Origin of the sequence: Flavobacterium selenitireducens, assembly GCF_014748335.1 — a bacterium.
Taxonomy (GTDB): domain Bacteria; phylum Bacteroidota; class Bacteroidia; order Flavobacteriales; family Flavobacteriaceae; genus Flavobacterium; species Flavobacterium selenitireducens.
The window spans coordinates 230,686-288,356 of sequence record NZ_JAAVIY010000004.1; the positions used below are offsets into that span (position 1 = coordinate 230,686).

Consider the following 57,671-nt stretch of genomic DNA (forward strand, 5'->3'; position numbering starts at 1 on the left):
GAAATCGGCGGCTGGAAATTGCGCACATGGTCGCGTTCCTCCACTTCGACGATCTTTTTGCGCACGATCTTGAAATTGTCGTGGTATTTCTTGAATTTCTTCGGATTCTTGGTCGTAATGTCCGCTTCGCAAAGTACCATCAGGTTTTCTGTGTCTTCACCCGCTTCGAAAACAAGTCGCCTCACAGCCGAATCGGTGACGGTTTCCTGGGCAAGGACGATAGGACGCGAGCTCATAGTGACCATTTTTTGGACGAATTTCATTTTGTGGTTGAGCGGCATGTGCAGACGCTCGAAAATCTTCCTGACCATTTTCCCACCGACAAATTCGTGCCCGTGAAAACTCCAGCCATTCTTTTTGTGATGGCGTTTCGTCGGCGCCTTGCCAATGTCGTGCAGCAAAGCCGACCATCGCAGCCAGACATCGTCCGTGTTAGGGCAAATGTTGTCTACGACTTCCAGCGTGTGGTAAAAATTGTCTTTGTGCGTATGTCCTTCAGATTCGTCTACGCCTTGAAGCGCGGTCAATTCGGGAAGGATGATGTGCAGCAATCCGGTTTGGTGCAGCAACAAAAAACCTACGGAAGGCTTTTTGGTCATCAGGATCTTGTTTAGTTCCTCGACGATGCGCTCACCCGAAATAATGTTGATGCGGTCCTTGTTTCTCGAGATAGCCTCGAGCGATTCCGCTTCGATCCCAAACCCAAGCTGGGCCGCGAACCGAATGCCGCGAAGCATTCTCAGCGGGTCGTCCGAGTAAGTGATGTCGGGATCGAGAGGTGTGCGGATGATCTTGTGTTCGAGGTCTTTTTCGCCTTCGAACGGATCGAGCAGATCGCCGTAATTGGCCTCGTTCAGCGAAAAGGCGAGTGCGTTGATGCGGAAATCGCGTCGGTTTTGGTCGTCTTCGAGCGTGCCGTTTTCCACGAATGGTTTGCGGCTGTTCTCTTGATAGGATTCCTTTCGCGCGCCGACGAACTCGATTTCGGTGTCTTCGAAGCGCAACATCGCCGTGCCGAAGTTTTTGAAGACCTGGACTTTTGGGTTTTTCGGAAGCAGTTCAGAAACCTTCAACGCAAGGTCGATGCCAGAGCCTATGGCCACGATGTCGATGTCTTTCTTGTAATCCCGCCCGAGTAAAAAATCCCTGACGAAACCGCCAATCACATACGATTCAATGCCTAGTTCAGCCGACGCTTTGGCTACGATCGGGAATATTTTGTGGGTTAATGCTTGTTTGTAGTTGGTCGTGTTTGCCACGGAGTTTATTTATTTTACGACATTCATTCTAGCCTAAAGCGTCAATTCGCGAATTTGCGGCTATATTTTTTTTGTTTGTTTTTGTTCTAAAACCACACGCTCATATTCTAACGAATTGGATTTAAAGTTAGCTAGAATAGCGAGCTTATTTCCTGATACTCTAAGGTAGTTTAAGCATTGCGCGAGATGAAAATTGGTGATAGCGGTACAACATTTCACTTCGAGGATGATCTTATCCATAACGACGAAGTCCGCATAAAAACAATGCGGTAAAATGACATCTTTGTAACGAATCTCATATTTTTTTTTCTCTTTCAAAAAGGATTTCGCGTCTCTTGAATTCGTATTCCAGAGCTTCCTTGTAAACAATTTCTAAAAAGCCGCTTCCGAGTTGTCTGTGTACTTCGAATAAGGCGCCCACAATTTTGTAGCTTTCCGATGGATAAATGATTGGCATATAAGAAAAGATTTTGGCATATATCGTTTGTTGCCGCGAATTCGCGAATTTTTATTGTCTGAAAGCAATTCAATGTGCTTTGGCTCTTATTTCTTTTTAAACACGCAACACTTCAACTTAATCGGATGAGGCTAAAAATTCATTTTCTTTTCATAATTGATTAACCAACCTAATCAAAACTAGCCATGTAGCTGTGGCGCGAACTTAAATGCTACTTCCTGATAATCTTAACCTGGGCGTCATTCCCCAACTTGATGATAGCCGACGCTTTCTCCGCCTTTTCGTCCCGCCTCAAATTCACCACATAATCCACTCCGTTGACGATCGCCGGGGAAATGCCCTTGAACGACATTGGCGTCGGCTCGCCGGAAATGTTGGCCGAAGTCGAAACCAGCGGCTTTTTCATGCGCTCCATCAATTTGAAGCAGAACGGTTCGGTTACCATCCGCATGCCCAGCGTATTGTCCGGGGCGACGATGTTCGTGGCGACGTTCCGCGGCTTGTCCAATATCAGCGTCGTAGGCTTCTCGGATAAATCGAGAATCTGGAACGCCACCTCGGGAATATCGCTGAAAATCTGGTAGAGCATCCGGTCGCCATTCACAAGGACGATCATGCTTTTGGATTCTTCGCGTTGCTTGAGCGCGTAAATTTTGGCGACCGCAGCTTCATTCGTCGCATCACATCCGATTCCCCAAACCGTGTCGGTAGGGTAAAGAATTATGCCGCCTTCCTTAATGACCTCAAAGGCGTTGTGGACTTCTTCGTTTATCATGGCGCAAAAGTACGCAATTCAACCAAAGCTGAGAATTCCTTAAAGGATTCTTCTATATTTGCAGACATTTACGCCACGTTTTTATGATGAAGATCGGATTAATACCGCTGCGAAAAGGTTCGAAGGGAATACCAGGCAAGAACAAGCGAAAAATGGTCGGAAGGCCGTTGTTTTCATGGGTGTTGGCCGAAGCCGTCTTTTCGGATCTCGACAAGGTAGTCGTTTACACGGACGACGAGGAAATCATTGCCTACATCGCGAACGAATACGGATGGACGACCAAAGTCGTTGCCGAAAAACGCAGCGACGAAAGCGCCACCGACACCGCCTCGACTGAATCGGCCATGCTCGAGTACGCTGAAAAAGCGGGTTATGCGTTCGACGTTTTCTGTCTTTTGCAGGCCACATCGCCTCTCACGACGCGCCACGACATCAATGCTTGCCTGGCCAAAGTGACATTGGAAGGCTTCGATTCGGCATTGACGGTTGTCAGGACGCACCGTTTTATATGGAATGAAGACGGCACGCCCGCCAATTACGACTTCCTCAAAAGGCCAAGACGACAGGATTTCAACGGGCTGCTTATCGAGAACGGAGCGGTTTACGCAGCAAAATCTGACGTTTTAAAACAAAATTCGAATCGCCTCGGCGGAAACGTCGGAATGGTTGAAATGAGCGAAGATACGTTGGTCGAGATCGACAGCGACAACGACTGGAACATCATCGAAAGCCTGATCGCCAATCGATTGCGATCGGCTAAGATGTGCAAGCGCATCACCCATCTTTTCCTCGACGTGGACGGCGTCTTCACGGACGGTTGCGTCTACTTCGGATCGGAAGGCGAACTGATGAAAAAATTCGACATGCGCGACGGAATGGGGCTCGAAATCCTGCGTCAGCACGGTGTGAAAGTGTTTGTGGTCACGTCGGAGAATTCGAAACTCGTCGAAAAACGCATGGAGAAACTCAAGATAACCGATGCTTTTTTCGGCGTCAAGGACAAATACGCATTACTGCACGAGATCGTGCGCAATAACAACCTCGATTTCGGCAACTTCGCTTACATCGGAGACGACGTCAATGACATGGCTTCGATGCTTTCGGTCGGATGGTCGCTCGCGCCGGCCAACGCGATGAGCGTCATAAAAAACAGCGCCGACTTCACGCTGCCGGCCGAATCGGCAAACGGGGCAATTCGACATGCCTGTGAATTCATCATGAAATACAATCAACGCTATGAGACAAACTGACTATAAAAAACCGTTCGTTATCGCCGAGATCGGCTGTAACCACAAAGGCGACATGGAAATCGCCAAAGAGCTTATCAAAATGGCGAAAATCTTCTGTAATGCCGACGCCGTCAAATTCCAAAAGCGCAACAACCGCGAGCTTTTGACCGAAGAGCAGTACAATGCGCCCCATCCGAATCCGGCCAATTCCTACGGTGACACTTACGGCGCCCACCGCGAATACCTTGAGTTCGATGTCGACCAGAACCGCGAGCTCAAAGAATATTGCGAAGAGATCGGGATCGTGTATTCAACTTCTACCTGGGACTTGACTTCGGCCAAGGAAATCGCTTCGTTGAATCCTCAGTTCATCAAGATACCGTCGGCATGCAACAACAATTTCGAAATGCTGGGCTGGCTTTGCGACAATTACAAAGGCGAGATCCATATTTCAACGGGAATGACCACGAAAAACGAAATCGACGAATTGGTGGAGTTTTTCGTACAGAAAGGCCGCAACCAGGATTTGGTCGTGTACAATTGTACGTCGGGTTACCCGGTTCCTTTCGAGGACGTTTGCCTTCTCGACATCACCATCTTGCAGGAAAAGTTTGCCGACAAGGTAAAATCGATAGGCTTTTCGGGCCATCATCTCGGCATCGCCATCGACGTGGCCGCCTACACGCTGGGCGCGAATATCATCGAACGCCATTATACGCTCGATAGGACCTGGAAAGGAACCGATCACGCCGCGTCGCTCGAACCGGAAGGACTGCGCAAATTGTGCCGCGACCTCAAAGCCGTGCATCAGGCGTTGACTTTCAAGTCGAAAGACATTCTCGATATCGAAGCCGTGCAGCGCGAAAAACTTAAGAACAGGAAATAATGAACCAAACCTACGTCGGGTGCTCGCTTTACCATTTGTACGTGTCCATGTTGCTGGCTTACGAGGCCAGGCGTGCCGGACAAAAATCGCTTATGTTGCTCATAAACGATCGCGTGCCCGACGTAGAATCATTGATCCCGGGTTTGCAGAAAATCGGTGTCTTCGACGATATCGTAGCGGTGAAAGCGTATTCGATCCTGACCGATTTCAAGAAACACCTCGGCACGGTAAACTACCTTTTCAATCGCCAGAACGGACTCGTCTCCATTTACGAGAAAAACAATCCCGAATTGTTGAAACGGGAGGATTTCATTCGCGATTCTCAAATCAACATGTTTCACATTGTGAGGACGCGCGCTTATTTTCTGATCAAATTCCCGAACAATTATTTCAGGATGGTAGAGGAAGGTTTTCAGACTTATCGCCACAAAATGCCCGTATTGCGTTACCTCAAGCGAAAATACCTGATCAAGTTCCCGATTTTGATGGGGCACGATCCCCAGGTAAAGGAAGTGCTCGTACAACATCCCGAAAAACTTAGGGACGATGTATTGCGCTCAAAAGGGAAAACGCTCGATCTTGAACGCCTGCAGCGCGAACTCACGAACGAACAACGACAGGACGTGCTCGAATGTTTCCTTGGCGAACGCCCGGGTTACACGGGATCGGCAAAATTCTTATTGATCACCCAACCGCTTAGCGAGGACGGTATCGTGACCGAAAAGCAAAAAGTAGACGTTTACGCCAAAGCGATAGAAGAGGCCAAAGCGGCAGGTTATGTGGTCTATCTCAAAACGCATCCTCGTGAATTCACGAAATATTCCGAGTTGTTTTCTGACGTGAAATTCATCCCGCAATTGTTTCCGATTGAAGTCTTCAACCTCGATCCCGACTACAAATTCGAGGTCGGATTAACGGTATTCTCAGGATCGCTCGACAACCTCGCCAACGTCGAAAACAAGATCACGTTAGGTCGTGACATTCTTTCCAACACAGACGAATTCCTTAAAAAGAAACTTTCGATCCCTGCTACTTGAGGCGGTAAATTCCAAGTGATTTTTTGATGAGTTTGCTCGCGAGCACCAACTTGACATAAAGTCGGTTGCGGAAACTCGTAAAGCGCCATTTGCGGTGCGGCAGCAATTCGCGCGTGATTTTTTCGCGTACTTCGGCCGAGAGGACAAAATCCTGAGACACCTTTTGCCACGAAACATCGTCATAACCGTCGAATTCGTTGACCTTGTTCTTCCCGTGGATGATCGACATCCAAAGTCGCTTGTTACCAAGTTGCGTGATGCGCGTTTCGCGTTTCCACAAGTTATGGTCATTGAACCAAACCGTTTTAGGGTCGTCGTTTTTTTCGATAAGGCTGATGAACGGGTTGAACGCGTGCTCTTTCTTGCCGAGCATAAACTGGGGCTCGACCTGTAGCGAATAACCCTTTATGATATCGATCGCCCGATAATCCTGGGATTTGAACTCGTTTTGAATGCTTTGGATATAGTCGCGGTGGATGCAATCGTCGTTGTCCATGCGCGACGTAATCAGGTATTTCGAGGAGTTGGCGTCGGCGGTGACGAATTTTTTGATTTCCGGATAAAACGCGTCCATACCGTCGATGTAGAAAATTCTGGCATTTCCCATATCCGAAACCAACGCCTCGGCAACCGAACGGAAGCGCTCAGGCGTCGTGGAATCGAAGAAAAGCAGCCACGTAAAATCGCGATTGGTCTGGGCTGCAACCGACGGTACGCAATAATCGCCGAACAACCTCAGACGGTCATCCATCCAGGCATCGGTAAGCAAAGCCTCGTTGTTCTTGGTGACGTCCCAGCCTTTTTTGCGCAGGTTGAATCGCGTGATTAGATAATGTCGGAACATCAATCGGTTTGTGTTTGCGGTAAAATTAGAGCAAAAATTTGAAGTCCTAAAACACAACGCTTACTTTTGTGGGATAAAACCGAATCATGCACGAGCAATTCCATCCTGATTTTTCCGATAAAAAAGAAATCGTAAGGAATTTCGTTGCCCGGTTCAAGACCGACGGCAAACTGCTGGCGGATGGCAAGCGCAACAAGATTAAAATATTTGAGGACGGCAATTTTGCCTATAACATCAAATCGTTCAAAGTCCCGAATCTGGTCAACCAAATCATTTATGGGATGATCCGCCCTTCAAAGGCCAAGCGCTCGTTCGAATATGCCAATCGCTTGCTCGAGAACGGATTCGGCACGCCGAGACCCGTTGCGTATTTCGAGAATAAGAGTTTGCTTCTTAAAGACAGTTATTACGTGTCCGAACAATTGCAATGCGACCTGACGTTCCGCGAACTGACCACCGACAGGAATTATCCGGATCACGAAACCATATTGCGCCAATTCACGAAATTCACGTTTGACCTTCACGAAAAAAATATCGAATTCCTCGATCACACGCCTGGAAATACGTTGATTCGGAAAATAGGAGAGAAGCAGTACGCTTTTTTTCTCGTCGACTTGAACCGGATGAATTTCCGTGCGCTTTCATTCGACGAGCGCCTTAAGAACATGGCACGGCTCACGCCTGAACCTGATTTGGTACGCGTAATGGCAGACGAATATTCGAAATTAAGCGGACATTCGTTCGAGGAAACGTTTTCCAAGCTGACGAAATTCTCGATGGCGTTCCGCGACAGGTTTTACCGCAAAAGACGAATCAAAAAAATGCTATTGCTGAGAAAATGATATGAAAGCATCTGTAATCATGAGTACGTACAATTCCGAAGAATGGCTCGAAAAGGTCATTTGGGGATTCAGCGTGCAGTCCGAACTCGATTTTGAGATCATCATCGCCGACGACGGCTCGGGGCCCAAAACCAAGGAATTGCTCGACCGTTTGCGTCTGCTGATTTCGATGCCGCTTTTACACGTCTGGCAAGAAGATAACGGTTTCCAAAAATCGCAGATACTGAACAAAGCCATCGTGGCTTCCAATTCGGACTATCTTATTTTTACGGACGGCGACTGCATTCCGAGGAAGGATTTTGTGGAAACGCACGTCCGACATCGCGAAAAAGGCTACTTCCTTTCCGGCGGCTACTTCATGCTGCCGATGAATATCTCCAAAGCGATTTCCAAAAACGACATCATCTATCAACGCTGTTTCGACATTAAATGGTTGTTGTCACAGGGTTTGCCGAAATCGTTCAAGAACAACAAACTTACCGCGACGGGATTTTGGGCGAAGCTCCTCAATTTCGTTACGCCTACAAAACCGACCTGGAACGGCCACAATGCTTCGGGTTGGAAAGAGGATCTCGTGGCCATAAACGGTTTCAACCAGGAGATGCAATACGGCGGACAGGATCGCGAACTGGGTGAACGCTTGTTCAACAAAGGGTTGAAGTCAAAACAAATCCGATATTCGGCAATCGTGATCCACTTGGACCATGCGCGCGGTTACGTGAACGAGGCGACGTGGAGGAAGAATTTTGCTATACGGGAAAATACGCGTAAGAATAAGGTCGTGAAGACGCCGATCGGGATTGAATCCAATTAATTGCTGCTTTATTCGTGTGGATTACCGGACTTTTTTCTCGCTTCTGATAGCCGTGAATGCGAATTTATTTTTGCCGCGGATTGTTTGATTTTTGGGATTGTTTATGACAGCTGCGAGTTCGTGGATCTGTTTTTGCCGCGGATTATCTGATTTTTGGGATTGTTTATGACAGCTGTGAGTTCGTGAATGTGTTTTTGCCGCGGATTGGCTGATTTTTAGGATTTCCATAACAGCCGCGAATTCGCGAATTGTGCGTTGCCGCGGATTCCTCTTGCGATACTAAAATCCTTGAATCCTTGAATCCGCGACCCAAAAAACATTTTGATGCAGCAGTTAAATTCGCGCATTCGCGGCTAAAACATTCCTACTCGTATTTAGCCAAACATCTGAATCCTTGAATGCTTGAATCCGCGGCCAAAAAAACATTTCGGTACAACAGATAAATTCGCGCATTCGTGGCTAAAAAAATTTGTAAGCCTATTCCTTGAATTCGCGAGTTTATTTTGCTTCGGATTATCTGATTTTTGGGATTTTATAACAGCCGCGAATTCGCGAATTGTGCGTTCCCGCGGATTCATTTTGCGACACTAAAATCCTTGAATCCTTGAATCCTCGGCTAAAAATATCGGTACAACAGCTAAATTCGCGCATTCGCGGCTAAATATTCCTACTCGTATTTAGCCAAACATCTAAATCCTTAAATCCTTGAATCCGCGGCTAAAAAAAAGTCGGTCTAACAGGTAAAATTTGCATTCGCTGCTAAAACATTCCTACTCGTATTTAGCCAAACAGCTAAATCCTTGAATCCTTGAATCCGCGGCCAAAAAACATTTTGGCATAACAGCTGAATTCGCGCATTCGCGGCTAAACATTCCTACTCGTATTTAGCCCAACAACTAATCCTTGAATCCTTGAATCCGCGGCCAAAAAAACATTTCGGTACAACAACTGAATTCGCGCATTCGCGGCTAAAAAAATTTGTAAGCCTATTCCGCGAATTCGCGAGTTTATTTTGCCGCGGATTATCTGATTTTTAGGATTGTTTATAACAGCCGCGAATTCGCGAATTGTGTTTTGCCGCGGATTCCTCTTGCGACACTAAAATCCTTGAATCCTTGAATCCGCGGCCAAAAAAACATTTTGATGAGCAGTAAAATTCGCGCATTCGCGGCTAAAACATTCCTACTCGTACTTAGCCAAACAGCTAAATCCTTGAATCCTTGAATCCGCGGCCAAAAAAACATTTTGATGAGCAGTTAAATTCGCGCATTCGCGGCTAAAACATTCCTACTCGTACTTAGCCAAACAGCTAAATCCTTGAATCCTTGAATCCGCGGCCAAAAAACATTTTGGCACAACAGATAAATTTGCGCATTCGCGGCTAAAAACATTTATCTCAATAATTAATCCGAGAGTTTATAAGTTTATTTGCCGCGGATTATCGGATTTCTAGGATTTCATAAATCAGCCGCGAATTCGCGAATTGTGCTTGCCGCGGATTCCTCTTGCGACACTAAAATCCTTGAATGCTTGAATCCGCGACCCAAAAAACATTTCGGTACAACAGCTAAATTTGCGCATTCGCGGCTAAACATTCCTACTCGTATTTAGCCCAACATCTGAATCCTTGAATGCTTGAATCCGCGGCCAAAAAACATTTCGGTACAGCAGATAAATTCGCGCATTCGCGGCTAAAACATTGTAATCTCGACCTAGTAAATCCTAATTCGCATCCAAATAAGCGTGAAGCTCCGGCAAAATCAAATCCGGCGAAAACTGCCCATACAATTCCATCGCCCTGTCCTTCATTTGCTTTGCCGATTTTGATCCGTACAGATCCGGACGGAAATCCTTCAAGTGAACCGAAACGTTGTGCAGGCCGTCGTCGAATGCATTCCAGGCTTCTTTTTTGATCCAGGTCGAAAAAATCGTAAAAGTTGGTTTCATCAACGCTTTGGCCATATTTACCGCTCCACCTTCATTCCCGATAAGCGCATCGCAATGATAGGTCAGCGACAAAAACTCGCGAATGCTGCCCGGCACGATGTGGAATTTTATGTTTTCCTGTGTCTTAGGCCCGCACATGTTGAAAATTTCGCGCGCCTGGGCTTCCTGTATCGGCATGTAATTGAACAGCAGCGTCGCGTTTGTTTGGGAAACGATTTCGTCGAGAATCCTGGCCATGAATGGAAACGGATACGTTTTATTGCCTCCGCTGCCCAAAACACCAATCATGTAGCATTTCCTGGAAAAATCGATGTTGTGCGATTCGAGGATGTTTTTCCCGTTTGCAATTTCTTTGTCCGATAAAAAGATTCTCGGACGATTGTCCAACTTTTGTCCGCCAGACAAGGATTTCAGTAGCAGCAGCCGGTTTTCGATCGCGAGTCCGGCATCTGTTTCCGGTCTTGATTTTTCGCGAACCGTCTCGTCATAAACGAATTGGGTGTAGGACTTGTAAAATCCGATCTTCTTTTTCGCACCGGAAACGCCCACCACGATATTGCTTTCGAGTTTGCCGTAAGCGTCGATTACGATGTCGTATCGCGTTTTCCGGATCGCGACCAGAAATTTCAACAACGCTTTTTTGCTCTTGCGGAACTCGTCCTTAAAAAGAATAAGATTGTCGATGTTCGGATTGTTCTCGACCACGGGCCGCGTAAACGGATACACGAGGTAGTCGACTCGCGAGTCCGGGTAGAGCATCTTAAGATTGTTGCAGATAATCGAAGTCGCCAGGACGTCTCCAATCATTTTTTGCTGTATGACGAGGATTTTCAACAACTAATAATTAGCAATTAATAATAATGGGTGTCGGAGCGGAAAACTCACCGGGTTAAAATTCGGTTGACGTGATCGATAATTAAAAATCGGGGAATCGGAAGTCGGAAGCCTGAATCGACGCGATACTTCAGCTCGACATCATTAATTATAATTGTCAAACGGCGACGTCGTATTCACGCAAAGCATCGTTCAAACTCGTTTTAAGATCTGTCGACGGTTTGCGTTTCCCGATGATCAGCGCGCAAGGCACCTGGAATTCCCCTGCCTCGAATTTCTTGGTGTAACTTCCCGGGATCACAACCGAACGTGCCGGGACGTATCCTTTCATTTCTACGGGTTCAGTTCCTGTCACGTCGATAATTTTGGTCGATGCTGTCAAGCAGACGTTGGCGCCAAGGACTGCTTCGGTTTCAACGCGGACGCCTTCTACGACGATACAGCGGGACCCGATGAACGCTCCGTCTTCGATAACTACTGGAGCAGCTTGGAGCGGTTCCAAAACGCCGCCGATCCCGACGCCACCGCTAAGGTGGACGTTCTTGCCGATTTGGGCACAGCTGCCGACGGTTGCCCAGGTATCGACCATCGTGCCTTCGTCTACGAATGCGCCGATGTTGACATAACTCGGCATCAGGATCACGCCTTTTGAAATATAGGCCCCGTGACGCGCCACAGCATGAGGCACAACGCGGATCCCTTTTGCCGCATAACCTCGCTTCAAGGGGATTTTATCGTGGTATTCAAATATTCCGACCTCGAAGGTTTCCATTTTCTGTATCGGAAAATACAAGACCACGGCTTTTTTGATCCATTCGTTGACTTGCCAGCCATCGAGCGTCGGCTCAGACACGCGTATCGTGCCCTCGTCGAGAAGGTCAACTACCTTGCGGATGGCGTCGAGTGTTTTCGGATCTTGTAAAAGGGAACGGTCATCCCATGCTTTTTCTATGGTTTCACGAAGGTGGTTCATCAAATTCTGTTTTTTACAAATTTAGGCCAAATTGGGATAATTTAATTAGCGAATTGGTGAATTAGCGAATTAGCGAATTGGTGAATTAGCGAATTAGCGAATTAGCAAATTAGCGAATGGTTGATTAGATAATTAGATAATGAGCGAAATCGCCGAATCGAGAGCAATTGCCACGAAAGGGGCAAACTCAAATTTCAAATTTCAAAATCCAAAATCCAAATTCCAAACTCCAATTTCCATGTTAGGGACGAAACTCGAACGAAAGGATAAAAACATAAGGCGTGGCCGAACGGAGCGAAGCTAAGAGCGAATCGACAAAATCATCCATCCGAAAGCAATCGCTTCACACTTTTCAAGACGTTTTCGGACAATCCCGTGAGGTTGACAAGCTGCTCGATGACCAATTGACTTTCCTCCATCTTAAGGCGGAATTCCTCGCTTTCCTCGAGATGCCCTTCCTGTAATTCGCGGGTACGGATGTTCTTGAGTTCGGTAAAACGCATCGCCAAATCGCCGTCGTTCGCATCGATTTCCTGGTTGGCCGCGGCTTCCATGTTTAACAGCGATATCGCGCGGTTGAGGTTGCGGATGACGGTTTCGGCCACGATGTTGAATGCGTTGGACGCCTGGGTTGTCTTATGCGATTGGATATACGTCCCCAAAGACGCCGAGGCAGACAACAGCGTGTGGTTGAGCACGGCGAGCTTGTAAATCTGCGGCAATTGTTTTTGCTTTGATTTCGGCTCCTGCGACATGCGTTGAAAGGACGCCATCAGGTTGCCGGTCTCGATAAAGGCGTTCTTGCGCGCCAGGCGGTATGAAGTGGTCACATCGCCTTTGTGATTGTAAAAAAGCGAGATCTCGTTGAGGTAATTGCGATTGGCCTCGATCGATTTTTTCAAATGGGACGGCACGTTGAGAAATTCCCAGGACGGCCACAGGAAGTAGTTGGCGACAAAACAAAGCGTGGCCCCGATGATCGTATCGAGGATACGGAGCTCGATCACCTCGTTTATATTGGGTGAGATCGAAGCATACAAAAACACGACATACATCGTCACGAACGTAACGCCGATCTTGTAGTTCGTGGCTGTAAAGGCAAACCCGAGCAGCATGCAGACGATCGTAAAGGCCGCGATTACGGCTGAACTCGCTATAAAATGCAACGCACCGAACGCAATGATGCCTCCGAGAACCGTCCCGAAGATGCGCTGGTAGGAGCGTGTTTTGGTCAGTCCGTAGCCGGGGCGCATGATGACCACAATAGTCAGCAGGATCCAGTAAGCGTTTTCGAGATGGAACACAGCGGCGACCAGAAATCCTACGATTAGCGTGGCGGTCATGCGCAGCGAATGCCGGAAGATCATCGAGGAAAACCCGAGATTTTCACGCAAGGTGCTCCACGGATAATAGGTCGGCGCCAGGAATTTTTCGAGGTCTTTGTCGCGGTTCTTGAGCATCTTGAACTCAATCTTGCGCTCGTTGAACGCTCTCTCGATGATCTTGATTTTCTCTATCTGTTTTTCGGCATAATGCAACATGTTGGTAAGCATGAAGACGCCTTCCGACGCTTCTTCCTTTCCCAGTTCGGTTTCGTAACTGCGGATGGCGTGTTCGAATCCGGCCAGGTCCTGAAGCAGGTTGTGACGCGATTCGTATTGGCTGTTGCGCTCGATGCTCTGCCTGATCTTTTTGACGACGGCTGCCAGATTATATGCAAGGTTCTGATAGGTTTTGAGGACGTTCTCGTGCTTTTCGAATTTTGCGTGCAGCTTGTTGTGGTCAAACGAGGTCGAGAGCGCGAGTTCCATGATCTCGACAAGCGAAATAAAAACGAGCAGCATACGGCGATTGCGGTCGGAATTACCGGAGCTGAAGCGCGTCCGGATCACGACTTCGCGTATGTTTTCGTGGATCGTGTTGAGCTCGACCTGAAGGTGCAGTTGCTTTTCGATGATCTTGGACCGGTAGGCTTCCTTTTCCCACAAATCCCCGCGGAGTTTAAGATATTTGGACGTCAGGCGCATGCATTCGGCCAACTGTAATTCGGTGTAACGGTGCGGCCTTACGAAGTGGAAGGTCAGGGAGACAGCCAGGTAGAACAATCCGCCGAGAAGCATCCATCCGGCCTGCGCAAACATTTCCCAGCCTGTTTTCAGATGTCCGAAAGCCAACGCGACGGCCAGCAATCCGGAGAACGAAACCATGTTGGCGCGGTGTCCGTAAACGGAAATCATCGCCAGAAAAAACAAGGCGAAGGCTGCAAACGGGTACAAAACGAACGGATACGGGTAAAGGAGATTGACAAGCAAGGTGCTGCCGGCGACGATCACCGCCGCTACGAGAACGCCGTTGATCTTATGGCGCAGATTGCTTGGAATGTCGGCCGGGTAGGTGAGGAAGGCGCCCAGGGCAATCGTGAATCCGATGTCGAAAATCCCGAGTTGGGAACACACGATCACCGGTATTACCGAGGCAACCGTCACTTTGAGTGCGTTCTCGAAATTGGTGCTGTCGGTAAACTGTCGGATTTTTTCAACCATCTAAACAAAGTTAGCGATTGGCCGCCGAATTTGGAACAGCCACCGGTTAATGTTGTAGCAACTTTGGCGAAAGATTTTTGGGCAGGAAAAGCGAGGCGTTTTGGGTGGAGAAAATTTGTGTTGGAAATACTTGTCAGAAATTATATACAAAATCATCTGTAAATAAAGCCGCCACCACCCACCCGTAAATTTAGCGGGATAGCAAACCACCCGATTACAGAAAATCTGTAGAAAAACTTAAATTTTCCCGAACCTAACTTTCTGCATTCTTAACTTTCAACTACCAACTACCAACTACCAACTACCAACTACCAACTGCCAACCATCAACCCTCAACTACCAACTACCAACCCTCAACTACCAACAATCAACTACCAACTACCAACAATCAACTACCAACTACCAACTATCAACTATCAACTAACCACCAACCAAACCCAACTCCCTCAACGTGTCAATCACACCACCGTGATTGTTGTCCAATTTCGTCCGGAACTTCGAGATGGCCAGGATTTCCGGATGCGCATTGGCCATCGCATAACTGTTCTCGGAATATTGCATCATCTCAAAATCGTTCATATAATCGCCAAACACGATAGTTTCGGAATTCGAAATTCCCAATTTCTCCTGCATTTTTCGGAGAGCGGCGCCTTTGTTGGCATAAAGCGGCATGATGTCGAGCCAGATCTCGCTTGCCACGGCGGGTTGGGCGCGATCTGAAAATGGCGCAAAATATTTAAAACTGTAGTTTTCAGGATTTTTGAAGTCGCAAACCGTGAATTTCAGGACATCGGCATCGACTTCCATAAGATCGTCGACGATTTTTTTGTGGTGGAAATAATCCCCGGTCTTAGCCAAAAAACGCGCATCGGTACTTTCGACATAAGCCGTTTCGGCACCGCAGAGAACGATATGGCAATCGTCGAGCCCACGCGCGGTGTCAATGAATTCGTGCACAAGCGTCCTGTCGAGAGCCGTCGTCGAAATGACTTCCCCGTTATTGACCACGATAGTCCCGTTCTCGGCCATGAACAACATTTTGTCGCGTACCGGCTCAAAAATGTCCGCCAGCGTTTGATATTGGCGGCCACTGGCAACGGCGAACATTACGCCTTTTTCGTTGAGTTGGGCGATGGTTTCCCAGATGGATGCGGGAAGTTCCCGTTTGTCGTTGAGAAGCGTCCCGTCCATATCCGTAACGATAAGTCTGGTCATCAGTTTTCGATTTTGAGCGCCGTTGCCGTCTTCATTCGGAGTTCAGCCAGCAATTCAGGATTGTCGTTCAGCTTTTTACCGTAAGACGGCACCATTTCGCGGAACTTGTCCTGCCATTCTTTGGTGTTCGCCTTGTCGAAATAACAACGGTGGAGCAGGTCGATCATGATCGAAGCCGTCGTGGAAGCGCCCGGTGAAGCACCAAGCAATACAGCCAAAGAACCGTCTGCTTTGGTGACGACTTCCGTCCCGAATTCGAGAACGCCGCCACCGTCTTTCCCTTTTTTGATCACCTGGACGCGCTGGCCGGCGGTTTCCAAAACCCAATCCTCGCTTTTGGCATCGGGCACATATTCGCGCAAGGCCTCCATTCGGTCATCCTGAGATTGGCGAACCTGATCGATGAGGTATTTCGTCAGCGGAAGATTGTGGAATCCGGCGGACAACATCGGGATGAGATTGTTTGATTTGATCGATAGCGGAAGGTCGAGATACGAACCGTTTTTGAGAAACTTCGTCGAAAACCCGGCGTAAGGCCCAAACAACAATTCTTTTTTACCGTTGATCATGCGGGAATCAACGTGAGGGACAGACATCGGTGGCGCACCAACAGAAGCTTTTCCGTATACTTTCGCAAAGTGTTTTTCGATGACGGCCTCGTTTGTGCAACGCAGCCATTGACCGCTGACGGGAAATCCGCCAAAACCGTCACCTTCAGGAATGTGCGCTTTTTCGAGCAGCGGAAGCGAGCCGCCGCCGGCCCCGATGAAAACGAAAGGCGTGCGCGTATGCGACTTTTCCCCGTTGGCGCGGTTGCGTACGGTAATCCGCCAGGTGCCGTTGTCCTTCTGTTTAAGACGTCTTACCTCGTGGTTGAAAAAAATCGAGACACCGTCCTGCTTTTGGAGGTATTGGAACATCGATCGCGTCAATTCGCCAAAGTTGACATCGGTACCGATTTTCATATAAGTCGCGGCCGTTTGCTCCCATGCATTGCGGCCTTCCATGACGAGCGGCATCCATTGTTTCTGGACATCGTGGTCTTCGGAATATTCCATTTGCGAAAACAAAGGGTTGGCTTGCAAGGCGGTGTGTCGGCGTTTGAGATACGAAACGTTCGAAGGTCCCCATACGAAACTGACGTGCGGAATGCTCCTGATAAAACCTTCCGGGCTGGAAATCATCCCTTTCTCGACAAGGAAACTCCAGAACTGTCGCGAAACTTCGAAAGATTCAGCGATTTTCAGGGCTTTGGAAATGTCGATATTTCCTTGCTGGTCTTCCGGCGTGTAATTGAGCTCGCAAAATGCGGAATGCCCGGTGCCGGCGTTGTTCCACGCGTCAGAACTCTCCGCTGCGGCGTGGTCGAGGCGTTCAAATATCTGGATGCGGATATCGGGCTGCAATTCCTTGAGCATGATGCCCAAAGTGGCGCTCATGATCCCGGCGCCTATGAGCACGACATCCGTGCCCGGTTGAATCGAAGTGTTGTCGCTGTTCATGGCTGTGTTTTACGCGCGCAAAGATAGGCCGAAACCGCAGTAAAAAGAAGCTATTTAGAATGAATTTAGAAAAGAATCTACGATAACGTTTTAGCGCTAAAACATCTTTCGCGACAGGTAATCGCGCAGCATGATCGCCGCCGAAATCTCATCGAGCAACGCCTTGTCCTGACGTTGTTTTTTCTTGAGGCCGGAAGCGAGCATCGCCTGGAACGCCATTTTTGACGTGAAACGTTCATCAACGCGCACGAGTTCCATTTCGGGAAACGCCTTTTTGAACGTCTCGACGAATTTTTCGATGATGGACGTGCTCTCCGACGGCGTTCCATCCATTTGCCTGGGTTCGCCTATGAGGACTTTGACGACGGTTTCTTTTGAAAAATAAGCCTCCAGGAAAGTGATCGCGGTTTCCGACGCTACGGTCGTGAGGCCCGAGGCGATGATCTGCATTTCGTCCGTGACGGCGACTCCCGTGCGCTTTATTCCGTAATCGATGGCCAGGATGCGGCCAGGCGTCTTTAGGTTCATGTTGCAAAAGTTAGCCAAAGATCGCAAAATACACGGAATACTGAGCTATAATTTGCCACAGTTGTTCATAAACTGATCGTACCGAAGCGGGTTAGCGCGAACTAAAAAGTAGCCAGACGCCAATGCGAATCCGCGGCTGGCTTTCAGCTCGTAACCAAAAAAAATACTTTTAAGGAAATAGGGGCGGAGCAGTTTATTGGGTGTGGCGGGTGTCCCACGATCAGCGTCGTTAAGCCGGGTCGACAATAGTCGCGCGTTTCCAAGTTGTAACATTTTGTAGCGAAAATTGCTTCCAGTTACAAAACCGTAACACGTTTGGAAAAAACAAGGAATAGGTTACAACTTTTGTGTGGCGAACATGTGTTCCGAAATCCGCTCAATCGCCTTTTCGTACGATTTTTCGCCTACGCCTTGCATTTTCGTCCCCTCGACGCGAAATGTCGTCACATCGGTCAAACCGATAAAGCCCAGCAAGAACCGCAAATACGGCTCGGCGAAATCGAGGCCTTTCATCGCTTCGGTCGAATAAATGCCGCCACTTGCCATGGCGAGATAGACTTTCTTGTTTTCCAGCAAACCTTTCGGGCCGTTTTCGCCATAAGTGAACGTTGCCCCCGAACGCACGATGTGGTCGATCCAGGATTTCAAAGTGCCGGGAATGTTGAAGTTGTAGAACGGGACGGCGATCACGATGATATCGGCTTGCCTGATTTCGGATATGGCTGTGTCCGAATGGAACACGGCGGCTTCGGCTTCCGGCGTCCTTGCTTCCGATGGCAATCCGAAGGCGACGAAATGACTGGCGTCGAGATGCGGAAGCGGGTTTTCGGAAAGGTCTCGCACGAGGATTTCAACGTCCGTAAATTCCGAAGAAATACGGGTATTGATGGCCGATACCAATTTGTTGCTATGGGAATTTTTTCCGTTTATGCTGGAAAGAATGTTCAGTATTTTCATGTCGTCAATGATTTGTTTAACGACGCAAACTTATTTACATTTGCTTTCTAAAATATAGTAATATCCTTTCGGATAGTGCTATGCTCGTGTAAAGTAAAGCCATAACACTATGTCACTGAAAACATTGCCAAGCCCGACGCTTACCGCCACCGAATGCACCCAAGCCCTCATGCACGTTCGCGATGCGCTGGAAATACTGAGCGGAAAATGGAAATTGCCGATCCTCATCGCGCTCTCGACGGGAGAAATGCGCTTTCGACAAATCGCTACCGAAGTCAACGGCATAACCGATAAAATGCTGTCAAAGGAACTAAAGGATCTGGAGATCAATCAACTGGTCACGCGAACGGTGCTCGACACGTTCCCGCCAACGGTAATCTATGCCCGGACCGAGCATGCCGACACGCTGTCCGACGTCATCGCCGCGTTGCGCAAATGGGGCTACCTGCACCGCCAAAAAATAATAAACGGCTGATCAAGCCTTGAATTCCAGTGTTTTACCAAGAAAATCTGAAAAGCGATGCGCCTGTCGCCTTAATTCGGCGAGCCGGTTTTGTGGAATTTTGTACACCAGGTCGGTCTCAACGATTACCTGATCTTTTTTGACGGTGCGTTTCCAAATGCCGCAAACCTGGCCGTCCACGACGACGATCGGCTTGAAGATGCCGTTCATCGTGAAGGCGTGTTTTTGGTGTTCGGAGGCTATCGAGGGTGTTCGGTCCTTGTACGAAATCAGAAACTCGTCGAAAGCGGGAAGCAGAAAGGTGGAGCGTTGACGATTGGGATGCACTTCCGAAAAAAAGTATTCCTGTCCTTCAATCACGACGTTTTCCAAAACGCTCTCGTTCGAAGCTATGGCCTGGCGGCAATTTGTGAGGTTTAAACCGCTCCACCATTGAAAATCGCGGATGGTGGCCGGGCCGTGACTGGTAAAATACGTTGCGGCCAGTTGCGATAACGCTTCTTCGCGTGACAGTCGCCTCGGTTTCCTGACCTGTTCGGACATCAGTGCATAACCGTGTTCGTTGCCGATGCGCTTGCCGCTGACGACCAAACCTTCAAGTTCTGCCGCCGCCATGATGTGCCCGCCTCTGTAATCGTGAGTACGGATGCCGTTGTATTCGAGGATTTCCATGATTTGCGGACGCGACAGATGCCCGGCCTCGAGCGCTTTTTCGATCAACTTGAAGCACTTGTTGTAAAGCTCCTGGTCGAGCCCTAATTTTTTGTCGTTCGAAGCCATTTGCCCCCGAATGTTCTTCGCGCTGAGCTCGAGCATCCAGCCAATGTCTTCTGATGCACAAAAATGCCAGGTGGGACGCAGTACATGGGTGCGGACGATTTCGCCATTGGCTATCGCCAGATCGACATCCGCGTCGACAATATCGGCAAGCCGCGACCCGATCGCCCATTTCGCCATCGCATAGTCCTGGGCCTGTATCGCCCCGAAATGCCTGACGAGCTCAGCAATCGATTTGCTTTGTGGCGATAAAAGCTGTTGGTTTTGAAGGCGTTGTTGGGAGATGTCGGTAAAATCCATCAGGGTTTTGGTAAGTCGAAAGCATCAAATTTAACGAGATTCGCGCCTCCTTTCCGAAATTGCAACACCTTTTCGTTCGCGACATAATTGTCGCAGGTTTCGAGCGCTTTTTTAAACTCTTCCTCAATTTTCATCTCAGGACACGCCATCATCGTCGAAATGATGTTGAACATTCTGACTTTGCTGCCGTTGAGCTCGTATTTGCCACCCATTCGGTTGCATCCGGCGAACGCCCCGAAACTGCCGTCCTGATTGAGCTGTATGAAATATTCTTTTTTATCCGATGCGCGAAAGGTTCGCCCGTTGATTTCAGAAAGCCTCCAATGTATGCCCGTGATGGTTTGCGGCAGCCGGTCCATTGGCGTCCCGTCCGACTTTGCCGCATCGCTTTCGCTTTGTTTGGCCAGTACGTAATCGCCAGTATTTTTGGCATTGAGCCGTTTGCCGTCCGCATCAAGCAAAACCAGGAAACGCTCTCCTACAAAAAATTGTTTTTCCTGCTCTTTCCCGGCGTCGAGCACGATGGCGTCGCCCTTCGGGTTCCACTTGAAAATGCCTTTTACTTCCGCTTTTTTACCGGAAACTAACGTGGCAGTCATCAGGTAGGAGAAATCTTCGGAAAGCTCAATCGAAGTTTCCTTGCCGTCGATTTTGCCTTTGTAGCGCCCAAGGTAGTCGAGGGAATTTTCGGCTGTGTGGGCGGCCTCGACGATCGAAGTGTCGCCAATTTCGGTAGGGGCCGGTTCGGGATCTTTTTCTTTTTTGGGCCCGCATCCGGAGACAAGTCCCAAAGTACAAACGGAGAGCAACAAACGTTTCATGACTTCAGAATTTAGTGTACGGCCTGCCGATGCGCAGCAAAAGCGGAAATCTCACCTTTTTGTCGCCAGCTTCCCAAACCAGCGAAAGTTCGGCCCTGATTAGATCGACCGGGTTGATGCCGGTTTTGGTTTTATAGTGTTGCGTCGCCGACCACGATTCGAGGTAGCCCAACAATTGTGAGATGTTCCAATCGACTTCATTTTGCCACGGGATGGCCTCAATTTCCTTAAACGGAAAAGGGATGGTTTGGTAGCGCTGCTCGACAAACCGACGTTCGGCGTCCCAGTAAGGGCCAATGATATCGTGGTAAAAATGGGAAATGACGGCGTCGGCGCGAGGGTTCGTAATCGGAAGGGAATAGCCGAGGATCGCAAAAACGCCTTCCGGTTTCAGGATGCGGTACACTTCCTTGTAAAATATCGAAAAGTCGAACCAATGTACGGCTTGTCCTACCGTGATGAGGTCGAAGCTGTTGTCGTCGAACGAGGTTTGCTCGGCGGTTTCAAGTTTATAGGTTATATTGTCAGCCTTGACGGCATGCTGGAGTTGCTTTTCGCTGATGTCGGTCGCGTAAACCGATTCGAACCGCGTCGAAAGTTTTTGGGCGATCTGACCGTTTCCAGTCGCCAGGTCGAGTGCTTTACCCGGAGTCCGGACGAACGTGCACACATAATCGATAAGTGCCTGGGGATATTGGGGACGATATTGGGCGTATTTCGTAGCCTGGGCAGAAAAATTGTCTTTCATGACGGAATGGTTTTCACAACAGTGTCCGAACGCAGAAAAGCGAACCGAAATTGTGCGATTCGATTAAGGCGAACCTCAAATTTACAAAACGGCCAAGCAACCGTTTTTAAGGACTTTGGCCAAAGTTTACAACTTTAACACCTGTCGGAAAAATATTGAATGCCGCGGGGCGTTATACCAGAACCAAATCGACATTGATGACCTACAAACATTTTCTGGTGCTGCTAGCGCTGGTTGGTCCTTTTACCATATCGGCCCAGTACAAAGAATTGGATTTTAGCGGATTTCAGGTGAGTGATGCCCAAATGCATTGGCAAAACGTGAAGCGCATCGTTCCCCGGAAGGCCAGATTCAGCGATTCCCAAATCGTGCTCGCGCTCGACCGCAATTATCAACTCTCGGTTCACAGCAAGAAAAACCTGCCCGATGGCGGCATCGTTTATTTGTGCAAAGACCAACAGCAACGGGATGTGACGATAACCCTTATCGGAAACGAGCGGATGTTCCTTTACTCGGGCAAGCAGCGCTACCAGGTGACTTTCAGCAATCCGATTATTGCATCGACCCAGCGTTCCTACGCCGAAAGTGACTGACGCCGGCAGGCTAAGGTGATGCATCGATCAATCCGCGCATGACGATTTGCTGGCGATCCGTATCGCGTTCAAGGCGAACGCATAACGGCTACGTTTTAAGTCAGGACATCCGGGCGGCTGCAAAAAAAATCCCAATTATCGCAAGAGGCAAAACCAATGTGCAATTTTTGCGTATTTTTGCCAACGTTTCCGCCCAAAACAGCGGCTAAAACCATTAAGATGATACTACCTATTGTTGGCTACGGCGATCCTGTGCTGCGCAAGAAAGGGCAGGACATTTCAGCATCCTATCCTGAAATCAGGCAACTTGTGTCGGATATGTTCGATACGATGTACAATGCCTATGGCGTAGGACTGGCGGCGCCCCAGGTGGGATTGCCGATACGGCTTTTCGTGATCGATACCACGCCTTTTGGGGAAGATGACGACCTAGAACAGGACGAACAGCAGGCGTTGAAAAACTTCAAGCGAGTGTTCATCAATGCCAAAATGCTCAAAGAAGAAGGAGAGGAGTGGGGCTTTAACGAAGGCTGCCTGAGCATTCCCGAAGTGCGCGAAGATGTTTACCGACACGAGACCATCACGATAGAATACCAGGATGAAGATTTCAATACGAAAACGGAAGTGTTCGACGGGCTCATAGCGCGCGTTATCCAGCATGAATACGATCATATCGAGGGAATTTTGTTCACGGACAGGATCTCAACGCTCAAAAAACAACTGGTAAAAGGGAAACTTCAAAAAATCATGGATGGCAAAGTGCGTCCGGATTATCGAATGAAGTTTGTCGGACCCAAAAAAAGCAGATAAAACGAATCATTAACTAATAAACGAAGTCGGGTTCCGGCCGTTTGATTGTTGTCCTGTGACAATGTCTTTCGACTTTTGGCTTTGACTTTCGAGATGTAACTTACTATGAATGTAGACAAAATTTTGGCGATCTCCGGAAAACCGGGCCTTTTCGAACTTAAACTACAAACACGCACCGGTTTTGTCGCCGAGTCGCTGCTCGACGGAAAAAAAGTGACGGTCGGGCTTCGCAGCAACGTGAGCCTGTTGTCTGAAATTTCGATGTATACCGAAAGTGGCGAAAAGCCTCTGGTGGAGGTTTTGCGTGCCATTGCGGTCAAGGAAAACGAAGGTGCGGCGCCGTCTGCCAAAGAAGACAATGCTACACTACTGAGCTATTTCGGACAGGTCGTCCCGGATTTCGACAAAGACCGCGTATATGTTTCGGACATAAAAAAAGTGTTCAACTGGTATAATATCCTACAGGCCAAAGGGCTTGTTTCGAAAGACGAGCCAAAAGCGGAGGCTGAAAAGCAAGACGCCGATCAAGCCGAAAAAGCAGCAAAACCGGCCAAGCCGAAAAAGTCGGAAGCGACGCCGACAGCGGATGAAACCGCAAATGAGGAGAAGCCGAAAGCGGCCAAAAAACCAAAAGCGAAGAAGAACGAAGAATAGTTCGTATCTTTTTATAACTCACGATCCCGATTTCCGTTTTGGAACTCGGGATTTTTTTATTTTTGAGTGAACTCAGACCATTATTCATTATTATTTTTAATTCAAAAGTGAATCCGCGCCAATCTCAACTCAACGCCTTCAACCGCCTCCTCGACATCATGGACGAGCTGCGCGAAAAGTGTCCATGGGACAAAAAGCAAACGTTGCAGTCGCTGCGTCATCTGACCATCGAGGAAACCTATGAACTCGGCGAGGCAATTCTTGACAACGACTTGCAGGAAGTCAAAAAGGAATTGGGCGATTTGTTGTTGCATATCGTCTTCTATGCCAAGATCGGAAGCGAGACGAACGACTTCGACATAGCCGATGTCGCCAATGAAATCTGCGACAAGCTCATCCACCGCCATCCGCACATTTACGCGGACGTATCGGTACAGGATGAGGAAGAGGTCAAGCAGAATTGGGAAAAACTCAAATTAAAAGAAGGCAAGAAATCAGTGCTTGAAGGCGTTCCGAAATCGCTTCCCGCCATGGTAAAGGCCTCGCGAATCCAGGACAAAGCCAAAGGCGTAGGTTTCGATTGGGAAGAGCCGCACCAGGTTTGGGACAAGGTAGAAGAAGAAATCGAGGAGTTCAAGCAGGAAATCAAGAATGGCGACCAGGATAAGATCGAGTCTGAATTTGGGGATGTGCTGTTTTCGATGATCAATTACGCCCGATTTCTCAATGTAAATCCCGAGGATGCGTTGGAGCGCACCAACAAAAAGTTCATCAGGCGCTTCCAATATCTCGAATCGAAAGCGTCGGAAATGGGGAAATCATTGAGCGATATGACGCTTGCGGAGATGGACGTCTTTTGGAACGAGGCCAAGAAACTGTAACTACGCGAATCAAATTTTTACGATAACGGACGCAAAAACTCTTGACTGATGTTGTGCAATAGTTTTATAATTGGATTGTTGTCGATTTTTTTCGGATGGAGCGTTCCCGATTCCGACCGCGAAATCATTTACGCCCGACGCGACGGAATGGGCCTGACGATGACCATCCTGAAGCCTGAACAACCTAACGGAAAAGCGGTCGTGAGTGTGTTGAGTGGCGGTTGGTATTCCGATCACGCATTGTTCGGATTGTATAAAGACCGTGCCCAAACGTTCGTGGACGCAGGTTATACGGTTTTCCTGGCCGAACACGCTTCAGGCCCGCGTTATGCCATTCCCGAGGCGCTCGAAGACATACAAAAAGCCATTCAATACGTTCGCTATCACGCGGCGGAGTTCGATATCGACCCAAACCGCATCGGGATTACCGGAACATCTTCCGGTGGGCATTTGGCGTTGCTTGCTTCTACTTCAGATGATGTGCGGGACGCTTCGGCTAAAGATCCGATGTCAAGGGTATCGTCGAAAGTTCAGGCGGTTGCGGTTTTCTCTGCGCCGACTGACTTTCTCAATTATGGGAAAGACCGGCATTCGATCCGAAAAGAGGCGGCTTTCCTTAAAGCAATGCGTGTCGAAGGTTGCTTCCGCTATACCAGATACGACGAGGCAACGGACGCTTACATCGCGGTTCCCGAAGCCGAAATGCTCAAAATCGATTCGCTTATGTCGCCTGCCCAACTGATTTCCCAGGACGACGCTCCGGTTTACATCTCACATGGCGACAAAGACGATGTCGTGCCTTTGCAGCAGTCCCGGCATTTCGTTTCCCGACTTGAAAAAGCCCGGGTGCCCGTTGCGCTTTCGGTCGTAAAAGAAGCCGGTCACGGTTGGAAAGACATGAACAACGACCAGAAAGCGTTCGTCTTCTGGTTCGACCGTTTCCTGAAAAAGTAGCAGTACGCCGCGATTTTACAGCTATCTGAACAGTAAACGCCGACTTTTATCCCGAAATGGACGCTCGATAGCACCTTGCTGAACCGCGCAACCCGGCCGGGAACCAATTGCCGACTGCATGTTCCCTTAGGCCAACGCAAAACGCAACATTTTCCAAACATTTTCCAAACGTTTCCTTTCCCATTTGCTAATCCAACCGTAAAATTCGCGTAACCGTCCTGAGGCTGTGTCGGGGCTAACTTGCAGTCCCAAATAAACCTGACGACAACATGAAAAAAATTACGCTTTTGGGTTGCCTTGTTCTTGCAGCCGTGGCCCAGGCACAGATTTCCCAACCAGGAGACATTGCTTTCGTGGGCTGGAACGCGGACGGAGACGACGACATTGCCTTCGTTACCTTTAAGGACATCGCCCCGAACACCAAGATTTACTTTTGCGATTCGGAGTGGAATGGCACCGCATTCCCTGCGGGAGATGAGGGCGATTTTACCTGGAACTCGGGAGCCCAGATCGTCCCGGCCGGAACCGTCATTTCCATCAACAATGTCAGCGCGGCCATTACGCCTTCTGTTGGGACGATAGAAAACAACAACGCGGGCGGTTTGTCGGCTTCAAGCGAGGCCATGTTCGCGTTTTTAGGTGCGCCCCGCACGCCATCGGTACACTTGGCCGCCATCGCCAATGCGGCTTCCGGTTTCGGATCACTGGCCAACACAGGCCTGTCGATAGGAACAACGGCAGTGCTGCTTCCGGAAGGAACCGATATCGGGATTTACAACGGCCCGCGAAACGGATTGGACATCAACGGTTTTCACGCTCAGTTACATGCTGCCTCCAATTGGCAGTTGGAAGATTCCTCGGCTGATGACCATATTAACGGAACAACGCCTGATTTGCCATTCAATGCTGGTGTTTTTACCGTTTCGGATAGCGACGCCACAGCGCCTTCGGTTGCTTCGATCGCCGCGACCCAGGCTACCGTTTCAGTGGTATTTTCGGAAAGCGTTGCCATTGCCGATGCACAAAACCTCGAAAATTATAGTTTTTCTCCCGCTTTGGCCATCAGTTCTGCCGCTTACGACGCAACCTTGAACAAAGTCACGTTGACGCACGCCGGTTTCGCTACGGGAATCGCCTATACGCTTTCAATTAGTGGAATCAACGATGTTTCGGACAACGAAATGTCAAATTATACGAGCGAGCCGATATTCTTCAATGCGCTGGCTTCGGGATTGCTGATTACCGAAATCATGTACAATGCGCCTTCGGACAACAGCAACGAACTTGAATTCCTTGAGATTTACAATAATTCCGACAATGCGATCGCTTTGGGCGGGATATGCATCAAGGACGAAGCCAATTTCGTATTCCGTTTCCCTGAAATGAACCTCGCTTCCCACCGAACCGTCTTGCTTGCCACAGACAAGGCCAGTGCCGATGCGTTTTACGGAGCGGAATTCCTCGATATGCCACAAGGTATCGTAAACGCTTTGGGCAACGGAGGGGAATTGCTTCAGGTTTTGAACACGCAGGACGGCGTCATTTCCCAGGTCGCATATGACGATTCGGGCGCATGGCCAACCGCGGCCGACGGAAACGGCCCGTCGATTGAACTCAAGGATTTAAATGGCAACCTGAATTCCGGCGACAACTGGCAGGCTGCGACAAATCTTGTCGGGCAATCGCTCGGAAGCAACGTCTACGCATCTCCGGGCATTTACGAGCAGAACGCGTCGTTTACCGCTTCATTCGATGACCCATATAAAATCGTGGACAAAACCTCGGGTTCGGTAAGCATCGACATTACCGTGACCAATATTTTTACCGAAGCTGCGACGATCCAATTGTCGGTCATGCCGAACGTCGGAACCGCCATTTCCGGAACAGATTTCACGCTGTCGGCCCAAACGTTGAACTTTGCGCCCAATGCCACGACGACCCAGACCGTCAACGTTCCGGTATTGAACGCCGCCGACGGGAAAGGCAAATTTTTCGTGCTTAGGTTGACCGACACGGACAACACGCCAATCGAAGGAACGTCTACAATGACGGTTTACTTGAAGGACGCCAATTTCAACGCCCCTGCGGCATCTGTTGCATTGGATTTACAATATCTCGACAGCTACCTTGTAGATGCGAACGGATCGGCCGAAATCGTAGCCCACGATCCGGCCACGCAACGCTTGTTCGTCGTGAATTCCACCGCAACGAAACTGGCGATACTGGATTTCTCTAACCCGGAGCAAATTGCGGAAATCGCGATGATCGACATGACGCAATACGGAATCGGAGCGACATCGGTAGCGTTTAAAAACGGAATGGTGGTCGCCACGGTGGAAGGCGCTGATTTCGGAAATGGAAAAGTCGTTTTCATGGACGCGAACGGACAAAACATCTCGTCAGTCGAGGCGGGCGTCCTTCCCGACATGGTCACCTTTACCCACGATGGGCTCAAAGTCCTGACGGCGAACGAAGGCCAGCCGAACTCTGATTACGGCATCGATCCGGAAGGCACGATTTCGGTTATCGACGTTTCGGGCGGATTGGGCAACATTACCCAAGCCGACGTGACGAACATCAACTTCAACGCATTCGATTCGCAAAAAGACGCCTTGAAAGCTTCCGGAGTTCGCATTTTCGGGCCGAATGCTTCGGTTTCCCAAGATTTGGAGCCGGAATATATAACGGTTTCCGCCGACAACCAAACCGCTTGGGTCACACTCCAGGAAAACAACGCCGTGGCCCGTATCAGCCTTGCAAACAACGTCGTCACGGATATTTTGCCGCTTGGTACGAAAGACCACAACCTTCCCGCAAATACACTTGACACATCCGATCAACTCGGGGAAATCTTCCTTGCCAATTGGCCTGTCAAAGGCTTGTACATGCCAGATGCGATGGCCAACTTCACTGTCGGCGGGACGACGTATCTGGTGACAGCCAACGAGGGCGATGCGCGCGAATACGACAATATGGAAGAGGAAATGAAAATAGGGGATGCCGACTACGTGCTCGATGCCACGGTTTTCCCGAATGCCGCGGAGCTGAAACGCAATACAAGTCTCGGCCGACTCGCGGTGACTTCCGCTTCCGGCGATACCGATGGAGACGGCGATTATGACGAAATCCACGCATTCGGGACGCGTTCGTTTTCGATATGGAATGGAACGACTGGCGCACTTGTCTATGATTCGGGAGACGATTTTGAGCGCATCACGGCAGCCGATCCGGTTTACGGGGCGTGGTTCAACGCGAGCAACGACAACGCCAATTTCAAGAATAGATCGGACAATAAAGGCCCGGAGCCGGAAGGCGTGACCGTGGCTGAAATCAACGGTGCGTTCTATGCATTCATCACCTTGGAGCGAATCGGTGGCGTCATGGTATACGATGTCACGAATCCGCAAAGCCCGACGTTCGTGACCTATAAGAACAGCCGAAACGGGAACGGTGGCGATCTTGGGCCTGAAGGCATCATTTACATCAAACCGGCCGACAGCCCCGTCGACACGGGATTGGTCGTCGTTGCCAATGAAGTCAGCGCCACATTGAGCATTTACAGGATCGCAAACGATTTGCTCGGAATCGGCGATGTCGAACCTACCGAGAGCTTTGCAGCTTACCCAAATCCTGTCCGCAACGGCCAATTGTTCTTCAACCGACCGGTTTCCGTGGAAATGTTCGACCTCTCGGGGCGTTCGGCCGCACATAAAAAAGATGCTTCCAGCCTTGAAATCGCCAACCTTTCGAGCGGGATTTACATCTTAAAGACTACCGATGGCGCCTCCCAGAAGATTGTTGTTGAGTAGATGTTAGTTTTTTATTTTTAGTTAAGGCCGTTTCGAAAGGGACGGCTTTTTCTATTTTGGCCGGTTTGTTTTGGGCGTTCCGGCGGCAGCAAGTCCCGGGTGGCGACAATTATCGCGAAGCCGCCGTCGGGCTTTTCGCTCCAATCTTTTTTGGGCTTTGCTGCGCACGCCCCAAAAAAGGATTTTGCTGCAATCCCTAACGCAACGGGCCCAGAACCAGCTTCAGTCGCCGCTCAAACGCTGCAACGCCTTGCGATCGTTCACCGTGATGCGCTTTCCGTCCAACGAAATCAAACCCGCTTTGTTCAATTCGGACAACAATCGGATGGCACTTTCAGTGGCGGTGCCGATGATGCTTGCGATTTCCTCTCGCGAAAGTTGGAGTTTGAGGCTTGCGTCGGCGGCGGTACCAAACGTGTCCGACAAATAAAGCAGTGTGTGCGCCAAACGTTCCTTGACGGTTTTTTGCGCCATGCTCACCATCAGGTCGTCGGCTTCGCGCAAATCGCCGGCAAGACTGCGTATCATGCTCATCGAAAATTTGTTGTTCTGGTTGAAAAATCTCATGATTTCATACTTCGGGATAAAACACACGGTCATGTCTTCCAAGGCTACGGCACTCAAATTGGCGGGCTCTTCGGAAATCATCGAGCGCTGCCCGAGCAATTCGCCTTTCCTGACGAGTTTTACGATCTGGTCTTTTCCATTCGAGGACAATTTCGTGAGTTTGCACACGCCGTCCTTTACGCAAAACACACCGTTGACGCTTTCGCCTTCCGCAAAAATCACATCGCCTTTGCGAATGCTTTTCGATGTTTTGCACTCGGCCATATGCAAAAGTTCCTCTTTGGTCAAGGCTTTCAGGGAACAGAACTCCCGGACGATACATTGCTCGCACTTGCTCATCTCAAGTTGTTTGGTCCTGCAAAGTTAGCAACTTCGCGCGATAAAATTGCGGTTCCGCAAGAACCTCGGACGCGATTTGGTATACGGGAATAAGTCCGAAGCAAACGTACTTAAGCCGCTAACCAAAAAAAATGCCGCCACCACCCACCCGTAAAAATAACGGGATTTCCACTTGCTCAAATACAGACAAACTGTACAAAATCTTAAATGTCATCCTAACCTGGCGCATACAATACAACAACTGGAATCCATCCGGCAAATCCCAAAAAAAAAGCCAAGCAAACGCCTGGCTCTGTTCTATGATTAAACTACATCACTGCTGCATGTTGCGCAATTGCTTCAACTTCTGCTTCAGCGTTTCCAGTTCCTCTTTGTGGCGTTCGATATTCTTGCGGACTTCGGCTACCATCGGGTTGTCTTTCTTGGCATGCGCAAAAAACTGGATGTTGTTCTCAAGCTGGAAAATCTCTGACTGAACCTCGTCGATTTTGCGCATGAGGAAGATCTTCTCGTTGTCGAGCTTGCGCGTGTCATCGCTTCCGGCAAGGGCTTCGACGCGATTGGTGAAGCGCATCATGTCGCCTTCTTTCTTGCTCAGGCTGAGTTTTTCGAACAAGGCGTCGAGAATTTTATTGAATTTCCCTTCGATGTGACGCTTGTTGAACGGCACTTTTCCGAACGATTTCCACTTTTCGATATGACCTTTTATCGCTGCCAGGTCGGTTTTGTGGTCGCCGGTCATCTCAAATGTGCGCAGCTCGTCGAGGTAATTCTTTTTACTTTCGAACGCCTCGGCTTCTTCTCCGTTGACTTCAGATCTCGATTCCTTGAGCCTTTCAAAGTAGTGGTTGCACGCTTCCTTAAAGTCTTTCCAGATTTTGTCGGAGTATTTTCTCGGAACGTGACCAATCGTTTTCCACTCTTCCTGGATTTGCTTCATTACCGGAGTCGTGGCCGCAAAGTCCTCGCTTTGCTGGAGCGTCCTGGCTTTCTCTACCAACGCGAGTTTCCTGTTGAGGTTGTCCTGTTGGTCTTTTTTGATGTCTTTGTAGAACGAATTTTTCTGGGCGTTGAAATTCCGGACGGCGGTTTTGAAACCCGTCCAAATTTCTTCGTTTACCTCAGGCGGAACCTTGCCCGTGGCAAAAAACTCATTGCGCAGCGCCTCGATCTTTTCGATTTGTCCCTGCCATTGGTTGTGTGCCGTCACAGGTTCGGCCGTTACGGCATCGATGCGCGCGATGATATCTTTTTTCTTGTCGAGGTTTTCTGTCTCTTTCCCTCGTTGTGCTTCGTGCAACGTCTCTCGCTTGTCGTGCATCTGGCGCGTGAGCTCGCTGAAACGGTTCCAGATCGACTCGCGGTGTTCGCGCGAAACGGGTCCTATTTCTTCTTTCCAGAGGCGGTGCAAGTCCTGTAATTCCCGGAATGCTTTCGTTACATCGGCCTCGTTGACCAACTCTTCGGCACGCGTGATGATTTTTTGCTTGCGCTCAAGGTTGTGTTTGAAATCCTGGTCACGCGCGTCCCGGTCGAGGTGGAGGTAATCGTAAAAGTTCTCGACGTGGAAATGGTAATTGTTCCAAACGTGGTTGTATTTGTCTTTCGGGATCGGACCTGCATTTTTCCAGCGGTCGCGCAACTCATTGAAATGCTTGAGCGTGTCCTTGATGTTTTCGTTCGGATTGATGAGGTTTTTGAGTTCCTCGACAATCTCGAGTCGCGCCTTGAGGTTGCCTTCGAGATTGGATTGTACACTTTTGAAGTGGGAATTCTTTTTATCGCGATATTGGTTGAAAAGCTTGTCGAAGCGCTGTTTCAGCGGAAAATGATATTCAAATTCATCGGTAGTCTCCGGATTTTCGGCCTGCCATTCGTCCTTCTTTTCTTCGATGAAATGATTGTATTTAGCCAAAAAAGCCGAACGCAGATGCTCGACGTGATCGCGCACGGACATGACTTTCTCCACACCGACGAGTTTTTCCAATTCGTCTACCAATTCTCCCATCGATAGGGTGTCGAAATCCGGGACGTCATGCTCGTGGTGATCGGCAAGCGTCGCGTCTTCTCCAATTTCGGCGTTCGCATTCGAAATTGCCGCAACGGCTGCAACCGGATCAGGTTGTCCGAGCAAGTCAGCATTGTCTTCGGTAACCAAACTGTCGTCGGCCACTTCCTCATCCGTAAGGGTAACCACGTTAGGCGCTTCCGATTCAGGCTGTTCCGATTCCGCCACGAAAGCTTCCCCAATGCTGGCATTGCTCTCTTGTTCTGCGCGAACATTGGCTTCTACCTTGGGTTCCGAAGCAGGCTTGTCACCGACGGGAATCTCGACTTCGTCAGGCTCCGGCGCTTCTTCAACTTCGGGTTTTTCGGATTCCGCAACCATGGCTTCGGCGATTCCGGGATTTTCGGAAGTGTCTTCTGCCGCGATTTCAGGCGAGGCGTTGGTCTCGGTCACTTCTCCGGATTCGGGAGCCGAAGTGTTTTCGTTTTGGTTTTCCGGTTGTCCATCTGCGTGAAGCAGGTTATCATTCTTATCTTCTGACATGCGGTTGCGATTGAATTAGCGCCCTAAGGTAATAAAGTCATTTTGAAACGCAAAACAAAAAGCGCACGGAAATGCCCATTAACAAAGGCGTCGCAACTGCCTAACCGATAAAAACGAATCGATGCGCGAAAATTACCTGTTCCATATTCGCCAAGCCTTCTCGGCCTGGAACACAAGCATTTCATAACCGTTTTTGGCAACCGCACCATGTTGGGCCGCGCGTTTCATGAATTCGGTTTCGGACGGATTGTAGACAAGGTCGAACGCGATGTGTTTATCGGTGAAATATTCGTAAGGCAAAGGCGGGCATTCCGAAATATTCGGGTGTGTACCAAGGGGCGTGCAATTGATCACGATCTGGTAATTGTCGAACGTTGTCGCGTTGATGCGGTTATAGTCGATCATGCCCGGTTTGTCTTCCCGGGAAACGAACGTATAGAAAATACCCAGCTTGTTCAGCGCATAAGCCACCGCTTTCGATGCGCCTCCCGTACCCAGGATCAACGCCCGGGTATGATGTGGCTGCAGCAGTGGCAGCAACGCTTGCTTGAATCCGTAAACGTCAGTGTTGTAGCCTTTTGATTTTCCGGTTTTCGTAAATCGGATCGCATTGACGGCTCCCACTTTTTTTGCCTTTTCAGACAACAGGTCGAGGTGTGGCATCACGTCCTCCTTGTAAGGGATCGTCACATTGAGCCCGCCAAGATCGGGTGTCTTGAGTATTTCAGGTAATTCGGAAATATCAGGAATGTCAAAATTGTCATAGCGGAAGTCTTCAAGGCCAAGGCTTTTGAATTTTTCGGTAAAATGATTCTTCGAAAAGGAGTAGGAGATATCGCGGCCCACAAGCCCGAAAACTTTCTTTTGGTGTTCGATGTCAAATTCCATACGCTGATTGTTCGGTTACGCGAGCTGCAAATATTAGAATAAAGCCGCGGATTCGCGAATGAGTGACCGGAAAATATTTATAGTTCGACAAGCAGATTTCGACACTGGGTGCAAATCATGCCATACTAAAAAAAAGAAAACCGGAACTTTCGAACCGGTTTTTCAATAGATAGAACTGAACTTTTTAGTGTTCGTTTTTATACTTGTCAATCATATTGCGGACAATTTTTCGTTCCCAGGCTGCGGGAAACAAGTCCTTGAGCAAACTGTGGTTGTTGAAATTGAGTCGCAACGCATTGCTCAGGTGGAATTTGCCTTTGGCGTCCTCCTTACGCATAAAGTAGATTCCGGCGAGGCGGTATTCGATCTGGTATTCCTCCGGAAAATATTCGGCCGCCTGAAGCAAGGTTTGGGTCGCGTTGTCGAATTCGCCTAAAAACTGCAGGATGTCTACCCAAAACAACCAGGTGTCGAGTTGGTAGTCGCCCAACTCCACGGCCTTTCTGTATCCGACTTCCGCCTCCTCAAAGAAATTCATCTCTTTGTTGATCACCGCGTAACGCTTCCAGTACAAACGGTTGGTATTATCGATGCTGAGCGCTTTGTTGACGTAAAACAACGCTTTTTGGAAATTTTTCTCGCGTACGTAAAAGTCCGTGATGGCGATCCAACCCTTGTCGAGCAAAGGATCTTCGTGAACCGTTTTGTTGTAATATTTTAGAGCAAGTGGCTTTTTGCCCAATTTTTCATAACATTTCCCAATCCGGAGCAATGCATAGGAAGTAGGGTCGTCTATCTCGATCGTGCGGTTGTAGCTTTCTATGGCTTCGTCGTAACGCTTCAGGCGCTCGAGAGCCTTTCCTTTTTCCATAAAGGCGCCCAGGAATTCCTCGTCAATGAGGGTAGCGTAATCGAACGCCCTCAATGCCGCTTCGTACTGTTTCAGCCCGTAATGCAAACGGCCCATCTGATGCCATGCGATTTCGCTGTAAGGATTGCGGTCGATATACTTCTCGAGATATTCGATCGCTTCCTTGTTCTGATCCAAAAACTCGAAACAGTACACGACGTTGTAAAGCGCCGCCTGGTCTTTTGGATCTTCTTCAAGGCATTTGATGAAATTGTCCTTGGCCAGCTCGAGGTTATCCATGAACAAATATTCCATGCCCATGAGGTTGTATACATCGGCATAATCCTCAGTGTATTTGAGCGCGATGCGCAACTGTTCCACCGCTTCCTCGTGCTTGTCGCGCTTGGAGAGTATGTTGGCTTTCTGGATGTAGATTTCTTCGTTGTGAGGCTCGAGCGCGAAAAGTTCGTTGAGGAGCTTTTCAGCCATGTCGAGCTTGTCGTCATAAATAAGCATCTCGACCTGCACCAATTTGAGACCGGTCGATCTCGGATGCTGTTCGAGCGCCAGTTTAAGCGCTTTTTTAGCCAGTGCGGCCTTACCCGTATCAAGGTAATGGAGAATGATGTCTTCAAACTCCTCCGAATCAAAAAAGAGGACTTTGTTGGTTTTCAACATCGATTCGAATTTAGATAAGGATAAGCTGTATTCTTCGTCTTCGTCGCTGAGTTGCATACTTGAAATTTTTAGAATTATCCTGCGACTAAAATTAGCTAAGTGCTATCGCGATAGCCGTTGCAGCGGACAATTGTTGTGAACAATTTAATTAACACTTGGTTCACAGTACGGCGCGGATGGTCATGATTTTAGGGCAATTCCCTAAGCGTGTTGCGAATCCTTGGTTCGCTTTGGTGGAATCAATCGGCTCCTTTTCCTGGAATTATTACAATTCCTTCTGTACTTCATCGAGCGCTTCGAGCAAAATGGCGCAACCTTCGTCAATTTCCTTTTCGGATATCGTAAGCGGCGGCGTAATGCGGATGGCGCATCCCTCAAAGAGCAGCCAGAACAGGATCAGGCCTTTTTCCTGGCATTTCAATATTACTTTATCGGTAATCGCGGCAGATGGCGTCATGGCTGCAAGCATAAGCCCTTTACCGCGAATTTCGTTTATCAAATTATGTTCCAGTAATGACCGGAAGCGTTTTTCCTTTTCGAGCGTTTGCGGAACCAGCTCTGTTTCAGTCAATTCTCTTAAAGTCGCGAGACAGGCTGCCGCAATGACAGGGTGTCCGCCAAAGGTAGTGACATGTCCGAGCTTGGGGTCGTGGCTCAGCAGATCCATCATTTTGGATGACGCCACGAATCCGCCGACAGGCATTCCGCCGCCCATTCCTTTGCCTATGATAATTACGTCAGGAACGATGCCGTAGTTTTCAAACCCGAACATTTTTCCGGTGCGTCCGAAGCCGGGTTGGATCTCGTCCACGATCATTAGCGCGCCAACTTGGGTGCATCGCGCGCGCAGTTTTCGGAACCAATCGTCTTTTGGTTCGATGAAGCCGGCCCCGCCCTGAATGCTTTCGACAATTACGCCCGCCGTTCGCTCGGTGATTTTTTCAAGATCGGATTCGCTGTTGAACGTGATGAAATCAACATCCGGAATCAAAGGACGGAAAATCTGTTTGCGCTCCTCAAAACCCATAACGCTCATCGAGCCCATCGTATTGCCGTGATAGGCGTTGCGGCACGAAATAAGCTGCGACCGACCAGTGACGCGCCTTGCGAGCTTTAATGCTCCTTCTGTCGCCTCCGTTCCCGAATTGACGAGATAAATCTTGTCAAGCGGCTCGGGCAAAAGGTTTGCGAGCATTTTGCAATATTCCGTTGCCGGATGTTGGGCATATTCGCCATACACCATCACATGGGAATATTTCTGCAATTGCTCGTTTATCGCATCGTTCACGCGCTTGTTCACATGTCCTAGCGTGCAGGCCGAGACGCCAGCGACAAAATCCAGATATTTCTTTCCGGAGGTGTCGTAAATATAAGATCCCGATGCGTGCGAAACCTCCATCCCTAACGGGAACGGGGAAGTTTGGGCTTGATATGTAAAAAAATCTGCTTTCACTTTTAACAAATTGTACAGAAAAGATGTAATGGAGATACTGTTGTTTTGGCGAATTTTGACCCAGATATAACATATCTTGGAGATATGTTATATCTAAGCCAGCAAGGCCCCCATTGGTGATAATCTCACCACCGGCGATAGCCTCACTGCGACTTGACTTCAACGGGCCTGGCTGCGCCCAGATTCGCTTTTGGTTTTGCACTAGCCTTCTTAACCGGGCTCCGTGGTTTCGACTTTGATTTGGCCGCTTTTACAGGTTTGCCGTAATTTGAAGTTTCCTTTCGGATTTCCATCGGTTTGTCCTGTTCTTTTTCGTCGGCTTTAGTCCCCTGGGCGGCCTTGGCCTCGTACTCTTGCTCCTCTGGCGGAAAAATATCGTCTTTGGACTTTATCCGCTCGTCTCCACGCCAAATGAAGCCACGCAGTTTCCGGGCATTTTCAGGAAATTCCTTTTCCGGCGTCAAATCGCCCGCAGGCGAATCGTAAACCGTCAACACATCGATTTTGTTTTCGGTGAGCAACAGGTTGATGCGGCTTCCCGCCGATTTGTTGATGCCCACAAGCTCGTTCTTATCGTTTCGGACGTAGTAAATACATTCCGTATTCTTGACGATATCGACCTCGTACAATTTATTGTCCTTGAACTTTCCGTAAAGATTGACGCCTTTTACCTGGTTGAAACCCGTCCCGATCGTGTCTTTGGCGATGATGAACGAATTGCCGAGCACTTTGAGGGAATCCAGTTTTTCGGTCGTTTTATTGCTGATGAGATGCATGATGTCGCCCGTGAGTTGGTTGTCGAAATTCCAAAGTATAGGCTTGTTGATAAGTTTCGTCAGGCCTGTGACCTGGGAAGAATGTATGGAATCACACTTACCGCTCATATCCGACTTGTAAAACCTTGCGTTCGGCCAGGCACGTATCACACGGGCTTCCGGTTTTCCCGTCATCAGCAATTTCTTGCCGTGTATGTATACCGAATCGTTGTCGACAAGATTGATCGCCACGGCTCGTTTGGTCACGAAAAGCGAATCTTTGAGCTTCCAGACCTCGCCGTAATGGCCTTTTACGATGCCTTTGTTGATCGTATCGGTAATTTTGACATTGCGCGTGGCCGAAGCGAATTCTATCTTTCGGTCGTAATACAAACTGTCGCCTTCGATCCTGCGGTCTTTGTACCGGATGTAGGAGTGATTCAAAAAGTGTCCGACGTTCTTCTTGCTGTCGTAAAACCCTTTTTCGGTATAGATGAAATTCTGTTCGCTCGTGATCGTGGACGGCCCGAAAAGATATGCATGGCCAGAATTGTCGAAGTAATCGAGGTGGTTTGACTTCATCACGTACTTCGGGTTGGTGAGCGTCACGGCAGTCAGGAACTGGAACTTTTTTTGGTTCGCATAATAGCGTCCGGTGTTGCTTTTCAGGACATTTTCCTTGTTTAGGATCGTTCCCGGCGTTCGGTAATAGGCCTGCTGTACGTTGCGGTCGAAATAAATCGTGTCGGTTTTGAGCGTCATATCCGGGGAGCGCATCACGACGTTCCCGGTAGCGAACGCCTGTTTGTTCATGCCGTTGTATTCGGCGTAGCGGCTGTCGAGGAAGAGCGTGTCGCCCTGGATAATGTGGACGTCGCCAAACGCTTTGAGGTAATTCTCGCTCTCGAATAAATAGGCCTTGTTGCAACGCATTATGGCCCCGTCGTGGTTTACGCGGACATTTCCGGTGAGCAAAACAGCTCCGGGGATTTCAGTTTCATTGCGATCGAAGAAATCGGCATGTTCGATGATGATGCGCTTGTCCTTTTGCGCAAACAAGCCGGGGCCCGTCAATACGCATGAAACAAACAAAAAAAGCAACTTTTTCAATGCTTGTAATTTTTGGGCAAATGTATGGAATTGTAGGGATTTGGGATTGGCGTTAAGAGTAATTTGGTAATTAGCGGATTAGCAAATTAGCGAATTAGCAAATTAGTAGATTAAGCGAATTGTTGGGTTAATGATTAGGGCGTTCCGGCATTTCCGCAGGCTGCAATGCCGTCAGGCTTTCGGCTCTCGCTTTTGCCTCGTACCTCGTGCAAAGAGCTCAGACATCGCCTCAATCCTTAACGCGGGCCCGTCATGGCAGGAAAACACGAGGCGATTTCCCATCCGATTTCAAACGCTATTTCCTATATTTGAAGACATCCAAATACGACATGAAAAATACGATTCTCGCGATGATTGCCGTGTCGGCACTAACAGCGCAAGCACAGACGGGCAAGTCAAAGAATATGAAAGAAACTCAAAATCCGAAACAAAAAATTGTCGTCTACCAAGTCTTTACGCGACTTTTCGGAAACAAGAATACCGTCAATAAACCGTGGGGCACCATTAAAGAAAATGGAGTAGGGAAATTCAGCGATTTCAACGACAAGGCCTTGACCGAGATCCGCCAGCTCGGCGTCAATTATATTTGGTACACGGGCGTCCCGCATCACGCCGTGGTGACCGACTACACTAAATACGGGATTTCCAACGACGATCCGGATGTGGTCAAAGGACGCGCCGGTTCGCCTTACGCCGTCAAAGATTATTACAACGTCAATCCCGACCTGGCCAACAATCCTGAGAAACGGCTTGAGGAATTTGAGGATTTGATAAAACGAACGCACAAAAACGGACTCAAGGTGATCATCGACATCGTGCCGAACCATATCGCGCGTCGTTACGAAGGGAAAAACAATCCGAAGAAAGTAAAGGATTTCGGAGCCGACGACAACAAAGAGGTCGAATACGACAAGAACAACGATTTCTACTACATTCCCGGGCAAGCGTTCGAAGTTCCGACATCGGACGGATACCAACCGCTGGGTGGCGAAAAACACCCGCTTTCTGACGGGAAATTCGACGAGAATCCCGCCAAATGGACCGGAAACGGATCACGCGCTGCAAAGCCTGACAGCAATGATTGGTACGAAACCGTCAAGATCAATTACGGCGTACGGCCCGATGGGCTCAAAGAATTTCCGCAATTGCCTTACGGATACGAAAAACAGGATATCGAAGCTCATTTTAAGTTTTGGAAAGAGCGGGAGAAGGAAGTGCCGTCTTCGTGGAAGAAATTCCGTGATATCGCGTTGTACTGGACGTCCAAAGGCGTTGACGGTTTCCGGTATGACATGGCCGAGATGGTACCTGTCGAATTCTGGAGCTATATGAATTCCGCGATCAAGATGAAGAATCCCGACGCGTTTTTGCTTGCCGAAATCTACAACCCGAATGAGTACCGCAATTACATCCACATCGGGAAAATGGATTATTTGTACGACAAGGTGGACCTCTACGATAAGTTGAAGGACGTCATCCAAGGCAAATCCAATCCCGATGGCATTTCTGACATCCAGGACCGTTTCAACGATATCGAACACCACCTGCTGCACTTTCTCGAAAACCACGACGAACAGCGCATCGCAAGCCCCGAATTCGCAGGAAACGCTCATAAAGGCAAGCCCATGGCGGTGCTTTCGGCTGCGATCAGTTCCGCTCCGATGATGATTTATTTCGGACAGGAAGTCGGCGAACCTGGAAAAGAAGACGCCGGTTTCGGCAAGCCGTCGCGAACCTCGATCTTCGATTACGTCGGCGTTCCGAACCATCAGCGTTGGATGAACGACGGCAAGTTCGACGGCGGAAAGCTCAACAAAGAAGAACGTGCGCTGCGCGATTTCTACCAGCGTTTGCTGAACTTTGCCCTGACGGCTCCGGCGCTCAACGGCGAATTCCGCGAATTGCAGCGCGCCAACCGTTCCAACGGGAATTATCCGCAGGATGTCTACTCTTTTGTCCGCTTTGACGACAAGCAGCGATTAATCGTAATCTGTAATTTTTCGAATACAAAGTCGTCGTTTTTCGATTTGCGGATTCCGTCGGACGTGGTCAAAGAATTGAAACTTGCCGATGGTTCCTATGTGATCCGCGATCAATTGTACGCAAAAAGCACGATTAAGCTCAACGTTGCGAACGGCGTCGGGAAAATCCAGGTGACGATTCCTCCATCTGAATCATTCATTTACGAAATCAATAAATAAGTCGAAATGCAGGATATGAATTTAAAAAGACACTGGCTTTGTTACGCGCCTGTATGGTTTCTCGCCATTATTTGCATTTTGCTGATAAGTTTCGGAACCGGAAAAGTCCTGATCTTAGGATGGCTATTGGGTAGCTGCGTTATTTTGGGTTATTTCACCATAAGAAGCTACAAATGGACGGTCAAACAAGGCGAATTGATAGTCGAATCAGGTGTTTTGCCCTGGCAGAAAAACTACATCAGGATTCCCGCAGGAAGTCTTTACGGAATTACCGTCAAACGCGGAATGTTCGGCTGGCTCATGGACTACGGCACGATCACGGTCAACGTACTGGGCGGGTCGTCCTCGACAATCGTCGGGCACAATATGAAAGGCGCGCAGAAGTTCATGGAGGAATTCAACGGCGTCCAGAATGCGACGAGGCCGTCTGCGCTTGAAAGTGAGTAAGCACTTGATTTTGTTGCTTCGGATGTAAATTTTTGTGCCCCAAAACATTTTTTTATTTATCAAATCGACAACTCATGGAAAGCGAATTCCTGACTTTTGAGAGGTTCACGCATAAGCACGCGGCTCAGGCTTTAGCCAAATTTTTTGAAGAAAACGGCATCGATTACGTAGTCACGGATGAGTCGCCTAACCTGGATTCTTCGTTTACCGGAAATTCGGAGAACGAATTCCGCGTTAAGCTAAAGCCTGAAGATTTTGAACGCGCCCATAAACTGCTTGAAGATTCGGTTTTGGGAGATCTTGAGGATTTGCCACAGGATTATTATTTGTATTCGTTTTCGGACAAAGAGCTTTTCGATGTCGTTTCGGCCAAGGACGAATGGAGCGCCTTCGACTTCATGTTGGCGCGCAAGATTCTCAAGGATCGCGGTAAATCGGTGTCCGAACAGGAGTTGTCCGAGATGAACAAAGCACGCATCGAAGCGCTTTCACAGCCCGATAAGCCGGACGGTTTCCTGAATTTCATAGGATGGATATCGGTAATTTTAGGAGGTGTTTTGGGTTTGCTTATCGGATGGTATTTGTCGAGCCATCGCAAGACACTGCCAAACGGACAAAGTGTTTTCGCCTTTTCAGCTACAGATCGCAACAAAGGAAAGGCGATGTTCCGGTGGTCGATCGTTTCGGTCATCGCATGGATCGCAATTTGGGGCTACGTCAATTATCAGCCTTGATTTGGCGCGCCGGAGTGACTCGTTTCAGGAAAAATAATCCGCAAATCCCCGAAATCAGCGAGGCGATCAAAATGGCTGTTTTCGATAAATCGACCATTTTCGTGTCGTCGTAAGCCAGTAATGCGATAAATATCGACATCGTAAATCCGATTCCCGCGAGCATCCCGGCGCCAAGCAGTTGCTTCCAGCTAATTTCGGACGGCAACCGGCACCAGCCCATTTTGCTCGAGAAAAACGCGAACGAGAAAATACCCAATGGCTTACCGATCACCAGTCCGATGATGATTCCCAAGCTGGCGAACGTCGTAACGCTTTGGAAAACGTCAGGGCCGAAAACCAGGGCCGTATTGCAAAGGGCGAATAACGGCAATATCAAAAACGCTACGGGTTGGTGCAGAAAGTGCTGCAAGACGTAAGAGGTCGACTTTTCGTCACCGTTGCCGAACGGTATGGCGAACGCGAGCAAAACGCCCGTGATCGTAGCGTGTATCCCCGAATGATGCATGAACCACCACATCGCGATGCCGCCGATAAGATAGGGAAGAAGGTGACGTATCCTAAGCCGGTTCATTACCAATAAAAGCCCGAAAATACCAAGCGAAATACCGAGATTGGCCATCGAAATGGAGTCGGTGTAAAAAACCGCGATGACCAGGATGGCACCCAAATCGTCGATGACAGCAAGCGCGGTGAGAAATATCTTCAGTGCGGTCGGGACGCGTTTTCCTACCAGCGACAAGATGCCGATGGCAAATGCGATGTCGGTAGCCATTGGGATTCCGGCTCCGTTTTGCGCCTCTGAATTCCAGTTTAGCGACAGGAAGATCGAGGCTGGCACAATCATTCCGCCGATAGCCGCAACGATGGGAAGCGATGCTTTTTTGAGGTCGGAAAGTTCGCCAACATACATTTCGCGCTCGAGTTCCAATCCGATAAGCAAAAAGAAAACAGCCATCAACGCGTCGTTGATCCAGCCAGAAAGCGTCAGTCCAAAGATTGTGGTTTCCCAAAAAGCGATATAGACCGATCCCAGCGCACTGTTCGCAATCACTAACGAAATTGCGGTGGCCAGGATGAGGATAAGCCCGCCGGCCTTTTCTGAAGCAAAAAAATCACGGAACAATCGGGTCGAACGCATGGCCTAAAGATACGACGCTTTCCCGAATTTTACAGCAAAATCCTGTCTTCGCGCAGCATGGCATATTGAAATTCGTCTGTCCAGACACCGTTGTCGTCGTAGCTTTTCACGAAATGCCCTTCGCGACGGAAACCGCAATGTTCGAGCATCTTTATCGAAGCCCCGTTTTGGGTGTCCACGAGTTCGACGATGCGATGAAAGTTAGGAATGGCAAACAGCAATGCCACGATGCCGTCAAGCGCCTCGCGGGCGAATCCTGTTTTTTGGTACAAATGGGAAATGGTAATCCCGATTTCGGCCACCCGATCGTCAAAACCGTCGAATTTTATTGCGCAATCGCCTATCATCCTGGCGGTTTCCGTATGCACGATGGCAAACTGCGTCCATTTTCCAGGCGTCCCGAACACACTGTGTTTTTGATTGTCGATGAAGGCTTCGGCCGTAGCGCGGTCCATGACGTCAAATGACTGGAACTTCACGATATCCGGATTGGAGCGGTAGATCAGGAAATCGTCGAGGTCTGCCGGCGCCAAATTGCGGATAAGAAGCCGCTCGGTCGTCGTCAGATATGCGGGAATATTGGTGTCAGCCATTGGAAGCGCAGAAAAAATAAACCCTCAAATCTAAGGATTCAAGGGTTCAATAAAGTATTCGGATGCCGGTTTATTTCAGGATGGTTTGTTTTCGGTCCGGTCCTACGGAGACGATCGTGATGGGAACTTCGACCTCCTTTTCGATGAATTCGATGTATTCCTTGAGTTCTTTCGGAAGCGAATCGAAAGTGGTCAACCCTGTCAAATCGGCGGCCCAACCTTTAAATTCGGTGTAAACCGGTTGTACGTTTTCAGGTTCGATGTTGTACGGAAGATGATCGATTTCCTGGCCTTTGTATTTATAAGACGTGGCGACTTTCAATGTGTCGAATCCAGACAAAACATCGCCTTTCATCATCATCAGTTGCGTAACGCCGTTCACGCGGATTGCGTATTTTAATGCGACGAGGTCGAGCCAGCCGCAACGTCTCTGTCTTCCGGTTACCGATCCGAACTCATTTCCTACCTTGGCCATCGTCGCGCCTGCTTCGTCAAACAATTCGGTTGGGAACGGCCCGCTGCCGACGCGCGTCGCATAAGCTTTGAAAATCCCGTACACTTCCTTGATTTTGTTTGGTGCGATGCCAAGCCCGGTACAAGCTCCGGCGGCCGTCGTATTGGACGAAGTCACAAACGGGTACGTCCCGAAATCGACGTCGAGAAGCGAACCCTGGGCGCCTTCGCACAAAATGGTCTTGCCGTCTTTTTGCGCCTGGTGCAGATATTGTTCGGAATCGATGAAAGTTAACTGTCTCAAGGCTTCGATTGAGGCGAAAAATTCTTTTTCAAGTTCCGGCAGGTTGTACTGGATTTCAACGTCGTGGAATTTGATCATCGCCTCGTGTTTGTCGGCCAGGGCGCGGTAACGCTCCTTGAAGTCTTCGAGTTCGATGTCGCCTACGCGAAGCCCGTTTCTCCCGGTTTTATCCATATAGGTCGGGCCGATTCCCTTGAGTGTCGATCCGATCTTCGCCTTTCCTTTCGCCGCTTCGGACGCTGCGTCGAGCAAACGGTGTGTCGGAAGGATCAGGTGGGCTTTGCGCGAAATGATAAGCCGGGATTTGATGTCGATGTCGAATTTGGCCAGGCCGTCGATTTCTTGTTTGAAGACCGTCGGGTCGATGACGACGCCATTGCCGATGATATTGATTGAATTCTTGTGGAAAATGCCTGACGGAATTGTTCTCAAAACGTGCTTGATGCCGTCGAATTCGAGTGTGTGTCCTGCGTTGGGCCCGCCTTGAAAGCGTGCGATGATGTCGTATTTGGAGGTCAATACGTCTACGATTTTCCCTTTTCCTTCGTCTCCCCATTGGAGGCCGAGTAGTAAGTCTGCCATTTTTTTAAGTCAAAGTCGAAAGTCAAAAGTCGGAGGACTCGGAGTTTCGGGTTAGTTGTTTGTTTAAGGTTTAAAGTTTAAGGTTTAATGTTTAATGTGAACGCGTTAGGGATTGAAGCGGAAATCCTTTTTTGGCGTCCTGCCAGGTTTTCAAAACCTGGCAGCTATGACAAAAAAGATTGAAGCGGAAAGCCCGGCGGCGGCACCTTAAAATTTCCGGTTTTCACCAAATTCCCCAGCCGACGCAACGCCCAATCATTAATCATTAATTATCAAGACTCGGTTTGCGCTTTTGCCCATACAAATACAACGAATGGTTGTGGATTTCGATGTCGAAGATTTCCTCTATCGTCTTTTTTATCGTCTGTATGCGCGGATCGCAAAATTCGATGACTTCTCCCGTGTCGGTCATGATGATATGGTCGTGCTGCTTGTCGAAATACGACTTTTCGTAATGCGACTGGTTCTGGCCGAACTGGTGTTTGCGCACCAATCCGCAGTCGAGCAGCAGTTCGATCGTATTGTACAAGGTGGCACGGCTCACGCGATAATTTTTGTTCTTCATTTTGATGTAGAGGTTCTCGATGTCAAAATGATCTTCACTCTCGTAAATTTCCTGTAGAATCGCGTAGCGCTCAGGCGTTTTGCGATGGCCTTTGCTCTCGAGATACATCGTAAAGACGTTCTTTACGGTCTCTTGGTTTTTGCTGTTATCGGTGGAAATAAGTGTCATGCGGCAAAGATAATGGTTCGTCGAGAACTGGCAATTCCCATTTGGATTTAATTGTGCCTCAGGAGCCGCGTCCGTTATTTGTCGGTTCGGGACGTCGCGCAGGCAAACATCCGTCTATTTAAACCGTCGTTGGTATATTTCGTGTTTTGCGCCGGGAAGAAGCCCGCTTTCTTTGCACCGGGATTTAGAAAGTCCTGATCACAATCTAATTTGAACTTAAAACAACGAAAAATGAAATCAAAGATTCGAGAATTCCTGAAACAAAAATGTGTACCTGCGGGTAGGAACTTATTTTTATTCTTATTGGCAACGACCGCCCTTGTCTCTTGCGGAAGCGATGACAATGAAGGAGGATCAAAACGACCGACACTTGTAAGCTTGCAAGGCGGAACCGAATCGATCCAGTACACGATGTCCTATGACGACAAAGGCAGGTTGGGAAGCATGACGAGCAATGCCGGAGGCGCGCACACGTTCACTTTCGCCTATAACGAAAAAGGAAAGGTGTCGAACGTGACAACGAGTGGTGCTGTTACCGATCCGATATCGTTCACTTATAACGAACAAGGAAAACTCGCAACGTTTGCACGTGGCAACCAGGCGCCGTTCGTCGTTAACTGGGTCGACGCGACAACCCTTACGATTGACGGGACTACAATCAAAGTGGACAGCAAAAATGACTTGGTAATGTATGACGTGCTTTCCATCACGCGTGATTCCGGAAAAGGCGCTTTCAGCGGTGTGAAAGGCGTGGACGGCCTGACGATGCTTCTCATCGAGACGCAAACCCTGTTTTTCGCCTCTAAAAAGCCGGTAAAAACCATTTTGGGCTCAGGAGGAGGTTACATTCTCGCCAACAGTTTCCAGGGCGGAATGGTCAGCGGCGCTACGTTTGACATCTCCGGAACGCCATACACCATGACAATCTCGTATTAAGGTTTAGTGTTAGTTTTTTTTTAAGGCTCCGTTCGGGGCCTTTTTTATTCGACTTCGGACAGGTTGCGTTTTACGATTTCCCAGGCGCGCGCTCTCAACAACGCATTTCCTTTGATGGCGACCTTTAGGATTTCGAGGCATTCCCTGAGATAACGCGGTGCGAAATGACGGTCCTGGCTGGCAATTTCCCCACTATTGTCGATGATATCCGCATATTTGATGGTCTGGGCCTGGGCACTTGTCTTTTCTATGCGTTCGAGTTCCTGATGCTTGCGGATCCTGCGGTTGAGATGGGCAAAATTTTTCTTGACGAAAACGTCCGTCATTTCTATCACGAGCTGCAATGTGTGCCGGGCATCGGCTTCGCTCATCGTGTTCCTGAGAAATTCGAGGAGTTCGGCTTCGTTTACAGACGTGTCCTCGAGTACGTCGTGCAGCAGTGCCGCCGCGAGTACGGGGAGCGAGTCGTCGTATTGGCGGCAGGTTTCCATCACCCTTATCGGATGCACGATATACCGTTCGCCGGAATATTTCCTGAGTTGTTCGCCATGGGCCGCATCGGCAAAGTCGCGAACCTTTGCTACAATTTCCTCCATCACCCTCAAATTTTATCGGTTCCAACCTTAAAGTTACGCCAAGTTATGCGAAGCGGAGTCTAAAATTTTCTGAAATGTTCGGAATGCCAGTTCGTTACTTCAATTTAAACTCAGACGGAGATTCCAGTTGCTCGATGACTTTTGCGATTCTTAAGACAACATCTTCATTGGCACTGGCCGAAAAAATCCAATCGAGGATTTCCTTTTTGCGCGATTCGTCAAATCCGCTGAACTTTCGCATCAGCTTCGGTTCGTCTTCGAGGCAGGCCAGAAAGTCTTCCGGGATGACAAGCGGTGCTTCGTCGAGATAAAGCACCAATTTTACGACATCGCCCGCTTCCTTACCGATTTGTTTTCGTATATCCGCCTTGACGGCCATGAAAGTGCCTTTCTTCATCGCCCAAATGTTGAACGACTCCAACCGGTAACCGTCGATGAGGCCGCGAACGCGCAAAGTGCTGTTGCGTTTTTTGGGCACATTGTTCAGGATGGGCATTTCGATGAAAGTCCAGGCGCCTTTTCCTTCTCCTTTTTTGAGGATAAAATGGTCGTTTACGATTGGCGTTTCCATATCTGAGGTAAATCGCACCAACTTTGGAACAAATTCCATAACGCGGCGAGCGAGTTTGCAGACTAATTTACATTAAAATTCAAAGTCAGCCATCATGGAAAATACAAACGAAAAAGAGTGGATGCCATCCAACCAGGATCCTACAGACCGCGAACGGGAAATGCGTGATACTTCGGGAGACGAATCGCGTAATACGTCCGGGGATAGGGAAGAATCGCTTGAAAAAGAAGAAGTAGAAGAAGAATCTGCAGATTGGGGCGATGTCGATCCCCAGCACGATCCGTTGCAACCGCAAGGCCCGATGGATCCCAGCGGACCGGGTAGTGCCGTCTGAAAAAAATCCGGTCGATGAGGCCGGATTTTTTTTGTCTTTTAATGGTATACCCGCGTGACTTTGTCGACACCGTCTATCTTACGGATATTTTCCATTAATTTTTTCAGTATCGTATTGTTCTGAACGATGACGGCGATCTGTCCGTTGAAAATCCCGGCCTCCCCGTTCAGGGAAATGCTCTGGATGTTGACGTGCATGTTGTTCGAAATGACTTTCGTGATTTGATTGGTCAGGCCAAGCGTATCCATCCCGGTGATGTTGAGGATGGCCTTGAATTCCTGTTGTGTCGAATCGATCCATTTTGCCGACATGATGCGATAGGCGTAATTCGACTGTAATGTGATCGCGTTCGGGCAATCTTTTTTATGGACTTTGATTCCTTCGTTTATCGTGACGAAACCAAAAACTTCATCTCCCGGAATCGGGTTGCAGCACGTTGAGAGCTTGTAGTCGAGTTTGTCGTGTTCAGGGCCGAAAACCAACATGTCGTAATTGCTCGTGAGTACCTGGCGGTGCAGGTCTTCCTCGGCGATCGGCTTGTCGCTTTTCTTGATTCTGTTCTTGAAGAAGTTGATGAACGAATTGCTCTTTTGTGCGGCGTAATCCTTGAGCTGTTGGTTTTCTATCGCACCGATTCCGACGCGGTAGAACAAATCGAGGCTCGTTTTGAGCTTGAAGAAATTGACCAGCTCGTTGACCACGGATTCGCTCATCGTGATCTTGAGGTGTCTCAGTTTGCGCGTCAACAATTCTTTGCCTTCCTCGGCCGTTTTTTTGGTGTTCTCGTTGAGGACGTTCCTGATCTTGTTTTTAGCTCGCGATGTCGTTACGTATTCGAGCCAATGTGTCGTCGGCTTTTGGTTGGGCGAGGTGATGATCTCGACCTGGTCGCCGCTTTTGAGTTCGTAGTTAAGTGGAACCAAGCGCCCGTTCACACGCGTTCCCCTTGTCCGTACACCGATTTCTGAATGTATCGAAAATGCGAAATCCAACGAAGTCGCCCCTTTCGGCAACGACTTGATTTCGCCTTTTGGCGTAAAGACGAAGATTTCCTTGGCGTAGAGGTTCATCTTGAAATCCTCGACAAAGTCAACGGCGTTCGTTTCGGAATTTTCAAGCGCTTCCTTGAGCAGGTTGAGCCAAATATCGAGTCCCGATTCCTCGTTGCCTCCGCCTTGCTTGTACTTGTAGTGGGCCGCATAGCCTTTTTCGGCAATTTCGTCCATGCGCTCGGACCGTACCTGGATTTCTACCCATCGGCCTTTTGGCCCCATGACGGTGATGTGCAACGCCTCGTAACCGGTGGATTTTGGGGAAGATATCCAGTCGCGCAACCGGCTCGGGGACGGTCGGTAATGGTCGGTCACGATGGAATAAATCTTCCACGCCAAAAACTTTTCGTCATGCGGATTCGATTTGTACACGATACGCAAGGCGAACTTGTCGTAAACCTCGTCGAAGCCGACGTTTTGGGCTTTCATCTTGCGCCGTATCGAATAGACCGATTTAGGCCTGCCCTTGATGATATAGTCGATGCCTTCCGCGTCAAGCGAACTTTTCAGGACTTCGGAGATTTCCTGAATATAGGCATCTTGCTGCTCTTTCGTCTCCTTGATCTTGGACACGATATCCTTGTAGACATTGGGCTCGGTATATTTAAGACCGAGATCTTCCAATTCGTTCTTGATGTTGTAAAGCCCCAGGCGATGGGCGAGAGGCGCATAAATATACAAGGTCTCCGATGCGATCTTGACCTGTTTGTATTCCGCCATCGAATCCATCGTTTGCATATTGTGCAGGCGGTCGGCTATCTTGATGATGATCACGCGCACGTCGTCGTTCAGCGTAAGCAACATCTTGCGGAAATTCTCGGCTTGCATCGAGATGTTCATGTCCTTCTTGACCTGGGCGATCTTGGTCAGGCCGGCCACGAGTTGGGCCACCTTAGGGTTGAACATGCGTTCGATGTCCTCGACGGTGACATCCGTATCCTCGACCACGTCGTGCATGAGAGCCGCCGCGATCGAAGTCGCACCAAGCCCGATCTGGGAAGCCACGATCTTGGCTACGGCTATCGGGTGAAAAATATACGCCTCTCCTGACTTTCGCCTTTGTTCTTTGTGGGCGTCGACGGCCACGTCAAAGGCTTTCCGGATCATTTTTTTGTCGCTGTCCGAAAGCGTTTGATAGGAAATCCGAAGCAACTCCTTGTATTCCTGCGCAATCGCTTTGTTTTCTTTTTCTATGAATTCATCAGTCAACTCCATGTCGGGAAATTAATAATTAAAAATGAATAATTAGTAATTTTCTGGTTGTTGCGGCCTCCTGAAACAAATTGGTTTAGGATCAGTGTTTTAAGGAGGTTTCGAGGCTGGAACGTCAAAATCCGAACCGCTTAGAGCAATCGATGATCCGCTGCCGAAATGTCGGGCCGGCGTGAAGCGCATTTTGATACGGAATCCTGCATTCGGCTACAAGCAAACGGATTTGGGCTACAGGCGGACGCATCTTTCGGCGGAACTTTGCGTTATAAATTTCAAATCATGGCAACATTGAAAAAATTAGGGTCACAAGGCCTCGAAGTTCCTGCGATGGGATTGGGCTGTATGGGAATGTCGGGCTTCCAGGGCGGCGATATGTACGGAAAAACCGACGATACCGAATCGATTGCGACAATCCACGAATCTTTGGAGAAAGGCTTCAACTTCCTCGACACCGCGGATATGTACGGGCCGTTCCACAACGAGCGACTCATCGGCAAAGCGATAAAAGGGAATCGTCAAAAGTACATCATCGCCACAAAATTCGGATGGGAAATCGACGACGCGACCAACACGTTGACCTGGCAGATCAACGGTAAACCCGACTATGTCAGACACGCTGTGGAACGCTCGCTCAAAAATCTCGGGACAGATCATATCGACCTTTATTATCTGCACCGACGCGACAAGACGATCCCGATTGAAGAAACCATTGGCGCAATGGCAGATCTGGTCAGGGAAGGAAAAGTGAGCTACATCGGGTTGAGCGAAGTTTCATCCGAAAACGTCCGGCGCGCGCATGCCGTGCATCCGTTGACGGCCGTCCAGTCCGAATATTCGCTTTTTGAACGACGGGTGGAGCAGGCGGGCGTAACCCAGACCTTAGAAACGCTTGGAATCGGTTTGGTCGCGTATTCGCCATTGGGACGCGGTTTTATTACCGGACAATTCAAATCGATTGACGATCTTCCCAAAGACGATTTCCGTCGCAACATCCCCAAATTCCGGGGCGAGCATTTCCAAAAGAATCTCGATTTGTTGGCCGAGATCGAAAAAATGGCCTCCGGGAAAGGCGTAAAACCGTCACAACTCGCCATTGCCTGGACGATCGCAAAGGGCGCCGTCCCGATCCCGGGCACCAAACGCAGGAAATACCTCGCGGAAAATCTAGAATCGGCAAGCCTTGAGCTGTCCTCGTCCGATATCGAACGTCTGGAACGCATCATCCCGATCACTGCCGACACAGGGAATTCCTATTGGGACGAAGTGATGCAGTACCAGGATTATTGATAAATTAGCGATGCGCTTTGGGACGACGCACTGAAACCCATGACCGCAACTCCACCAAAATGAAAAAGTTCACGCCTCCTGTCCATATCGCGACGATATCCGAAATGCACCGGCTCATGTCGGTTGCCAAGCCGTTCCATCCGTTGGTTTCAGTGGTTCGCATGGCCGACGTGACCGGTTGCGCGGACCTTATCGGAAAGTCGATCACCTATGGCTTTTTCTCGATGGCGCTGAAGAAAAATTTCGACCTAAGGCTGCGTTACGGTCGGCAATATTACGATTTTGACGAAGGCGTGATGACGTTCGTGTCGCCTTTGCAGGTAATTGGCGTGGAATCTGAAAACCTTCAAAAAATGGACGGTTTTATGCTGCTCGTGCATCCCGATTTTCTAAAAGGGAACGCGCTTCACGCCAAGATGCCTGATTTTGGATTTTTTTCGTATGACGTCAATGAAGCGCTTCACGTCTCGGATTCGGAAGAAAAAATGGTCATCGGCCTGATGGAAAGCCTCGAGCGCGAGATCGCAAATCCCATCGATGCATTTTCCCAGGACGTGATTTTGTCGCATATCGAATTATTGCTGAACTATTCCAACCGCTTTTACAACAGGCAGTTTTTGACCAGAAAAACGCACGGCATCGATGTCCTTTCAGGGTTTGAACGATTGTTGAAAGCCTATTTGAGTTCCGACATGCCCCAGGAATCAGGATTGCCATCGGTTCACCATTTCGCTGAAAAACTCCATTTGTCGTCCAACTATCTAAGCGACCTGTTGCGCAGCCTCACTGGCCGCAACGCACGCCAGCACATACAGGACGCCGTCGTCGAGAAAGCCAAGGAATTGCTTGCCACGACGAATCTGTCGGTGTCGGAAATTGCCTTCAAGGTAGGATTCGAGCATTCGCAGTCGTTCAACAAGTTATTTAAATCGAAAGTGGAAGTGACGCCTTTGGAATATCGGATGAGTTTCGGCTGAAAATCGAAAGGCGGGAACACTGACGGCTCGTTTCGTCATGCAACCAAGCCAAATTACTCCAACAGATTGTATTTCCTCAACGTCAATGAAAGCGTTTTTCCGTCCGATTGCCTAACGGTGACGCTGACTTTATCATTCGCTATCAAACGCTGCCGGAAAGCGCACCAGTCGGCGTCGGCCAGCGTCGAGACATCGATTTGGTCGAGCGTGAGGATTTCGTCCTGGAGCTGAATGCCTTGTTTTTCCGCATCGGATCCTTTCCAGATAACGCCTACGACCGTCTTTCCGTTCTCGCGCAAAGGCGTAAAGCCGAACGAATTTTCCGGCGGAAGTACGCCCTGTTTTTCAGGCAGCAGCAATTCTCCTTTTTTGTAGTTGATGGCAAATTTTCCGAACGGGCTGAAAAAATCGTTGCCGATCAACACCATCGGGCTAGGGGAAACGCGAATTCGCCGCGAAAGCAACACTTTTCCTATGTAGACCGAATCGGCCATGAGCATATGTTCGTCCTGGAGCGCGTTTCCGAGCAGCGAATAAAATCCTTTGCCGCGGCTCGAGGCGATACGGGATGCGGTATTGAGCCTGCTTTTTTCGAAAAATTCCATGGGAATATCGAGGCTGCCGTTATTCCCGGTGTCGACGTCGGCCAGGAAGTTGATGCCGGCTGTCGTGATCGTCACGCGTGGCGTTCCGGAAAAATTTTGTGTAAAAGGAACAGATCTCGCGTTTTGGAGCTGGATTTTATCGGACGACATCCTCACCGACGGCTTCCCGTAATCGATCTCCCAATTGCAGACGCGCATCATGTTCGACCCGAATATGCCGTCGATCGGCCGGCAAAGCAACTGCGAAAACCTGGAAAGGTCGAATGATCCGACGCCAACGTTGCGAAACGCCACCGATCCGAAGCGGATTTCCGGAACGGTGTAAAAGTTTTCCTCTGTCGTATTTCCCGCGGAGTCTACGAATTTGTTCGACGTGACTGCCGTCAATCCCAAATTCTGGACGATTTCGCTCGACAGGATCGTGATTGCACCGGTATCGAACAAAAAGGTATAGGTTTTCCCGTTGATGGTCACCGGGACCAGGATTTCGTCGGTGACATATTCCGCAGCAACGGTTTCGTCGAATTTTCTGGGTTCTGATTTCACCGCAAACAAATATTTGTCGCGATTGGCGGTCGATCGTTTGATTTCTTCTTTGGATTGGGCGAAAGCGGACAATCCGAGGAATATCGCAAGCAGAAACAACAGTACTTTCATTTGGAAATTTTAGGAGCGTAAATTACGAAATACCGTACAAAAAATAGCCTCTGAATTTTCAGATGAGCCCGATCGAAAATTCTGGAATCATCTCATTTGCGAGGGTTGTCGCGGACGTGCTCGCTGATCCAGCTACGGGAGCGCTCGCCTTTTGCCACTTGTTTCCCGTCGAGGAACAGAAGTACCTGAACGTAGATGTCTTTCTCGGCAAGGCCGTTGAAAATGGTCAATGGGACTTTGCAGCGGTGCTGGATGACTGGTAGTTCTGGTTTTTGTCAACGATGTGTTTTCCGAGCGAAACGCGCGACATCGAAACATCGTTCGGTTTGGCAACCGTCGAGCCGTCTTCATAACTGAACGTAAATACGAGTTCGGCAACCTTACCCAGGCCACCGTCGATAAAACCGTGGTTCATCAATTCCATTTGCAACGGCTCTCCCGCTTTGACGGTATTGTGATTGTCGTAACCAATGATAAAATCCTCGCGCAACTGCACCTACAAACCCGAACGCTCGTCCCGGAAAACATCGTGCTGGGCGACCGCATCGACAGTCGTTCCAAACGTAAACCATGCAAGCAGCAGCAGGCGTTTCAAGGCTTGACCCTATGAAAATCGAGATCCTGGAAATCGTAGCTGAAATCCGTCAGGGGCGAGATCGGCTTCATCGTGAAATGATCGTTCCCGTCCCAGAAGATATGCGCGTCTGCGTGGAAATAACGGTTGTTCCATTTGACGACGTAATTGTTGTCCTTGTAGTAAAACACCTCGCCTGTGAGTTGGGGAGAACGCTTTGAAGCCATGAAAAGCTTGCCTTTTTTGACCGAAAATACGACCTCGCCGAACCAATTGTCCTTAAAAGTGCCCACAAGCGGCTTCCAATCCGGGATTTTTTTGTCTTTGATGTTCTGGTTGACGATTTTCCAGACGTCATCGGTAACCTTGTCGGCGTCCGATTCGCGTTGGCGCATTTTGCCCGACAAATCCGACACATGGTCAAATTCCGGCATTCCGAGATAACTGTCTTTTATCGTATTGCTGATTGCCGTGAACGCCGAACCCGCTTGTTGGTTGGTCAACACGACGATGCCGAGTTTCAGCTCCGGGATCATAAGCGTTTGGGTGACGATGCCCTCGAGCCCGCCCGTGTGGGAAACCTGGAGTTTGCCTTTGACATCGGTAATTTGCCAGCCGAGGCCGTAAGTCTTGAAATTGGAGAAATACGGAGCCGACGGTTTGTTGGGCATCAACGTCTGAGGCGTCCACATTTCGTTGGCCTGCTTCTCCGAAAAAAGTTGCTTGCCTTCGAACTTGCCTTTGTTCATCTGTAAAATGAGCCAGTTCGACAAATCGTTGACGCTGGCATAAAGCCCGGCGGCGGCATCGAAAGTGTGGAGTTTGTAACGCGAGATGATCGTGAGTTTGCCGTCTATCGGAACATGAGGGTCGATCACGTTGGTCGTGTCCTTGAGGCGCGAAAATGTGGAAGCGCTGTTTTTCATCCCGATCGGCGCCATGATGCGCTCTTCGACGAATTCGTTCCAGGTTTTTCCGCTTGCGCGATGCACGACTTCCCCGGCCACGATGTAGAGCAAATTGTCGTAATCGTATTTGGTCCGGAATGCCGATGTCGGTTTGAGATATTGCAGGTTGTTTACGACGTCCTGCACGCCAAAGTCGTTCCCGTCCGGCCAAACCATGAGATCGCCTGCGCCCAGGCCGAGGCCGCTGCGGTGCGTCAACAGATCGCGGATCGTGAATTCGGAGGTGACGTAATCGTCGTACATCTTGAATTCGGGAATGTGTTTGACGACCTTGTCATCCCAGGAAACCTTGCCTTCATCGACCAAGATGGCCAAGGCCGTAGCCGTAAAGGCCTTGCTGTTCGAGGCAATCCCGAAAAGCGTATTGGCATCGACTTTTTGTTTGGTTTTGATCGACCTGACGCCATATCCTTTGGAATGGACGATTTTGCCGTCCTTGACCACCGCGACCGCTATTCCGGGAACGTTGAACGAAGTAAGCGTTTTTTCGACGAGGGCGTCGATTTTGGATTCCGATAACTGGGCCTGGCCCGAAAACGCAGCAAAAGCCGCGAGAAGCATGATATAGTGTCTCATTTGTATTAAGCCGCGGAGCCGCGAGCTGCTAGGAATTTTTAAATGGAGAATAAATTTAATCAAGAACATTATTTTTTTGATGGTTGTTTGGTTTTTTTGTTTGAAAGTTTAAAGTTGACGGGTTCCGAACGGCGCTAACTTTAAACCTTGAACTTTAAACTTTAAACCTTAAACTTTAAACCTTGAACCTTAAACCTCAAACCCTCTCTGCCGTTTTGCTTCGAAAATCAAAATGGCGGCCGCAACCGAAACATTCATCGAATCGATTTCCCCTTGCATCGGGATCATGATATTTTGTTTGGCCGCCTCGCGCCAGGGTTGCGTCAAACCGGTCGATTCGGTTCCGACAACCAAGGCCGAAGCCGAGGTAAGATCCTGTTCGTGATACGCGACCGAATCCTGCAAAGCCGCGGCGTAAATGGCAATGTTTTTCGTGTTGAGGAACGCGATGACCTCCTCGGTCGTTCCCGTGGCGATCTGGTTCGTGAACACGCATCCGACGCTCGAACGCACTATATTTGGGTTGTAAAGATCCGATTTTGGATCGGCGATGATGACCGCGTCGAGATTGGCCGCGTCCGCCGTTCGCAACATCGCGCCTATATTACCCGGTTTCTCGGGAGATTCGGCAACCAAAACCAAAGCGTTCTCGGGCAGTTCCAAATCCGATAAGGACAAGCTCTTCGATTTTGCCACGGCGATCACGCCTTCAGTAGTGTCGCGATAAGCGAGTTTGTGGTAAACCTCTTTAGAGATTTCGATCATTTCGACGTCCGATGCGCTTAAAATTCCAAAATCGAAATCGGTTGCTTCGAGAAACAACAGGCTTTCGATCGCGTAACCGCCTTTCAGCGCCAGTTCGATCTCGCGCCGGCCTTCTATCAGGAACGTTCCCAACTGTTTGCGTGCCCTGGCTTTTTCCTGCAATTGCAGCAGTTGTTTGACCATCGGATTCTGTACGGAAGTAATCTGCTTCATCCCGCGAAATTATTCCTTTTCCGTCGAAACGAAAACAAAAGTGCGGTCAAACCCGTGAACAGGACGAATTTCCAGACAATTCCATAGATGATTTCCGGGAACAGCGAACCCGAATACATCGTCCACAAGCCCGGCAGGTAGTCGCGGTGCAACGAGGTGACCAAAATGACGAATTTCTCGAAATTGAAAAAGAGGAAGAACGCGACCAGGAAACGGGAGATGTAATTTTCGCTGATTTTCCGGATCCAGAGCAACTGGGGAAGGACGAAATAGAAGACAGACGGCAGCCACAGGCCAAATGAATACGGGCCGCCAAGCCGTTCGAGAGTTGATTTTCGGGCGTCTTCGGAAACAGACAGGAGGTATGTCCACCCGGCGATCCAGGTGACGAAGTAAAGTGCCGAAACACCGCAGATCATCGCGGTCGCGCAGCTGTCGAATCCGGCTAATGTTGATTTGCCTTTCGAGATCCGCAACCCGAAATAGAACAGCGTGTAATAGAAAAAGCCAGTCTGGCAAT

At 49.1% G+C, this 57,671-nt stretch carries 53 protein-coding genes (2 of these 53 only partly in view); 19 read left to right on the forward strand and 34 right to left on the reverse strand.

All coding sequences use genetic code 11. From position 1 onward, the window contains the following. The 4 genes from HC229_RS08830 to HC229_RS08840 form a co-directional block, all read right to left on the reverse strand. Positions 1-1,259, reverse strand: the 5' portion of a protein-coding gene (locus tag HC229_RS08830) for a CCA tRNA nucleotidyltransferase (RefSeq protein WP_191020114.1). The gene continues 172 nt to the left of window position 1, outside the view; the window shows 1,259 of its 1,431 coding nt (coding positions 1-1,259); it begins with the start codon at positions 1,257-1,259; its stop codon lies off the left edge, out of view. 60 nt (positions 1,260-1,319) lie between these two features. Continuing rightward, positions 1,320-1,499: a GxxExxY protein gene (locus HC229_RS16760; protein WP_408610263.1), complete on the reverse strand. Its 180-nt coding sequence runs from the start codon at positions 1,497-1,499 to the stop codon at positions 1,320-1,322. A gap of 55 nt (positions 1,500-1,554) precedes the next feature. Next, positions 1,555-1,716, reverse strand: a complete 162-nt coding sequence (locus tag HC229_RS16715; protein WP_332871639.1) for a GxxExxY protein — start codon at positions 1,714-1,716, stop codon at positions 1,555-1,557. Positions 1,717-1,927: 211 nt separating this feature from the next. After that, positions 1,928-2,491: an L-threonylcarbamoyladenylate synthase gene (locus HC229_RS08840; RefSeq protein ID WP_191020115.1), complete on the reverse strand. Its 564-nt coding sequence runs from the start codon at positions 2,489-2,491 to the stop codon at positions 1,928-1,930. 86 nt (positions 2,492-2,577) lie between these two features. Here HC229_RS08840 and HC229_RS08845 point away from each other — a divergent pair, with 86 nt between their 5' ends. The 3 genes from HC229_RS08845 to HC229_RS08855 are packed head-to-tail and all read left to right on the forward strand — an operon-like array spanning position 2,578 to position 5,643. After that, a complete protein-coding gene (locus tag HC229_RS08845; RefSeq protein ID WP_332871640.1) occupies positions 2,578-3,741 on the forward strand; it encodes a cytidylyltransferase domain-containing protein in 1,164 nt (387 codons plus the stop codon). Next, positions 3,728-4,606 carry an N-acetylneuraminate synthase family protein gene (locus HC229_RS08850; protein WP_191020117.1) on the forward strand — a complete coding sequence of 293 codons (879 nt, stop codon included), beginning with the start codon at positions 3,728-3,730 and terminating at the stop codon, positions 4,604-4,606. Before HC229_RS08845 ends, HC229_RS08850 begins: the two co-directional genes overlap by 14 nt. Continuing rightward, positions 4,606-5,643 (forward strand): glycosyltransferase family 52, encoded by a 1,038-nt coding sequence (locus HC229_RS08855; RefSeq protein WP_191020118.1) that lies wholly within the window; start codon positions 4,606-4,608, stop codon positions 5,641-5,643. The genes HC229_RS08850 and HC229_RS08855 overlap by 1 nt, the downstream gene beginning before the upstream one ends. Here the strand turns inward: HC229_RS08855 and HC229_RS08860 are convergent. Further along, complete coding sequence (locus tag HC229_RS08860; protein ID WP_191020119.1) at positions 5,636-6,487, reverse strand: glycosyltransferase; 852 nt, start codon at positions 6,485-6,487, stop codon at positions 5,636-5,638. The two genes, HC229_RS08855 and HC229_RS08860, sit on opposite strands and share 8 nt — an antisense overlap. Before the next feature lie 86 nt (positions 6,488-6,573). Here HC229_RS08860 and HC229_RS08865 point away from each other — a divergent pair, with 86 nt between their 5' ends. Further along, positions 6,574-7,329 (forward strand): lipopolysaccharide kinase InaA family protein, encoded by a 756-nt coding sequence (locus tag HC229_RS08865; protein WP_191020120.1) that lies wholly within the window; start codon positions 6,574-6,576, stop codon positions 7,327-7,329. Between the two features lies 1 nt (position 7,330). After that, positions 7,331-8,143, forward strand: a complete 813-nt coding sequence (locus tag HC229_RS08870; RefSeq protein ID WP_191020121.1) for a glycosyltransferase family 2 protein — start codon at positions 7,331-7,333, stop codon at positions 8,141-8,143. A gap of 1,722 nt (positions 8,144-9,865) precedes the next feature. Here HC229_RS08870 and HC229_RS08875 read toward each other — a convergent pair. From HC229_RS08875 to HC229_RS08905, 7 genes are all read right to left on the reverse strand, one after another. Next, positions 9,866-10,924, reverse strand: a complete 1,059-nt coding sequence (locus HC229_RS08875; RefSeq protein ID WP_191020122.1) for a glycosyltransferase family 9 protein — start codon at positions 10,922-10,924, stop codon at positions 9,866-9,868. A gap of 157 nt (positions 10,925-11,081) precedes the next feature. Then, positions 11,082-11,897, reverse strand: a complete 816-nt coding sequence (locus HC229_RS08880; RefSeq protein WP_191020123.1) for a 2,3,4,5-tetrahydropyridine-2,6-dicarboxylate N-succinyltransferase — start codon at positions 11,895-11,897, stop codon at positions 11,082-11,084. Between the two features lie 320 nt (positions 11,898-12,217). Then, the gene (locus HC229_RS08885; protein WP_191020124.1) at positions 12,218-14,440 is read right to left on the reverse strand and encodes an FUSC family protein; all 2,223 of its coding nucleotides are present in this window, start codon (positions 14,438-14,440) and stop codon (positions 12,218-12,220) included. A 420-nt stretch (positions 14,441-14,860) separates the two neighbouring features. Continuing rightward, positions 14,861-15,655, reverse strand: a complete 795-nt coding sequence (locus HC229_RS08890; RefSeq protein ID WP_191020125.1) for an HAD family hydrolase — start codon at positions 15,653-15,655, stop codon at positions 14,861-14,863. Further along, complete coding sequence (locus HC229_RS08895) at positions 15,655-17,157, reverse strand: malate:quinone oxidoreductase (RefSeq protein WP_191020126.1); 1,503 nt, start codon at positions 17,155-17,157, stop codon at positions 15,655-15,657. The genes HC229_RS08890 and HC229_RS08895 overlap by 1 nt, the downstream gene beginning before the upstream one ends. A gap of 96 nt (positions 17,158-17,253) precedes the next feature. Beyond that, a complete protein-coding gene (gene ruvX / locus HC229_RS08900; protein WP_191020127.1) occupies positions 17,254-17,685 on the reverse strand; it encodes a Holliday junction resolvase RuvX in 432 nt (143 codons plus the stop codon). Positions 17,686-18,021: 336 nt separating this feature from the next. Then, positions 18,022-18,642, reverse strand: a complete 621-nt coding sequence (locus tag HC229_RS08905) for an FMN-dependent NADH-azoreductase (RefSeq protein ID WP_191020128.1) — start codon at positions 18,640-18,642, stop codon at positions 18,022-18,024. A gap of 109 nt (positions 18,643-18,751) precedes the next feature. Here HC229_RS08905 and HC229_RS08910 point away from each other — a divergent pair, with 109 nt between their 5' ends. Continuing rightward, positions 18,752-19,117 (forward strand): winged helix-turn-helix transcriptional regulator, encoded by a 366-nt coding sequence (locus HC229_RS08910; protein ID WP_191020129.1) that lies wholly within the window; start codon positions 18,752-18,754, stop codon positions 19,115-19,117. Here HC229_RS08910 and HC229_RS08915 read toward each other — a convergent pair whose 3' ends face one another. Genes HC229_RS08915 through HC229_RS08925 form a run of 3 tightly spaced genes read right to left on the reverse strand, consistent with a single transcriptional unit; the run spans position 19,118 to position 21,751 of the window. Continuing rightward, positions 19,118-20,182 (reverse strand): winged helix DNA-binding domain-containing protein, encoded by a 1,065-nt coding sequence (locus HC229_RS08915; protein ID WP_191020130.1) that lies wholly within the window; start codon positions 20,180-20,182, stop codon positions 19,118-19,120. Beyond that, positions 20,182-21,003, reverse strand: coding sequence for an META domain-containing protein (locus tag HC229_RS08920; RefSeq protein WP_191020131.1), 822 nt, complete (start codon positions 21,001-21,003; stop codon positions 20,182-20,184). Before HC229_RS08920 ends, HC229_RS08915 begins: the two co-directional genes overlap by 1 nt. A 4-nt stretch (positions 21,004-21,007) precedes the next feature. Then, positions 21,008-21,751: a class I SAM-dependent methyltransferase gene (locus tag HC229_RS08925; RefSeq protein ID WP_191020132.1), complete on the reverse strand. Its 744-nt coding sequence runs from the start codon at positions 21,749-21,751 to the stop codon at positions 21,008-21,010. Between the two features lie 197 nt (positions 21,752-21,948). On the opposite strand from HC229_RS08925, the gene HC229_RS08930 reads away from it, so the two are divergent. The 6 genes from HC229_RS08930 (at position 21,949) to HC229_RS08955 (ending at position 29,452) form a co-directional block, all read left to right on the forward strand. After that, positions 21,949-22,344: a hypothetical protein gene (locus tag HC229_RS08930; protein ID WP_191020133.1), complete on the forward strand. Its 396-nt coding sequence runs from the start codon at positions 21,949-21,951 to the stop codon at positions 22,342-22,344. 219 nt (positions 22,345-22,563) lie between these two features. Then, entirely contained in the window at positions 22,564-23,154 is a 591-nt protein-coding gene (gene def / locus HC229_RS08935; protein ID WP_191020134.1) for a peptide deformylase, read from the forward strand. A 105-nt stretch (positions 23,155-23,259) separates the two neighbouring features. Then, on the forward strand, positions 23,260-23,808 hold the full coding sequence (locus HC229_RS08940; RefSeq protein WP_191020135.1) for a DUF5606 family protein: 549 nt from the start codon (positions 23,260-23,262) through the stop codon (positions 23,806-23,808). A 107-nt stretch (positions 23,809-23,915) separates the two neighbouring features. Continuing rightward, the gene (gene mazG / locus HC229_RS08945; protein WP_191020136.1) at positions 23,916-24,689 is read left to right on the forward strand and encodes a nucleoside triphosphate pyrophosphohydrolase; all 774 of its coding nucleotides are present in this window, start codon (positions 23,916-23,918) and stop codon (positions 24,687-24,689) included. A 48-nt stretch (positions 24,690-24,737) separates the two neighbouring features. After that, a complete protein-coding gene (locus tag HC229_RS08950; RefSeq protein WP_191020137.1) occupies positions 24,738-25,643 on the forward strand; it encodes an alpha/beta hydrolase in 906 nt (301 codons plus the stop codon). A 269-nt stretch (positions 25,644-25,912) separates the two neighbouring features. Next, complete coding sequence (locus HC229_RS08955) at positions 25,913-29,452, forward strand: choice-of-anchor I family protein (RefSeq protein ID WP_191020138.1); 3,540 nt, start codon at positions 25,913-25,915, stop codon at positions 29,450-29,452. Between the two features lie 222 nt (positions 29,453-29,674). On the opposite strand, the gene HC229_RS08960 is transcribed toward HC229_RS08955, so the two are convergent. From HC229_RS08960 to HC229_RS08985, 6 genes are all read right to left on the reverse strand, one after another. Then, positions 29,675-30,358, reverse strand: a complete 684-nt coding sequence (locus HC229_RS08960; RefSeq protein ID WP_191020139.1) for a Crp/Fnr family transcriptional regulator — start codon at positions 30,356-30,358, stop codon at positions 29,675-29,677. A 313-nt stretch (positions 30,359-30,671) separates the two neighbouring features. Continuing rightward, positions 30,672-32,909, reverse strand: coding sequence for a DUF349 domain-containing protein (locus tag HC229_RS08965; protein WP_191020140.1), 2,238 nt, complete (start codon positions 32,907-32,909; stop codon positions 30,672-30,674). A 132-nt stretch (positions 32,910-33,041) separates the two neighbouring features. Next, on the reverse strand, positions 33,042-33,797 hold the full coding sequence (locus tag HC229_RS08970; protein ID WP_191020141.1) for a shikimate dehydrogenase family protein: 756 nt from the start codon (positions 33,795-33,797) through the stop codon (positions 33,042-33,044). Positions 33,798-33,981: 184 nt separating this feature from the next. Beyond that, on the reverse strand, positions 33,982-35,382 hold the full coding sequence (locus HC229_RS08975) for a tetratricopeptide repeat protein (protein ID WP_191020142.1): 1,401 nt from the start codon (positions 35,380-35,382) through the stop codon (positions 33,982-33,984). 208 nt (positions 35,383-35,590) lie between these two features. Then, positions 35,591-36,778, reverse strand: a complete 1,188-nt coding sequence (locus HC229_RS08980) for an aspartate aminotransferase family protein (protein ID WP_191020143.1) — start codon at positions 36,776-36,778, stop codon at positions 35,591-35,593. A 143-nt stretch (positions 36,779-36,921) separates the two neighbouring features. Next, positions 36,922-38,643, reverse strand: a complete 1,722-nt coding sequence (locus HC229_RS08985; protein WP_408610261.1) for an OstA-like protein — start codon at positions 38,641-38,643, stop codon at positions 36,922-36,924. A 329-nt stretch (positions 38,644-38,972) separates the two neighbouring features. Between HC229_RS08985 and HC229_RS08990 the strand changes: the two genes are divergently transcribed. From HC229_RS08990 to HC229_RS09000, 3 genes are all read left to right on the forward strand, one after another. Continuing rightward, positions 38,973-40,844, forward strand: a complete 1,872-nt coding sequence (locus HC229_RS08990; RefSeq protein WP_191020144.1) for an alpha-amylase family glycosyl hydrolase — start codon at positions 38,973-38,975, stop codon at positions 40,842-40,844. Positions 40,845-40,859: 15 nt separating this feature from the next. Next, positions 40,860-41,291: a YdbT family protein gene (locus tag HC229_RS08995; RefSeq protein ID WP_191020145.1), complete on the forward strand. Its 432-nt coding sequence runs from the start codon at positions 40,860-40,862 to the stop codon at positions 41,289-41,291. Between the two features lie 74 nt (positions 41,292-41,365). After that, positions 41,366-42,025, forward strand: coding sequence for a hypothetical protein (locus HC229_RS09000; RefSeq protein WP_191020146.1), 660 nt, complete (start codon positions 41,366-41,368; stop codon positions 42,023-42,025). On the opposite strand, the gene nhaA is transcribed toward HC229_RS09000, so the two are convergent. The 4 genes from nhaA to HC229_RS09020 form a co-directional block, all read right to left on the reverse strand. Beyond that, positions 42,009-43,163, reverse strand: coding sequence for a Na+/H+ antiporter NhaA (gene nhaA / locus HC229_RS09005; RefSeq protein ID WP_191020147.1), 1,155 nt, complete (start codon positions 43,161-43,163; stop codon positions 42,009-42,011). The genes HC229_RS09000 and nhaA overlap by 17 nt on opposite strands. Before the next feature lie 29 nt (positions 43,164-43,192). Beyond that, positions 43,193-43,756: a GNAT family N-acetyltransferase gene (locus HC229_RS09010; protein WP_191020148.1), complete on the reverse strand. Its 564-nt coding sequence runs from the start codon at positions 43,754-43,756 to the stop codon at positions 43,193-43,195. A 70-nt stretch (positions 43,757-43,826) separates the two neighbouring features. Then, positions 43,827-45,095: an adenylosuccinate synthase gene (locus HC229_RS09015; RefSeq protein WP_191020149.1), complete on the reverse strand. Its 1,269-nt coding sequence runs from the start codon at positions 45,093-45,095 to the stop codon at positions 43,827-43,829. Between the two features lie 265 nt (positions 45,096-45,360). Beyond that, positions 45,361-45,828 (reverse strand): Fur family transcriptional regulator, encoded by a 468-nt coding sequence (locus HC229_RS09020; RefSeq protein ID WP_191020150.1) that lies wholly within the window; start codon positions 45,826-45,828, stop codon positions 45,361-45,363. A 231-nt stretch (positions 45,829-46,059) separates the two neighbouring features. Between HC229_RS09020 and HC229_RS09025 the strand changes: the two genes are divergently transcribed. After that, a complete protein-coding gene (locus tag HC229_RS09025) occupies positions 46,060-46,764 on the forward strand; it encodes a hypothetical protein (protein WP_191020151.1) in 705 nt (234 codons plus the stop codon). 44 nt (positions 46,765-46,808) lie between these two features. Here the strand turns inward: HC229_RS09025 and HC229_RS09030 are convergent, their stop codons facing one another. Both HC229_RS09030 and HC229_RS09035 read right to left on the reverse strand, forming a co-directional pair. Further along, positions 46,809-47,360, reverse strand: coding sequence for an HD domain-containing protein (locus HC229_RS09030; RefSeq protein WP_191020152.1), 552 nt, complete (start codon positions 47,358-47,360; stop codon positions 46,809-46,811). Positions 47,361-47,454: 94 nt separating this feature from the next. Continuing rightward, the gene (locus HC229_RS09035; RefSeq protein WP_191020153.1) at positions 47,455-47,970 is read right to left on the reverse strand and encodes a YdeI/OmpD-associated family protein; all 516 of its coding nucleotides are present in this window, start codon (positions 47,968-47,970) and stop codon (positions 47,455-47,457) included. A gap of 55 nt (positions 47,971-48,025) precedes the next feature. Here HC229_RS09035 and HC229_RS09040 point away from each other — a divergent pair, with 55 nt between their 5' ends. Further along, positions 48,026-48,265: a hypothetical protein gene (locus HC229_RS09040; protein ID WP_191020154.1), complete on the forward strand. Its 240-nt coding sequence runs from the start codon at positions 48,026-48,028 to the stop codon at positions 48,263-48,265. A gap of 38 nt (positions 48,266-48,303) precedes the next feature. Here HC229_RS09040 and HC229_RS09045 read toward each other — a convergent pair whose 3' ends face one another. Next, positions 48,304-50,532, reverse strand: coding sequence for a RelA/SpoT family protein (locus HC229_RS09045; protein ID WP_408610262.1), 2,229 nt, complete (start codon positions 50,530-50,532; stop codon positions 48,304-48,306). Between the two features lie 276 nt (positions 50,533-50,808). On the opposite strand from HC229_RS09045, the gene HC229_RS09050 reads away from it, so the two are divergent. Together HC229_RS09050 and HC229_RS09055 are read left to right on the forward strand one after the other, a co-directional pair. After that, positions 50,809-51,816: an aldo/keto reductase gene (locus HC229_RS09050; protein ID WP_191020155.1), complete on the forward strand. Its 1,008-nt coding sequence runs from the start codon at positions 50,809-50,811 to the stop codon at positions 51,814-51,816. A gap of 59 nt (positions 51,817-51,875) precedes the next feature. Then, positions 51,876-52,793, forward strand: a complete 918-nt coding sequence (locus tag HC229_RS09055) for a helix-turn-helix domain-containing protein (protein WP_191020156.1) — start codon at positions 51,876-51,878, stop codon at positions 52,791-52,793. A 53-nt stretch (positions 52,794-52,846) separates the two neighbouring features. Here HC229_RS09055 and HC229_RS09060 read toward each other — a convergent pair whose 3' ends face one another. The 6 genes from HC229_RS09060 to HC229_RS09085 all read right to left on the reverse strand — a co-directional run. Next, on the reverse strand, positions 52,847-54,055 hold the full coding sequence (locus tag HC229_RS09060) for an aspartyl protease family protein (protein WP_191020157.1): 1,209 nt from the start codon (positions 54,053-54,055) through the stop codon (positions 52,847-52,849). 92 nt (positions 54,056-54,147) lie between these two features. Continuing rightward, positions 54,148-54,285: a hypothetical protein gene (locus tag HC229_RS09065; protein ID WP_191020158.1), complete on the reverse strand. Its 138-nt coding sequence runs from the start codon at positions 54,283-54,285 to the stop codon at positions 54,148-54,150. After that, positions 54,282-54,470, reverse strand: coding sequence for a hypothetical protein (locus HC229_RS09070; RefSeq protein ID WP_191020159.1), 189 nt, complete (start codon positions 54,468-54,470; stop codon positions 54,282-54,284). Before HC229_RS09070 ends, HC229_RS09065 begins: the two co-directional genes overlap by 4 nt. Positions 54,471-54,646: 176 nt before the next feature. Then, positions 54,647-56,173, reverse strand: a complete 1,527-nt coding sequence (locus tag HC229_RS09075; protein ID WP_191020160.1) for a serine hydrolase — start codon at positions 56,171-56,173, stop codon at positions 54,647-54,649. 189 nt (positions 56,174-56,362) lie between these two features. Beyond that, entirely contained in the window at positions 56,363-57,151 is a 789-nt protein-coding gene (locus HC229_RS09080) for a TrmH family RNA methyltransferase (RefSeq protein ID WP_191020161.1), read from the reverse strand. Further along, positions 57,148-57,671, reverse strand: partial view of a hypothetical protein gene (locus HC229_RS09085; protein WP_191020162.1) — the 3' portion only. It continues 76 nt past the right edge of the window; only the last 524 of its 600 coding nucleotides appear in the window; its start codon lies beyond the right edge, outside the window; it ends in the stop codon at positions 57,148-57,150. The genes HC229_RS09080 and HC229_RS09085 overlap by 4 nt, the downstream gene beginning before the upstream one ends.

What these genes read in the sequence shown, in the direction of transcription:
- HC229_RS09055 (WP_191020156.1), top strand. Translation starts at nt 51,876, where the DNA reads ATGAAAAAGTTCACGCCTCCTGTCCATATCGCGACGATATCCGAAATG.
- HC229_RS09060 (WP_191020157.1), bottom strand. Translation starts at nt 54,055, where the DNA reads ATGAAAGTACTGTTGTTTCTGCTTGCGATATTCCTCGGATTGTCCGCT.
- HC229_RS09010 (WP_191020148.1), bottom strand. Translation starts at nt 43,756, where the DNA reads ATGGCTGACACCAATATTCCCGCATATCTGACGACGACCGAGCGGCTT.
- HC229_RS08930 (WP_191020133.1), top strand. Translation starts at nt 21,949, where the DNA reads ATGACCTACAAACATTTTCTGGTGCTGCTAGCGCTGGTTGGTCCTTTT.
- HC229_RS08845 (WP_332871640.1), top strand. Translation starts at nt 2,578, where the DNA reads ATGAAGATCGGATTAATACCGCTGCGAAAAGGTTCGAAGGGAATACCA.
- HC229_RS09000 (WP_191020146.1), top strand. Translation starts at nt 41,366, where the DNA reads ATGGAAAGCGAATTCCTGACTTTTGAGAGGTTCACGCATAAGCACGCG.
- HC229_RS08850 (WP_191020117.1), top strand. Translation starts at nt 3,728, where the DNA reads ATGAGACAAACTGACTATAAAAAACCGTTCGTTATCGCCGAGATCGGC.
- HC229_RS08915 (WP_191020130.1), bottom strand. Translation starts at nt 20,182, where the DNA reads ATGGATTTTACCGACATCTCCCAACAACGCCTTCAAAACCAACAGCTT.
- HC229_RS08920 (WP_191020131.1), bottom strand. Translation starts at nt 21,003, where the DNA reads ATGAAACGTTTGTTGCTCTCCGTTTGTACTTTGGGACTTGTCTCCGGA.
- HC229_RS09080 (WP_191020161.1), bottom strand. Translation starts at nt 57,151, where the DNA reads ATGAAGCAGATTACTTCCGTACAGAATCCGATGGTCAAACAACTGCTG.
- HC229_RS09075 (WP_191020160.1), bottom strand. Translation starts at nt 56,173, where the DNA reads ATGAGACACTATATCATGCTTCTCGCGGCTTTTGCTGCGTTTTCGGGC.
- HC229_RS09030 (WP_191020152.1), bottom strand. Translation starts at nt 47,360, where the DNA reads ATGGAGGAAATTGTAGCAAAGGTTCGCGACTTTGCCGATGCGGCCCAT.
- nhaA (WP_191020147.1), bottom strand. Translation starts at nt 43,163, where the DNA reads ATGCGTTCGACCCGATTGTTCCGTGATTTTTTTGCTTCAGAAAAGGCC.
- HC229_RS08860 (WP_191020119.1), bottom strand. Translation starts at nt 6,487, where the DNA reads ATGTTCCGACATTATCTAATCACGCGATTCAACCTGCGCAAAAAAGGC.
- HC229_RS08965 (WP_191020140.1), bottom strand. Translation starts at nt 32,909, where the DNA reads ATGTCAGAAGATAAGAATGATAACCTGCTTCACGCAGATGGACAACCG.
- HC229_RS16760 (WP_408610263.1), bottom strand. Translation starts at nt 1,499, where the DNA reads ATGGATAAGATCATCCTCGAAGTGAAATGTTGTACCGCTATCACCAAT.
- HC229_RS08905 (WP_191020128.1), bottom strand. Translation starts at nt 18,642, where the DNA reads ATGAAAATACTGAACATTCTTTCCAGCATAAACGGAAAAAATTCCCAT.
- HC229_RS08960 (WP_191020139.1), bottom strand. Translation starts at nt 30,358, where the DNA reads ATGAGCAAGTGCGAGCAATGTATCGTCCGGGAGTTCTGTTCCCTGAAA.
- HC229_RS09050 (WP_191020155.1), top strand. Translation starts at nt 50,809, where the DNA reads ATGGCAACATTGAAAAAATTAGGGTCACAAGGCCTCGAAGTTCCTGCG.
- def (WP_191020134.1), top strand. Translation starts at nt 22,564, where the DNA reads ATGATACTACCTATTGTTGGCTACGGCGATCCTGTGCTGCGCAAGAAA.
- HC229_RS09020 (WP_191020150.1), bottom strand. Translation starts at nt 45,828, where the DNA reads ATGACACTTATTTCCACCGATAACAGCAAAAACCAAGAGACCGTAAAG.
- HC229_RS08975 (WP_191020142.1), bottom strand. Translation starts at nt 35,382, where the DNA reads ATGCAACTCAGCGACGAAGACGAAGAATACAGCTTATCCTTATCTAAA.
- HC229_RS08950 (WP_191020137.1), top strand. Translation starts at nt 24,738, where the DNA reads ATGTTGTGCAATAGTTTTATAATTGGATTGTTGTCGATTTTTTTCGGA.
- HC229_RS08910 (WP_191020129.1), top strand. Translation starts at nt 18,752, where the DNA reads ATGTCACTGAAAACATTGCCAAGCCCGACGCTTACCGCCACCGAATGC.
- HC229_RS08840 (WP_191020115.1), bottom strand. Translation starts at nt 2,491, where the DNA reads ATGATAAACGAAGAAGTCCACAACGCCTTTGAGGTCATTAAGGAAGGC.
- ruvX (WP_191020127.1), bottom strand. Translation starts at nt 17,685, where the DNA reads ATGAACCTAAAGACGCCTGGCCGCATCCTGGCCATCGATTACGGAATA.
- HC229_RS08885 (WP_191020124.1), bottom strand. Translation starts at nt 14,440, where the DNA reads ATGGTTGAAAAAATCCGACAGTTTACCGACAGCACCAATTTCGAGAAC.
- HC229_RS08895 (WP_191020126.1), bottom strand. Translation starts at nt 17,157, where the DNA reads ATGAACAGCGACAACACTTCGATTCAACCGGGCACGGATGTCGTGCTC.
- HC229_RS08870 (WP_191020121.1), top strand. Translation starts at nt 7,331, where the DNA reads ATGAAAGCATCTGTAATCATGAGTACGTACAATTCCGAAGAATGGCTC.
- HC229_RS08865 (WP_191020120.1), top strand. Translation starts at nt 6,574, where the DNA reads ATGCACGAGCAATTCCATCCTGATTTTTCCGATAAAAAAGAAATCGTA.
- HC229_RS09025 (WP_191020151.1), top strand. Translation starts at nt 46,060, where the DNA reads ATGAAATCAAAGATTCGAGAATTCCTGAAACAAAAATGTGTACCTGCG.
- HC229_RS08995 (WP_191020145.1), top strand. Translation starts at nt 40,860, where the DNA reads ATGAATTTAAAAAGACACTGGCTTTGTTACGCGCCTGTATGGTTTCTC.
- HC229_RS09015 (WP_191020149.1), bottom strand. Translation starts at nt 45,095, where the DNA reads ATGGCAGACTTACTACTCGGCCTCCAATGGGGAGACGAAGGAAAAGGG.
- HC229_RS08880 (WP_191020123.1), bottom strand. Translation starts at nt 11,897, where the DNA reads ATGAACCACCTTCGTGAAACCATAGAAAAAGCATGGGATGACCGTTCC.
- HC229_RS09040 (WP_191020154.1), top strand. Translation starts at nt 48,026, where the DNA reads ATGGAAAATACAAACGAAAAAGAGTGGATGCCATCCAACCAGGATCCT.
- HC229_RS08940 (WP_191020135.1), top strand. Translation starts at nt 23,260, where the DNA reads ATGAATGTAGACAAAATTTTGGCGATCTCCGGAAAACCGGGCCTTTTC.
- HC229_RS09045 (WP_408610262.1), bottom strand. Translation starts at nt 50,532, where the DNA reads ATGGAGTTGACTGATGAATTCATAGAAAAAGAAAACAAAGCGATTGCG.
- HC229_RS09070 (WP_191020159.1), bottom strand. Translation starts at nt 54,470, where the DNA reads ATGAACCACGGTTTTATCGACGGTGGCCTGGGTAAGGTTGCCGAACTC.
- HC229_RS08890 (WP_191020125.1), bottom strand. Translation starts at nt 15,655, where the DNA reads ATGACCAGACTTATCGTTACGGATATGGACGGGACGCTTCTCAACGAC.
- HC229_RS08925 (WP_191020132.1), bottom strand. Translation starts at nt 21,751, where the DNA reads ATGAAAGACAATTTTTCTGCCCAGGCTACGAAATACGCCCAATATCGT.
- HC229_RS08990 (WP_191020144.1), top strand. Translation starts at nt 38,973, where the DNA reads ATGAAAAATACGATTCTCGCGATGATTGCCGTGTCGGCACTAACAGCG.
- HC229_RS08970 (WP_191020141.1), bottom strand. Translation starts at nt 33,797, where the DNA reads ATGGAATTTGACATCGAACACCAAAAGAAAGTTTTCGGGCTTGTGGGC.
- HC229_RS08955 (WP_191020138.1), top strand. Translation starts at nt 25,913, where the DNA reads ATGAAAAAAATTACGCTTTTGGGTTGCCTTGTTCTTGCAGCCGTGGCC.
- HC229_RS16715 (WP_332871639.1), bottom strand. Translation starts at nt 1,716, where the DNA reads ATGCCAATCATTTATCCATCGGAAAGCTACAAAATTGTGGGCGCCTTA.
- HC229_RS08855 (WP_191020118.1), top strand. Translation starts at nt 4,606, where the DNA reads ATGAACCAAACCTACGTCGGGTGCTCGCTTTACCATTTGTACGTGTCC.
- HC229_RS09035 (WP_191020153.1), bottom strand. Translation starts at nt 47,970, where the DNA reads ATGGAATTTGTTCCAAAGTTGGTGCGATTTACCTCAGATATGGAAACG.